General features: G+C 60.7%; 53 protein-coding genes and 4 pseudogenes (1 of these 57 only partly in view). 29 read left to right on the plus strand and 28 right to left on the minus strand.

Annotated elements, in window-relative coordinates; all coding sequences use genetic code 11:
• Positions 1–132: 132 nt before the first annotated feature.
• The 4 genes from sutA to glnK form a co-directional block, all read right to left on the minus strand.
• Positions 133–456: a transcriptional regulator SutA gene (gene sutA / locus FBX99_RS22475; protein ID WP_024780560.1), complete on the minus strand. Its 324-nt coding sequence runs from the start codon at positions 454–456 to the stop codon at positions 133–135.
• A 101-nt stretch (positions 457–557) separates the two neighbouring features.
• Positions 558–983, minus strand: coding sequence for a secondary thiamine-phosphate synthase enzyme YjbQ (locus FBX99_RS22480; RefSeq protein ID WP_024780561.1), 426 nt, complete (start codon positions 981–983; stop codon positions 558–560).
• A gap of 212 nt (positions 984–1,195) precedes the next feature.
• Positions 1,196–2,530 carry an ammonium transporter gene (locus tag FBX99_RS22485; RefSeq protein WP_144926830.1) on the minus strand — a complete coding sequence of 445 codons (1,335 nt, stop codon included), beginning with the start codon at positions 2,528–2,530 and terminating at the stop codon, positions 1,196–1,198.
• 33 nt (positions 2,531–2,563) lie between these two features.
• The gene (gene glnK / locus FBX99_RS22490; RefSeq protein WP_002555808.1) at positions 2,564–2,902 is read right to left on the minus strand and encodes a P-II family nitrogen regulator; all 339 of its coding nucleotides are present in this window, start codon (positions 2,900–2,902) and stop codon (positions 2,564–2,566) included.
• Positions 2,903–3,316: 414 nt separating this feature from the next.
• Here glnK and FBX99_RS22495 point away from each other — a divergent pair, with 414 nt between their 5' ends.
• Entirely contained in the window at positions 3,317–3,577 is a 261-nt protein-coding gene (locus tag FBX99_RS22495; protein WP_145132994.1) for an accessory factor UbiK family protein, read from the plus strand.
• Positions 3,578–3,642: 65 nt separating this feature from the next.
• Positions 3,643–3,819: a hypothetical protein gene (locus FBX99_RS28960; RefSeq protein ID WP_178112037.1), complete on the plus strand. Its 177-nt coding sequence runs from the start codon at positions 3,643–3,645 to the stop codon at positions 3,817–3,819.
• 81 nt (positions 3,820–3,900) lie between these two features.
• Here FBX99_RS28960 and FBX99_RS29670 read toward each other — a convergent pair whose 3' ends face one another.
• From FBX99_RS29670 to FBX99_RS22505, 3 genes and pseudogenes are all read right to left on the minus strand, one after another.
• Positions 3,901–4,764 (minus strand): methyl-accepting chemotaxis protein, encoded by an 864-nt coding sequence (locus tag FBX99_RS29670; protein ID WP_371921410.1) that lies wholly within the window; start codon positions 4,762–4,764, stop codon positions 3,901–3,903.
• Positions 4,759–5,541 (minus strand): annotated as a pseudogene (locus FBX99_RS29675) (MCP four helix bundle domain-containing protein); the annotation flags it as partial. The pseudogene FBX99_RS29675 and the gene FBX99_RS29670, both read right to left, overlap by 6 nt.
• 140 nt (positions 5,542–5,681) lie before the next feature.
• The gene (locus FBX99_RS22505; protein ID WP_144926839.1) at positions 5,682–6,956 is read right to left on the minus strand and encodes a sensor histidine kinase; all 1,275 of its coding nucleotides are present in this window, start codon (positions 6,954–6,956) and stop codon (positions 5,682–5,684) included.
• A 200-nt stretch (positions 6,957–7,156) separates the two neighbouring features.
• On the opposite strand from FBX99_RS22505, the gene FBX99_RS22510 reads away from it, so the two are divergent.
• Positions 7,157–8,650 (plus strand): YifB family Mg chelatase-like AAA ATPase, encoded by a 1,494-nt coding sequence (locus FBX99_RS22510; RefSeq protein ID WP_144926842.1) that lies wholly within the window; start codon positions 7,157–7,159, stop codon positions 8,648–8,650.
• A gap of 6 nt (positions 8,651–8,656) precedes the next feature.
• Here the strand turns inward: FBX99_RS22510 and FBX99_RS22515 are convergent, their stop codons facing one another.
• The 4 genes and pseudogenes from FBX99_RS22515 to FBX99_RS22525 form a co-directional block, all read right to left on the minus strand.
• The gene (locus FBX99_RS22515; protein ID WP_144926845.1) at positions 8,657–9,871 is read right to left on the minus strand and encodes an aldose 1-epimerase family protein; all 1,215 of its coding nucleotides are present in this window, start codon (positions 9,869–9,871) and stop codon (positions 8,657–8,659) included.
• 274 nt (positions 9,872–10,145) lie between these two features.
• A complete protein-coding gene (locus FBX99_RS29680; RefSeq protein ID WP_371921411.1) occupies positions 10,146–11,006 on the minus strand; it encodes a methyl-accepting chemotaxis protein in 861 nt (286 codons plus the stop codon).
• Between the two features lie 42 nt (positions 11,007–11,048).
• Positions 11,049–12,176, minus strand: a pseudogene (locus FBX99_RS29685) (Cache 3/Cache 2 fusion domain-containing protein); the annotation flags it as partial.
• A 133-nt stretch (positions 12,177–12,309) separates the two neighbouring features.
• Entirely contained in the window at positions 12,310–13,230 is a 921-nt protein-coding gene (locus FBX99_RS22525; RefSeq protein ID WP_144926851.1) for a LysR substrate-binding domain-containing protein, read from the minus strand.
• Between the two features lie 154 nt (positions 13,231–13,384).
• On the opposite strand from FBX99_RS22525, the gene FBX99_RS22530 reads away from it, so the two are divergent.
• Complete coding sequence (locus FBX99_RS22530) at positions 13,385–14,785, plus strand: NorM family multidrug efflux MATE transporter (protein ID WP_145132998.1); 1,401 nt, start codon at positions 13,385–13,387, stop codon at positions 14,783–14,785.
• Positions 14,786–14,891: 106 nt separating this feature from the next.
• On the opposite strand, the gene FBX99_RS22535 is transcribed toward FBX99_RS22530, so the two are convergent.
• Positions 14,892–16,556: a bifunctional diguanylate cyclase/phosphodiesterase gene (locus tag FBX99_RS22535; RefSeq protein ID WP_144926854.1), complete on the minus strand. Its 1,665-nt coding sequence runs from the start codon at positions 16,554–16,556 to the stop codon at positions 14,892–14,894.
• 253 nt (positions 16,557–16,809) lie between these two features.
• Here FBX99_RS22535 and rep point away from each other — a divergent pair, with 253 nt between their 5' ends.
• Positions 16,810–18,819, plus strand: coding sequence for a DNA helicase Rep (gene rep, locus FBX99_RS22540; RefSeq protein WP_145133000.1), 2,010 nt, complete (start codon positions 16,810–16,812; stop codon positions 18,817–18,819).
• Between the two features lie 55 nt (positions 18,820–18,874).
• A complete protein-coding gene (locus FBX99_RS22545) occupies positions 18,875–19,447 on the plus strand; it encodes a xanthine phosphoribosyltransferase (protein WP_041023330.1) in 573 nt (190 codons plus the stop codon).
• 116 nt (positions 19,448–19,563) lie between these two features.
• Here the strand turns inward: FBX99_RS22545 and FBX99_RS22550 are convergent, their stop codons facing one another.
• The 6 genes from FBX99_RS22550 to dadA form a co-directional block, all read right to left on the minus strand.
• Complete coding sequence (locus FBX99_RS22550) at positions 19,564–21,486, minus strand: acetyl-CoA hydrolase/transferase C-terminal domain-containing protein (RefSeq protein WP_145133002.1); 1,923 nt, start codon at positions 21,484–21,486, stop codon at positions 19,564–19,566.
• Positions 21,487–21,623: 137 nt separating this feature from the next.
• The gene (locus tag FBX99_RS22555; protein WP_144926862.1) at positions 21,624–22,067 is read right to left on the minus strand and encodes a cytochrome c5 family protein; all 444 of its coding nucleotides are present in this window, start codon (positions 22,065–22,067) and stop codon (positions 21,624–21,626) included.
• Positions 22,068–22,238: 171 nt separating this feature from the next.
• The gene (locus FBX99_RS22560) at positions 22,239–22,787 is read right to left on the minus strand and encodes a cupin domain-containing protein (protein ID WP_024780576.1); all 549 of its coding nucleotides are present in this window, start codon (positions 22,785–22,787) and stop codon (positions 22,239–22,241) included.
• A 128-nt stretch (positions 22,788–22,915) separates the two neighbouring features.
• Positions 22,916–23,989, minus strand: coding sequence for an alanine racemase (gene alr / locus FBX99_RS22565; protein WP_145133004.1), 1,074 nt, complete (start codon positions 23,987–23,989; stop codon positions 22,916–22,918).
• 92 nt (positions 23,990–24,081) lie between these two features.
• Positions 24,082–24,435: a RidA family protein gene (locus FBX99_RS22570; protein WP_144926868.1), complete on the minus strand. Its 354-nt coding sequence runs from the start codon at positions 24,433–24,435 to the stop codon at positions 24,082–24,084.
• Positions 24,407–25,714: a D-amino acid dehydrogenase gene (gene dadA / locus FBX99_RS22575; protein ID WP_144926871.1), complete on the minus strand. Its 1,308-nt coding sequence runs from the start codon at positions 25,712–25,714 to the stop codon at positions 24,407–24,409. Before dadA ends, FBX99_RS22570 begins: the two co-directional genes overlap by 29 nt.
• A 156-nt stretch (positions 25,715–25,870) precedes the next feature.
• Between dadA and FBX99_RS22580 the strand changes: the two genes are divergently transcribed.
• Positions 25,871–26,359 (plus strand): Lrp/AsnC ligand binding domain-containing protein, encoded by a 489-nt coding sequence (locus tag FBX99_RS22580; RefSeq protein ID WP_003206849.1) that lies wholly within the window; start codon positions 25,871–25,873, stop codon positions 26,357–26,359.
• A gap of 151 nt (positions 26,360–26,510) precedes the next feature.
• On the opposite strand, the gene FBX99_RS22585 is transcribed toward FBX99_RS22580, so the two are convergent.
• Positions 26,511–26,864: a YkgJ family cysteine cluster protein gene (locus tag FBX99_RS22585; protein WP_144926874.1), complete on the minus strand. Its 354-nt coding sequence runs from the start codon at positions 26,862–26,864 to the stop codon at positions 26,511–26,513.
• A 146-nt stretch (positions 26,865–27,010) separates the two neighbouring features.
• Here FBX99_RS22585 and FBX99_RS22590 point away from each other — a divergent pair, with 146 nt between their 5' ends.
• Positions 27,011–28,324 (plus strand): FAD-binding oxidoreductase, encoded by a 1,314-nt coding sequence (locus tag FBX99_RS22590; RefSeq protein WP_145133006.1) that lies wholly within the window; start codon positions 27,011–27,013, stop codon positions 28,322–28,324.
• 66 nt (positions 28,325–28,390) lie between these two features.
• Here the strand turns inward: FBX99_RS22590 and FBX99_RS22595 are convergent, their stop codons facing one another.
• Positions 28,391–28,636, minus strand: a complete 246-nt coding sequence (locus FBX99_RS22595) for a DUF1127 domain-containing protein (RefSeq protein ID WP_144926880.1) — start codon at positions 28,634–28,636, stop codon at positions 28,391–28,393.
• A 179-nt stretch (positions 28,637–28,815) separates the two neighbouring features.
• Here FBX99_RS22595 and FBX99_RS22600 point away from each other — a divergent pair, with 179 nt between their 5' ends.
• Together FBX99_RS22600 and FBX99_RS22605 are read left to right on the plus strand one after the other, a co-directional pair.
• A complete protein-coding gene (locus tag FBX99_RS22600; RefSeq protein WP_145133008.1) occupies positions 28,816–30,249 on the plus strand; it encodes a PLP-dependent aminotransferase family protein in 1,434 nt (477 codons plus the stop codon).
• 61 nt (positions 30,250–30,310) lie between these two features.
• Positions 30,311–31,879, plus strand: coding sequence for a phospholipase D family protein (locus FBX99_RS22605; RefSeq protein WP_144926886.1), 1,569 nt, complete (start codon positions 30,311–30,313; stop codon positions 31,877–31,879).
• Between the two features lie 42 nt (positions 31,880–31,921).
• On the opposite strand, the gene FBX99_RS22610 is transcribed toward FBX99_RS22605, so the two are convergent.
• The gene (locus tag FBX99_RS22610; RefSeq protein WP_144926889.1) at positions 31,922–33,064 is read right to left on the minus strand and encodes an MFS transporter; all 1,143 of its coding nucleotides are present in this window, start codon (positions 33,062–33,064) and stop codon (positions 31,922–31,924) included.
• A 157-nt stretch (positions 33,065–33,221) separates the two neighbouring features.
• Complete coding sequence (locus tag FBX99_RS22615) at positions 33,222–34,715, minus strand: aldehyde dehydrogenase (RefSeq protein ID WP_145133010.1); 1,494 nt, start codon at positions 34,713–34,715, stop codon at positions 33,222–33,224.
• Positions 34,716–34,946: 231 nt separating this feature from the next.
• On the opposite strand from FBX99_RS22615, the gene FBX99_RS22620 reads away from it, so the two are divergent.
• On the plus strand, positions 34,947–35,309 hold the full coding sequence (locus tag FBX99_RS22620) for a cupin domain-containing protein (RefSeq protein WP_144926895.1): 363 nt from the start codon (positions 34,947–34,949) through the stop codon (positions 35,307–35,309).
• A gap of 133 nt (positions 35,310–35,442) precedes the next feature.
• Here FBX99_RS22620 and rpmG read toward each other — a convergent pair whose 3' ends face one another.
• Together rpmG and rpmB are read right to left on the minus strand one after the other, a co-directional pair.
• A complete protein-coding gene (rpmG, locus tag FBX99_RS22625; RefSeq protein ID WP_003177274.1) occupies positions 35,443–35,598 on the minus strand; it encodes a 50S ribosomal protein L33 in 156 nt (51 codons plus the stop codon).
• A gap of 11 nt (positions 35,599–35,609) precedes the next feature.
• A complete protein-coding gene (gene rpmB, locus FBX99_RS22630; RefSeq protein ID WP_007921114.1) occupies positions 35,610–35,843 on the minus strand; it encodes a 50S ribosomal protein L28 in 234 nt (77 codons plus the stop codon).
• A 437-nt stretch (positions 35,844–36,280) separates the two neighbouring features.
• Between rpmB and FBX99_RS22635 the strand changes: the two genes are divergently transcribed.
• Positions 36,281–37,870 (plus strand): ABC transporter substrate-binding protein, encoded by a 1,590-nt coding sequence (locus FBX99_RS22635; protein ID WP_144926898.1) that lies wholly within the window; start codon positions 36,281–36,283, stop codon positions 37,868–37,870.
• A gap of 84 nt (positions 37,871–37,954) precedes the next feature.
• On the opposite strand, the gene radC is transcribed toward FBX99_RS22635, so the two are convergent.
• The gene (radC, locus tag FBX99_RS22640; RefSeq protein WP_144926901.1) at positions 37,955–38,629 is read right to left on the minus strand and encodes a DNA repair protein RadC; all 675 of its coding nucleotides are present in this window, start codon (positions 38,627–38,629) and stop codon (positions 37,955–37,957) included.
• A gap of 146 nt (positions 38,630–38,775) precedes the next feature.
• Here radC and coaBC point away from each other — a divergent pair, with 146 nt between their 5' ends.
• The 4 genes and pseudogenes from coaBC (at position 38,776) to argB (ending at position 43,032) form a co-directional block, all read left to right on the plus strand.
• Entirely contained in the window at positions 38,776–39,984 is a 1,209-nt protein-coding gene (gene coaBC, locus FBX99_RS22645) for a bifunctional phosphopantothenoylcysteine decarboxylase/phosphopantothenate--cysteine ligase CoaBC (protein ID WP_041022862.1), read from the plus strand.
• Between the two features lie 5 nt (positions 39,985–39,989).
• A complete protein-coding gene (gene dut, locus FBX99_RS22650; protein WP_144926904.1) occupies positions 39,990–40,445 on the plus strand; it encodes a dUTP diphosphatase in 456 nt (151 codons plus the stop codon).
• Between the two features lie 250 nt (positions 40,446–40,695).
• Positions 40,696–42,099, plus strand: a pseudogene (locus FBX99_RS22655) (phosphomannomutase/phosphoglucomutase); the annotation flags it as partial.
• Positions 42,100–42,126: 27 nt separating this feature from the next.
• Positions 42,127–43,032 (plus strand): acetylglutamate kinase, encoded by a 906-nt coding sequence (gene argB, locus FBX99_RS22660; protein ID WP_144926910.1) that lies wholly within the window; start codon positions 42,127–42,129, stop codon positions 43,030–43,032.
• A 188-nt stretch (positions 43,033–43,220) separates the two neighbouring features.
• Here the strand turns inward: argB and pyrE are convergent, their stop codons facing one another.
• A complete protein-coding gene (gene pyrE, locus FBX99_RS22670) occupies positions 43,221–43,865 on the minus strand; it encodes an orotate phosphoribosyltransferase (protein WP_047702586.1) in 645 nt (214 codons plus the stop codon).
• An 83-nt stretch (positions 43,866–43,948) separates the two neighbouring features.
• Here pyrE and FBX99_RS22675 point away from each other — a divergent pair, with 83 nt between their 5' ends.
• A complete protein-coding gene (locus FBX99_RS22675; protein ID WP_013694557.1) occupies positions 43,949–44,728 on the plus strand; it encodes an exodeoxyribonuclease III in 780 nt (259 codons plus the stop codon).
• 178 nt (positions 44,729–44,906) lie between these two features.
• Here the strand turns inward: FBX99_RS22675 and FBX99_RS22680 are convergent, their stop codons facing one another.
• Together FBX99_RS22680 and rph are read right to left on the minus strand one after the other, a co-directional pair.
• Complete coding sequence (locus FBX99_RS22680; protein WP_144926916.1) at positions 44,907–45,275, minus strand: DUF4870 domain-containing protein; 369 nt, start codon at positions 45,273–45,275, stop codon at positions 44,907–44,909.
• A gap of 29 nt (positions 45,276–45,304) precedes the next feature.
• Positions 45,305–46,027 (minus strand): ribonuclease PH, encoded by a 723-nt coding sequence (gene rph, locus FBX99_RS22685; RefSeq protein WP_024780256.1) that lies wholly within the window; start codon positions 46,025–46,027, stop codon positions 45,305–45,307.
• 267 nt (positions 46,028–46,294) lie between these two features.
• On the opposite strand from rph, the gene FBX99_RS22690 reads away from it, so the two are divergent.
• From FBX99_RS22690 to tssF, 12 genes and pseudogenes are all read left to right on the plus strand, one after another.
• Positions 46,295–47,158, plus strand: coding sequence for a YicC/YloC family endoribonuclease (locus FBX99_RS22690; RefSeq protein WP_144926919.1), 864 nt, complete (start codon positions 46,295–46,297; stop codon positions 47,156–47,158).
• A 12-nt stretch (positions 47,159–47,170) separates the two neighbouring features.
• Positions 47,171–47,791 (plus strand): guanylate kinase, encoded by a 621-nt coding sequence (gene gmk, locus FBX99_RS22695; RefSeq protein ID WP_047702589.1) that lies wholly within the window; start codon positions 47,171–47,173, stop codon positions 47,789–47,791.
• 167 nt (positions 47,792–47,958) lie between these two features.
• A complete protein-coding gene (gene rpoZ, locus FBX99_RS22700) occupies positions 47,959–48,222 on the plus strand; it encodes a DNA-directed RNA polymerase subunit omega (protein WP_003177259.1) in 264 nt (87 codons plus the stop codon).
• Between the two features lie 60 nt (positions 48,223–48,282).
• The gene (gene spoT, locus FBX99_RS22705) at positions 48,283–50,388 is read left to right on the plus strand and encodes a bifunctional GTP diphosphokinase/guanosine-3',5'-bis pyrophosphate 3'-pyrophosphohydrolase (RefSeq protein ID WP_144926923.1); all 2,106 of its coding nucleotides are present in this window, start codon (positions 48,283–48,285) and stop codon (positions 50,386–50,388) included.
• Between the two features lie 34 nt (positions 50,389–50,422).
• On the plus strand, positions 50,423–50,803 hold the full coding sequence (locus tag FBX99_RS22710) for a RidA family protein (protein ID WP_024780260.1): 381 nt from the start codon (positions 50,423–50,425) through the stop codon (positions 50,801–50,803).
• Positions 50,804–50,858: 55 nt separating this feature from the next.
• Positions 50,859–51,599, plus strand: a complete 741-nt coding sequence (locus FBX99_RS22715) for a hypothetical protein (protein ID WP_145133012.1) — start codon at positions 50,859–50,861, stop codon at positions 51,597–51,599.
• Positions 51,600–51,850: 251 nt separating this feature from the next.
• A pseudogene (locus tag FBX99_RS29390) lies at positions 51,851–51,946 on the plus strand (integrase); the annotation flags it as partial.
• A gap of 961 nt (positions 51,947–52,907) precedes the next feature.
• The gene (gene tssA / locus FBX99_RS22730; protein ID WP_144926937.1) at positions 52,908–54,464 is read left to right on the plus strand and encodes a type VI secretion system protein TssA; all 1,557 of its coding nucleotides are present in this window, start codon (positions 52,908–52,910) and stop codon (positions 54,462–54,464) included.
• A gap of 32 nt (positions 54,465–54,496) precedes the next feature.
• Positions 54,497–55,000 carry a type VI secretion system contractile sheath small subunit gene (gene tssB, locus FBX99_RS22735; RefSeq protein ID WP_145133014.1) on the plus strand — a complete coding sequence of 168 codons (504 nt, stop codon included), beginning with the start codon at positions 54,497–54,499 and terminating at the stop codon, positions 54,998–55,000.
• Between the two features lie 25 nt (positions 55,001–55,025).
• The gene (gene tssC, locus FBX99_RS22740) at positions 55,026–56,513 is read left to right on the plus strand and encodes a type VI secretion system contractile sheath large subunit (RefSeq protein ID WP_144926943.1); all 1,488 of its coding nucleotides are present in this window, start codon (positions 55,026–55,028) and stop codon (positions 56,511–56,513) included.
• Positions 56,514–56,522: 9 nt separating this feature from the next.
• Complete coding sequence (gene tssE / locus FBX99_RS22745) at positions 56,523–56,933, plus strand: type VI secretion system baseplate subunit TssE (RefSeq protein ID WP_144926946.1); 411 nt, start codon at positions 56,523–56,525, stop codon at positions 56,931–56,933.
• A gap of 6 nt (positions 56,934–56,939) precedes the next feature.
• On the plus strand, positions 56,940–57,231 hold the beginning of the coding sequence (gene tssF, locus FBX99_RS22750; RefSeq protein WP_145133016.1) for a type VI secretion system baseplate subunit TssF. The gene runs 1,493 nt beyond the window's last position; 292 of the gene's 1,785 nt are visible here — the first part of the coding sequence; the start codon lies at positions 56,940–56,942; the stop codon falls past the right edge of the window.

The raw sequence follows: 57,231 nt of genomic DNA on the forward strand, positions 1-57,231 counted from the left end.
GAATGGGCATAAAAAATCCGATACCAGAGGACTGGTATCGGATTTTCTAGAAAGCCCGGCTTGGACTCAAATGCTTAAGTGAACAGCATTACGCGACGACGGCGGGCTTTTTCAGCAAGCGGGAAGCAGAACTCAGATAGGGCGGCTGCCGTACTTGTTGTCAGGCTTCTTGGGCGGATCGGCGACCACATTGGCCTCCACTTCCTGCACCTTTCCGCCCCTGGCCAGGAATTCTTCCATGGCCTTGGCGAGTGCATCACGCTCCTTGTTCTTGGCCTCTACGCTCGGCAACTCATCAACCGACACCGCAGCCTTGGCCTTACCCTTGGCAGTCGGGGCCGGTATATCGGCGCCATCGTCGTCGGCAACGTCTTCAGCTGCCGCTTCCAGGCCGTCTTCAGCCTCGTCTTCTTCACCTACTTCGAGGTCGTCGTTTTCCAGATCATCGTCGCTCATGTTCTACCTCATGACTTGCGAAAAGCAGATTAGTTATAGCCCAGCTACGCCATCTGTCGAAGGCTGCCAGAAAAAATTCAACATCCACCGGCAATCGGCGGTCATGCCCCTTCACCGTACAAGGTGGCAAGGACTTTACGAGCACCGCCATGATCACGGTGCTCGCCCAGATAAACACCTTGCCAGGTACCCAATGCCAGTCGCCCGTCCGTTACCGGAAGGCTGAGCTGACACCCCAGCACGCTGGCCTTGAAGTGCGCCGGGAGGTCGTCCAGGCCTTCGTCGTTGTGCTCATAGTCGGCAGTTCCTTGTGGGATCAGCCGATTGAAAAATCGTTCGAAGTCTCGACGTACCGCCGGATCGGCGTTCTCGTTGATGGTCAACGAGGCCGAGGTATGCTGCAGCCACAGATGCAACAGACCAACACGACACGCCCGGAGTTCAGGCAGGCCGGCGAGCAACTCGTCCGTCACCAGATGAAAGCCCCGGGGCCTTGCCCGCAGGGTAATCAGCGTCTGTTGCCACATACAGTTCTCCGCACGCTCGGCGCGCATTCTAGCGCGCTCAGGAAAAAAACAAAGAGCCTAATATTCCACCTTCGATGTAAGCCTTTGGCGCTGGAAAACCCCTGTCATTCGCAAGACAAAAAGGCCTCGGAAAAACCGGCGCTTCCTGTGAGCGTTGACAAATTTCGGGCAAAAAAATGCCCGGCGAACCGGGCATTTTTTTTTGCGTGGGTTTACAGGTTGTAACCACGCTCGTTGTGCTGGGCCAGGTCCAGGCCAACCGCTTCTTCTTCCTCGGAGACGCGCAGACCCATGACGGCGTCCAGCACCTTGAGGATGACGAAGGTGACGATCGCGGTGTAGATCACCGTGAAACCTACGCCTTTGACTTGAATCCACACCTGCGCGGCAATGTCAGTCACGGTGCCGAAGCCACCCAGGGCGGGCGCGGCGAACACGCCGGTGAGGATCGCGCCCAGGATACCGCCGATGCCGTGTACGCCGAAGGCATCCAGGGAGTCGTCATAGCCGAGCTTGCGTTTGAGGGTGGTTGCGCAGAAGAAGCACACCACGCCTGCGGCCAGACCGATGACCAGTGCACCCATCGGGCCCACAGTGCCAGCAGCCGGAGTGATCGCAACCAGACCTGCCACCACGCCCGAGGCGATACCCAAAGCGCTTGGCTTGCCATGGGTGATCCACTCGGCAAACATCCAGCCCAACGCGGCGGCAGCGGTGGCAATCTGGGTTACCAGCATCGCCATACCGGCAGTGCCGTTGGCGGCGACGGCGGAACCGGCGTTGAAGCCGAACCAGCCGACCCACAACATGGCCGCTCCCATCAGGGTGTAGCCCAGGTTATGCGGTGCCATTGGCGTGGTCGGGAAGCCTTTGCGCTTGCCCAGTACCAGGCACGCCACCAGGCCTGCGATACCGGCGTTGATGTGCACCACGGTGCCGCCGGCGAAGTCCAGCACGCCCCAGTCCCACAGCAGGCCGCCGTTACCGGACCAGACCATGTGCGCAATCGGCGCGTACACCAGGGTGAACCACACGCCCATGAAGATGAGCATGGCGGAGAACTTCATCCGCTCGGCAAATGCGCCGACGATCAGGGCCGGGGTAATGATGGCGAAGGTCATCTGGAAGGTGACGAACACCGCTTCAGGGAACAGTGCTGTCGGACCGGTGATGCTTGCCGGGGTCACGCCCGCCAGGAACGCCTTGCCCAGGCCACCGATGAACGAATTGAAATTGACGACGCCTTGCTCCATGCCAGTGGTGTCAAACGCAATGCTGTAGCCATAGATGACCCACAGGATGCTGATCAGACCGGTAATGGCAAAGCACTGCATCATCACGGAAAGAAGGTTTTTCGACCGAACCATGCCGCCGTAGAACAGCGCCAGGCCGGGAATGGTCATGAACAGTACAAGAATCGTGGCAGTCAGCATCCAGGCGGTATCGCCGGAGTTGAGGACGGGGGCTGCCGCCTCTTCTGCCATGGCCAGGCCAGGCATTACGAAGGACAACAGGGCTCCTAGCCCTGCGAATTTACGCAGAGTCATATTGTTTTCTCCTGGGGCGTTGGGTTTGGCGGCTTAGATGGCGTCGGTATCGGTTTCGCCGGTACGGATGCGGATAGCCTGTTCCAGATTGACCACAAAGATCTTGCCGTCACCGATCTTGCCGGTGTTGGCGGCCTTGGTGATTGCCTCGATCACCCGGTCAAGATCCTTGTCGTCAATGGCGACGTCGATCTTCACCTTGGGCAGGAAATCGACCACGTATTCCGCGCCGCGATACAGCTCGGTGTGGCCTTTCTGCCGGCCGAAGCCTTTGACCTCAGTGACGGTAATGCCCTGCACGCCGATTTCGGACAACGATTCGCGCACGTCGTCCAACTTGAACGGCTTGATGATGGCAGTGACTAGCTTCATGAAACTCTCTCCCGAATTGGTGGACTTGCCCCAGGAAAACAAACCCGACTCAAGTCTAAGCGCAGTGCCTGGCTTTGTAACGCATCGTCGGCCCAAGTTGCCCGACCAGCGCCAGTCAACCGTGCCAGGCGAAGCTCCCCGCTTCGCCAGGCTGCACTGCATTCGTCACAACGACTGCATCAGTGCATGGGTCATAGGCCTCTAAGCAGAAACCTTGCCATCTGTGCCCAAGTCCCCTGATTTCAGGGGTTTACCAGCAGCGCGCGCTTGCGCCGTCCCACGAACCGCTGCGATACGCACAACAACAGTGCGACATCGTTCGGCCCCGTGCGCGAAAAGCGTGCATCCAGTGCATGCGAATTGACTATAGACACTGCGTGATACACTGCCGCCATCGTTTTCAGGATTGCTGCCATGCTCGCCCCCAAAGACCTGCTCGACGCCCTCAGCGGCCACGCCTCCCGCCTCTTGAGCGGCGACACTCCGTTGCCCAAGAGCGAAATCGAAAGCCAGTTCAAAGCGCTGCTGCAAAGCGGCTTCAGCAAGCTGGACCTGGTGAGCCGGGAAGAATTCGACAGTCAGATGGTCGTACTGGCGCGCACCCGGGCGCGACTGGAAAGCCTGGAGGCGAAGGTGGCGGAATTGGAAGCGCGGCTCACCGCTGACTTGAAATAAGCGCTACCGATGAGGATCGCTTGCAGATTCGCTGCTCCAGCCTGAAGCGTTAGAGGAGGAATGAGGTGTCGATAGAATCCGAAAAACGTAAGGCCAAGCTGCTGTTTGCAACTGAATGCCATGCTGAGACTCGCCGCTCAGTTGGCGGCATATCTGCCACCCAGATCCGCTTTTTGAAAGTTGCGGCGGCCTGCGGTAAAGAGATGGAGCCAGCCGGTCTGCTCGCGGGCGCACGCGGCTGAAGTCCGATGCTGTAAACGACTGACTTCATCACGATCTTTTGACGATTACCTATCCAGCACGCGTGACCCGAACTCCAGGGATCAGAGCCGGAAACGACCCACCAGCGTATTGAATGACAGGGCCAGGTTGGACAACTCCTGGCTTGAAGCATTGGTCTGGGTTGCCCCTGCCGCTGTCTGGGTAGAGAGATCCTGGATATTCACCAGGTTGCGATCGACCTCGCGGGCCACATGGGCCTGTTCTTCGGAAGCCGTTGCAATCACCAGATTGCGGTCATTGATCTGCGAAATGCCCTCGGCGATCTGCTCGAGCGCCTCGCCGGTGGCGCGGGCGAGGCTCTGGGTCTCGGTCACCCGTGCCTGGCTCTTGCTCATTGCGTCGACCGCACTGTCGGCACGGTCCTGGACCGCGTGGATCATGCCCTCGATTTCACCGGTGGAGGCCTGGGTGCGCGCCGCCAGGGCACGCACTTCATCCGCGACCACGGCAAAGCCCCGCCCCTGCTCCCCCGCGCGAGCAGCCTCGATAGCAGCGTTGAGGGCCAGCAGGTTGGTCTGCTCGGCGATCCCACGAATCACATCCAACACCTTGCCGATATCGCGGACCTGCATGGCAAGGTCTTTGACCAACCCGGTGGACGAGGTGATTTCCTCGGTTGCATGGTTGATTGCCTGTACCGCGCTACGCGCCTGATCACGCCCTTCGCTAGCCTGTGTGCTGGTCGATTGCGAAGCCTGGGAGGTGGCCACCGCATTGCGGGCCACCTCCTCGACCGCCGACGTCATCTCCGTCACGGCGGTGGCCGCCTGTTGGATTTCATCGTTCTGCCGGATCAAGGCCCGGCCGCCGTCATCGGTCACCGACGTCAACTGCTCGGCAGCGGCAGCCAACTGGCCCGAAGCACTGGCAATCTGCTGGATCGTGGTTTTCAAACTCATCTGCATATCGCCCAGGGACTTGAGCAACTGACCGGCCTCGTCGCGACTGTTGCTGGTTATGTGCTGGGTCAGGTCGCCCTGGGCAATGCGTTGCGCGCAATCGACCGCTGCGGCAATCGGCCGACTGATCAGCCGGCTGATAAATACGCCCAACAGCAGCGCGGCGACAAAGGCAATGACGATACCGCTGTACAGAACCGTCCTGGCCGACGCTTCCTGACGCGTGGCGGCCTTGGCGTCCTCGCTGATCTGGCGGTCATTGGAGTCGATCATGATGGTCAACTGGTCCATCACCTTGCGATAGGTCTTCTGCAAGTCACCCAGCAGCAGGGTGCGACCATTCTCCAGATCGCCGGCCGCCATCATCGCCACATATTGCTGCACCATGGCCTGGTAGACCGGCCAGTCACGGGCCATCTGGTCACCGGCAAGGCGTTCGTCTTCAGCCAGGTTGCCTTGGCGATAAGCGGCGAACGCCTGTTCACTGGCCAGTTGATTGGCTTTCATCGAAGCCAGGAACTCATCCTTCATGCTCTGCGGAGCGTTACTGGCGGTTGCGATATACAGCCGGAACATGTCGCGCGTCTGGCCAACGGCCTTGGTCTTGGTTTGCGCCGTGTTAGCAACCGAGACCAGGTTGGTATTGAAAGCGGTCTGCAGACGTGCCGACAGCGCGGCAACACCGCTCACGCCAAGCATACCTACAGCAAGTGTGATCAGGGCGCAGAGGAAAAACGAAGTGAGCAGTTTGGTCGAGATTTTTGCGTCATAGAGCCAGTTCATTAGCGAATCCCTGTGGAGCAATGGCCCTTTGCCATATCAACCGAGAGATGCTAAGGCAGCTGAAATATTGACCACAATGCAGGGAATCGCATGACCGCTTGGATTATTCAACGATCATACGGCGATATTCGGTCCTGGGATTACCTGGTGGCCTGCAGGGATTTTTCCTGATTGAGCGCAATCGGCAGTTCCAGCGCAAACAACGCTCCCTGCCCCGGCCCGGCACTCTGCACGGTCAGCTCGCCGCCCAGTTCATGGGCCGCCAGGATGCAGCTGTGCAGGCCGAAACCGTGGCCGTCGACGCGGGTCGTGAAGCCGTGTTCGAACAACCGAGGGAGATTGTCCATGGAGATGCCCTCGCCGTTATCCTCGACCTCGATACGTACGCGCTGGTCGTCAATGGTCTTCAGGCGCAGGGTGATCCGCGCGGGACGATCCGTGACCGGATCGAGTGCCTGCTTGGCGTTGTTGATCAGGTTGATCAGTATTTGCAGCACCTTGTGCTTGTCCAGCGCCATGAGCGGAATGTCGTTGAGTTCCTTGACCAGCGTCACGTGATGACGGGCCAGGGACACATGACAGATGCGCACCACATCCTCGATCAATTCTCGTAACGAACCTGCTTCCAACACGCTGGAGTTGCCGGCATAGGACTGCTGGGTGGCGACGATTTCCTTGATATGGTCGATGCTCTTGGTCAACTGCGCCAACTCGTTGATCATGCTCTGCTGCTCGATGGCCAGCGACTCGGCCAGCTTGCCGAGATAGTCCGGCAAGGCGCGACCTTTCGGGTTGCTGCTGAAGAAGTCGCCGAGGTCATCGGAATGCTCCTTCATCAATTGAACGACCTTGGCGACCCCCTGCCCTTTGGATGTGTGCACCTTGTCGTACAGGACCTGAGCCGACACATTGACACTATTGAGCACGTTGCCCACGTTATGCAGCACATTGGTGGCGATTTCCGCCATGCCGGCCCGGCGCGCCGTAGTAACCAGTTCGGCCTGGGCCTCGCGCAACTCATCGTTGACCCGGGCCATTTGCTGCGGGCTGGGAATCTTCAGGGCCGCGGGCACCAAGCGGACCAGCAGGATGGCAGTAATCACCGAAGCAATCGCGGTGATCACCTTGACCAGCGCCGACAGCCAGTAGTAGGGCTGCCAGATGGTCAGGATCTCCATCACATGACTGGTCCCACAGGCCAGGATAAAGACGCCAAAGGCCGCCAGCATCCAGTCGAAAGGCACGTCCTTGCGCTTGTGGATAAAGTAGATGAGCGTAAAGGGAATGGTGACGTAGGAGAACGTGATCAGCCCATCCGCAATCACGTTGGTCCAGAGCAGATCCGGGCGCCACAGATAGCAATGCCCATGGGGCATGAAGCGGTTATCGGTCAACAGCGCCAATAGATCGTTCATGGCCGCTTCCTCCCTGTGCTACTGAATCGCCACAGGTCGGAGTCTAGCAGAGGCCGGTGCTCGCATTTCCCAGGCAACTATTGCATCTGCAACATCCTGCCAAGATTTCGCTCATCATTCGCCAGGCCGAAGCACTTCCCCATGACTAACCTTCAAGCACCGCAGGATGCGGTCTTTTATATCCCCTCAAGGAACGATTCATGTCGCTCGCCATTGTCCATAGCCGCGCCCAGGTGGGGGTGGAGGCTCCCGCCGTTACCGTTGAGGTCCATCTCGCCAACGGTTTGCCGTCACTGACGATGGTCGGTCTGCCGGAAGCGGCGGTAAAGGAAAGCAAGGACAGGGTGCGCAGCGCGATCATCAATTCGGGGCTGAACTTCCCGGCGCGGCGCATTACCTTGAACCTCGCACCGGCGGATCTGCCGAAGGACGGCGGGCGGTTTGACCTGGCCATTGCCCTGGGCATCCTGGCGGCCAGCGTGCAGGTGCCGACCCTGACGCTGGACGATGTGGAATGCCTCGGTGAGCTGGCATTATCCGGCGCCGTGCGACCGGTGCGTGGGGTATTGCCCGCAGCTCTGGCCGCACGCAAGGCCGGACGCATGCTGGTGGTGCCGCGGGCGAACGCCGAGGAAGCCTGCCTGGCGTCGGGCCTGAAAGTGATCGCCGTGGATCATCTGCTTGAAGTGGTGGCGCACTTCAACGGTCACGCTCCGGTCGAGCCTTTCGTTTCGAACGGTTTGCTCTCGGCCAGCAAGCCCTACCCTGACCTGAATGAAGTGCAAGGCCAGGTCGGGGCCAAGCGGGCCTTGCTGATCGCTGCCGCCGGCGCGCACAACCTGCTGTTCAGCGGGCCACCGGGTACCGGCAAGACATTGCTGGCCAGTCGTCTGCCGGGGCTGCTGCCGCCATTGGCCGAGAGCGAGGCCCTGGAGGTCGCGGCGATCCAATCGGTCGCCAGTTGCGTGCCCTTGAGCCATTGGCCGCAACGCCCTTTTCGCCAGCCCCATCACTCGGCATCCGGTCCGGCGCTGGTCGGTGGAGGATCGAAACCCCAGCCGGGCGAAATCACCCTGGCCCACCATGGCGTGTTATTCCTGGATGAATTGCCGGAGTTCGACCGCAAGGTCCTGGAAGTCCTGCGGGAGCCACTCGAATCGGGCCACATCGTCGTGTCTCGTGCCCGTGACCGCGTACGCTTTCCGGCGCGCTTCCAACTGGTGGCTGCGATGAATCCTTGCCCTTGTGGATACCTTGGCGAGCCCAGTGGCCGTTGCTCCTGCACACCCGACATGGTGCAGCGCTATCGCAACAAGCTCTCAGGCCCGTTGCTGGATCGCATCGACCTGCACCTGACGGTCGCACGGGAAGCCACGGCGTTGAATCCCAAATGCGAACCGGGTGAGGACACGGCTACCGTGGCCGAACAGGTGGCCGAAGCCCGAGAACGCCAGCAGACGCGCCAGGGCTGTGCCAACGCGTTTCTGGACCTGCCCGGTTTGCGTCGGCATTGCACATTATCCACAGCCGATGAAACCTGGCTGGAAACGGCTTGCGAGCGACTGACCCTGTCGCTGCGAGCCGCCCATCGCCTGCTCAAGGTCGCGCGGACGCTGGCGGACCTTGAGCAAGCGGGCCGTATCAGCCGGGAGCATCTGGCCGAAGCCTTGCAATACCGACCTGCTACGGCCTGAACCGTGTCACGGTTTGCTCAGGTCCACCAACGGCGTGTTTCGCACCTCGGTTTTGCGTTCGCCCTGGATCTCATCGATGCGTTTGAGCGCCTTGTCCACGGCGCCCTTGTCCGCCAGCAGGCTGTAGTGGATCTGGAAGTGCTTCTGCTCTTTCGGCGCAATGGTCGGCACCAGGCCCAGTGGCCGCTGGTAATGGCGGTTATAGGAGAAACTGGTGCCCGGCTCCAGCCCGGTCACGTAACCCTGGCCTTGGGTATCGGTGTTTTTCCACAGGGAGAACACCGGAAGCGTTGCGGTGTTGAAGCCCACCGACACGCCGAGACTACCAGCCTTGTTGTGCAGCACGGTGAGGGTTTCACCCTTGGCGTCGGCGTAGGGCACGACGTTATAGACGGTTTCGTCGTAATCCTTGGTGGGCGCCCGGTAGGTTTGCCAGTCGGTCAGATCGCCCTTGGCCTTGTCATTGAATGGCGAGACCTGCTTGACCGGCGCAACGAAGCGCGCGCCCTGCTCCAGGAACGGCGTGCTGAAGTTGCTGTGATAGAGCGCCTGGTATTCCTTCGGGTAGTCGCCGTTGTTGGTCAACGTATCGTTGAGGGCAAACGTCACGCTGCCAGGTTCGGTGACCAGCTCGGTCTGTACCGAGAAATCGACCTTCTTGAAAGCCTGCTCTTTCAATTCGCCCCTCAGGGTGATGGCATAAGGCGCTTTTTCATCGATATGCAGGGTGACCTTATTGGCCGGGATATTAGCGGCACGACCGTGCAGCGTCAGCAGTTCGCCATTGTCCATGCCAGGATGCCCCACCCACTCGTAACCACACCGGGTGACCAGTTCATTGAAACCTTCGAGCCATCCCAGACCGCCACGACCGTTGAGTTCGATAAAGGCCGGATTGACCACTTCCTTGACCGGCGAATCCCAACCCATCCGTGCATTTCCGACCGACGCTTGCAGTACATTCATGCCCCGGGTCGGGACGACCGAAAGCTTCATGGTGCCGTTGTCGATGTCGACGATGCTGACGCCTTCCTGACGACCACCGTGCAGGGTGCGCATCGTCACGGTAAAGGGTTTGTCGGTTTTCACGCCAAGCTGCTGGCTGGTGATCTGCCAGGGCTGCGCGGCTTTATCGGTGTCGAGCAAGACATAGTCCCAGGCCATGGCATGGGAGGCAGCGCCCAGGGCGCCGAGAGTGACGAGGAGTTTGAGCGGAGTCATGGACTTGGGCCTTTTATTGGAGTTGTGCGGATTTTATAGACTTGAAGAAACGTTTCAGCAAGCCAAAAAACGGCAATAACCCTAAAAAGCAAACTGGAGGAAGTTATCCGGGGTGGCTGAAATCTTGGCGGTTGAAACCCAAAACCTGTGGGAGCGAGCCTGCTCGCGATTGCGGTAGCTCAGGTTGCACAGATGTCGCCTGTGCCGACGCCATCGCGAGCAGGCTCGCTCCCACATTGGTCTGGGTGAGCCTGCTGGCGGTGGTCATAGGGACTTAGCGGAAGCGATCGACTTCCTGGCGCAAGTCCTGCGCCAGTTTTTCCAGTTCCTTGGCAGTGACCGCCAGGTTCGAGACCACTTCGCGCTGTTCACTGTTGGCCATGGCGATACTTTGCAGGTTGCTGCTGAGCAAGGTCGCCGTGCTGCTCTGTTCCTGAGTGGCGGTAGTGATCGCCGCGAACTGCTGGCCGGCCGAACGGCTTTGCTCGTCAATGCGTGCCAGGGCCGCAGCCACGTTGGCGTTGCGCGACAGGCCTTCCTGCATCAACAGGTTGCCCTGTTCCATCGTGCTGATGGCGTTGCCGGTTTCCTGCTGGATGCTGGTGATCATGCTGGAAATCTCGTCAGTGGCCTGACGGGTACGGGAGGCCAGGCTACGGACCTCATCCGCCACCACGGCGAAACCACGCCCTTGCTCGCCTGCACGGGCGGCTTCGATGGCGGCGTTCAGGGCAAGCAGATTGGTCTGCTCGGCGATGGAGGTGATCACGCCGACGATCCCGCCGATTTCCTGGGAACGCTGGCCCAAGGTGTTGATGACCGTGGCGGTGCTGTTCAACGCGCCAGCAATCTGTTCCAGGGATGAAGACGCTTCATCCATCGATGTCCGACCGATCCGCGTCTGCTGGGCGTTTTCCTGGGCCAGGCGCTCGGTATTGCCCATGTTATCGGCAATGTTCAACGAGGTAGCGCTGAACTCTTCAACCGCGCCGGCCATGCTGGTGATTTCGCCGGACTGCTGCTCCATCCCCTCATACGCACCGCTGGACAACCCCGACAGGGCCTGGGCACGGCTGTTGACCTCCTGAGAGGCCTTGCGAATGTGCTCGACCATGGTCGACAGCGCTTGACTCATCTGGTTGAAAGCACGGGACAGTTGGCCGATTTCATCATGGCTCGACACGTTCAGGCGCACGCTCAGGTCGCCGGCGCCCAGCGCTTCGGCCTGACGCACCAGATCGCCCAGCGGTGCCAGCTTGCTGCGCAGCAGCCACATCGCCGCACCGACCGCCAATAGCATTGCCAATAGGCTGCCAATGGCCAACTGCATACCGACGCTCCAGGTCACCTCGCGGATCTCGGCCTTCGGCATGCTTGCCACCACCGCCCACGGCCCACCTTCGAACGGTACGGCGACGCTGTAGAAATCTTCGGCTGTGTCGCTCCAGAACACGCCTTTGCCCGGTTCTTTCACCAGGCCAACGACGGTGCTGACAGCGGCATCAAGGGCCTGGACCCCGGCCGGCGGTACCAGCCATTTGTTTTGCTCATCCAGCAGGGCCAGCGAGCCGGTCTTGCCGATACGGAAACGCTTGAGGTTTTCGAACTGCGCATTTTGTGCATCGGTGTAATCAAAACCGACATACAGCGCAGCGATGATCTTGCCGCTGCTGTCCTGCACCGGACTGTACTGGGTCATGTAGTAACGGCCAAAGAGCAAGACGCGGCCAATATAGCTCTGCCCACTGGTCAAGCGGGCGTAAGCCGGGCTGGCATGGTCAAGCACGGTACCAATGGCTCGCGAACCGTCCTGCTTGGCCACCGAAGTACTGACGCGGATGAAGTCGTCACCACTGCGCACGAACACCGTGGCGGTCCCGGCGGTCATCTGCTTGAACTCGTCAACTTCCTTGAAGTTATTGTTCAGCACTTCGCTGCCCAGGCTCAGGCTCGGCGTCTGCACGCCTGCCACCGTAACCGGTTGGTCCGGGTGCACTTGCAGGCCCGCGCTGAAACGCTTTTCGAACAGGCCGGCCAAGCGCTGCGTGCTTTCGCGCAAGGTGCCATGGAAGGTATTGAGCTGATCGGCCATCAGGCGCGCTTCGCTGGCCAGATGCTCTTCACGCGTGGCGAGGTTGGCGGTGTCCAGCGAACGCAAGGCGAAGACGGTACTGCCGGAGATCACGATCGCCAGTATCACGGCAAGGGCAAGGCCTAGCTGTGAGGCGATCCGGGCACGGGGTTGAGACATGACGGCTCCTGGCCGAGACACCGGATCATCCTGATCACGTCGCACGCTCGGCATCTAATTCCAAGGTAGGGTAAATGTTTGCCCTTTCTGAACGAGGGTTCCATGTTCACGGGTTCGGCAGCAAAGCCAAATACTTGAGCGGTTTAGAGGGAATACATCAAGCTGCCATCAGCTGTACTGCAACGTTTCAGCCAAGACGCTCTACTGCGGGCAGTTGCATGGCTTTGACCTCGCCCTGCAGGAAGTCACTGAGCCGACGCAAACGTTCACCCCCCGGACGGGTTTTCGGCCAGACCAGATAATAGTGCTCGCCGCTGGCGACGGCGGTCGGCCACGGCAGGCTCAGGCGCCCTTGGGCCACGTCCTCGGCCACCATCAACAGATCGCCCATGGAAACACCGTAACCGCGTGCCGCCGCAATCATGCCCAGCTCCAGCGTATCGAACACCTGCCCGCCCTTGAGCGAGACCTTGTCAGACAAGCCCATGCGCTCCAGCCAACTGCGCCAGTCGCGACGGTCCGGTGTGGGATGGAGCAGTTCGGCGTTGGCCAGCCGCTGTACATCCCACGGTTGATCGTTCAACAGATTCGGTGCGCCCACCGGGATCAGTTCCTCGGGGAACAGGAAACTGGCTTCCCAATCCGCTGGAAAATGTCCGTTGCCCAGCAACACCGCACAGTCGAAAGGTTCGGTGTTGAAGTCCACCGAATCGACGTCCATCCAGGCGCTGGTCAGCTGCACCTCATTGCCCGGCTGCAAATGCCGGAAGCGACTCAGGCGCGCCAGCAGCCAACGCATGGTCAGGGTCGAGGGAGCCTTCATGCGCAGGATACCGTCCTCACCAGACAGCGTATGGCAGGCCCGCTCCAGCGCCATGAACCCATCGCGTATGCCCGGCAGCAACAGCCGTGCGGCTTCAGTCAATTGCAAGTTGCGACCGTTGCGCTGGAACAGCCGGCAGGCGAAATGCTCCTCGAGCGTGCGGATGTGGCGGCTCACCGCACTCTGGGTAATCGACAGCTCTTCCGCGGCCCGGGTGAACGAGCTGTATCGCGCCGCTGCTTCGAATGCCCGCAGCGCATAAAGAGGTGGAAGACGACGCGACATCGGTGAACGCTCCAGTAACGGGGTTGACGCACCCTAGCAGAAAGAGCCGATACATGAGTTTTAATCATGCCTGCCATCGTTTTTATCCTTTTGTGCAAAGCGCCGCAAGCGCCGAGAATCGACGGTTTACAGCCTTGCCTGAACATGGAGCGTGATGATCATGCAGCATCCTGTGCGTACCGAACTCCGGGCCATCCTGCGGCTGGCGGGGCCGTTGATTGCCTCGCAGTTGGCGCACATGTTGATGGTCCTGACCGACACCTTGATGATGGCGCGCCTGAGTCCCGAAGCCCTGGCCGGCGGCGGGCTGGGGGCGGCGAGTTACTCGTTCGTGTCGATTTTCTGCATCGGTGTGATCGCGGCAGTGGGCACGCTGGTGGCGATCCGTCACGGCGCTGGCGACATCGAGGGGGCCACCCGACTGACCCAGGCCGGGTTGTGGCTGGCCTGGCTGATGGCACTGGCCGCCGGGTTACTGCTATGGAACCTCAAGCCGGTGCTGCTGATGTTCGGCCAGACCGAAACCAACGTGCTGTCCGCCGGACAGTTCCTGCTGGTATTACCGTTTGCCCTGCCCGGTTATCTGAGCTTCATGGCCCTGCGCGGCTTCACCAGCGCCATCGGCCGGGCCACACCGGTCATGGTGATCAGCCTCTGCGGCACGGTAGCCAATTTCCTGCTCAATTACGCGCTCATCACCGGTATGTTCGGGCTGCCGAAACTGGGCCTGATGGGCATCGGCCTGGTCACGGCCATCGTTGCCAGCTGCATGGCCCTGGCGCTGGCCTGGCATATTCATCGGCATCCGGCCTACCGCGCGTATCCGCTACTTGAGGGGCTGTTCCGGCCGAATCACCAGTACCTCAAGGAGCTGTGGCGTCTGGGCCTGCCGATTGGCGGTACCTATGCCGTGGAAGTCGGGCTGTTCGCGTTCGCCGCGCTGTGCATGGGCACCATGGGCAGCACGCCGTTGGCAGCCCACCAGATTGCCCTGCAGATCGTATCAGTGGCGTTCATGGTTCCGGCAGGGATGTCGTACGCCATCACCATGCGCATCGGCCAGCACTACGGTGCTGGACAACTGCTGATGGCCCGACTGTCCGGACGGGTCGGCATTGGCTTCGGCGCTGCGGTGATGCTGGCCTTCGCCATGGTGTTCTGGCTATTGCCGAATCAGTTGATCGGTTTGTTCCTGGACCACAACGACCCGGCGTTCCGTCCGGTGATCGATCTGGCGGTGAGCCTGCTGGCCGTGGCAGCGTGGTTCGAACTGTTCGACGGTACGCAGACCATCGCCATGGGCTGCATCCGCGGGCTCAAGGACGCCAAGACCACGTTCCTGGTGGGCCTGGGTTGTTATTGGCTGATTGGTGCGCCGGCGGCCTGGTGGATGGCGTTCCACCTGAACTGGGGACCGACCGGCGTCTGGTGGGGACTGGCCCTGGGGCTGGCCTGCGCGGCGGTGAGCCTGACGCTGGCATTCGAAGGGAAGATGAAGCGGATGATCAGCAGTGGGTCGGGGTCGCAGAGTTTTGCGGCTATCCAGGTCGAATAGCACCCGTTGTGGGAGCGGGCTTGCTCGCGAATGCGGTGCATCAGTCAGGGATACTTTGATGGATACACCGCATTCGCGAGCAAGCCCGCTCCCACAGGGTATTGTGTCAGGCCGTGACTTCCGTCGACTTGTTGTCGAACGTCAGGTATTCCACCAACTCAGACAACGGCAACGGTTTGCTGATCAGGAAGCCCTGCACCTGATCGCAGCCGAAGCCACGCAACAGATCCAGTTGCTCACGGGTTTCCACACCCTCGGCCACCACCTCCAGGTTGAGATTGTGGGCCAGGTTGATCATCGCGTGCACCAGTTTGCGGTTCTCTTCGCGTTGCTCCATGCCACCGACAAAGCTCTTGTCGATCTTGAGCAGGGCGATGGGGAGGCTGTTGAGGTGCACGAACGAGGAAAAGCCGGTGCCGAAGTCGTCCAGGGAGAAGCGTACTCCCAGGCGGCCGAGGGCATCCATGGTCTGCTTGACCAGTTCGCTGCGGCGCATGACCGCGGTTTCGGTGAGTTCGAATTCCAGCCACTGGGCTTCGACGCCTCGCTCGGCGATCAGCCGGCTCAATGTCGGCAGCAACTGGCTGTCCTGGAACTGCCGGAACGACAGGTTGACCGCCATGTGCAACGGCGCCAGCCCGCGCTCGCGCAAAGCCTGCATATCCCGCAAAGCGCGGGAGATCACCCAGTAGCCCAGCGGGACGATCAGGCCGCTCTGCTCCGCCAGCGGCACGAACTCACTCGGTGGCAGCAGCCCGCGTTCGCCGTGACGCCAGCGCACCAGAGCTTCGAGACCCACGATGTGGCCGCCTTCGAGGTCCAGCCGGGGCTGGTAGTGAAGCTCCAGCTCGTCACGACGCAGTGCCCGGCGCAGTTCGCTTTCCAGGTCGGCGAGGCTGCGGGCGTTGCGGTTGATGCGCTCGTTGAAGACATGGAAGGTGCAGCCCTGGGTGCTCTTGGCCTGTTGCATGGCGATGTGGGCATGCCACATCAGCGGATCGGCACCCGCCTGGGCCCGGGCGTGGGCGATGCCCAGGCTGCAGCCGATCAGCAGACTTTCGCCGTCCACCCAGTAGGGTTCGGCCATGGCTTGGGTGATGCGCTCGGCCATCCATTCGGCCCGCCGAGGTGCCCGGCGGGTATCGATCAGCAAGGCGAACTCGTCGCTGCCCAGCCGCGCCAGTTGATCGCCGGCTTCAAGCGCTCCCTTGAGACGCGAAACCACCTGCAGGATCAAGCGATCGCCGGCCTGATGCCCGAGGGCGTCGTTGGCGTGACGGAAGTTGTCCAGGTCCAGGTGACCGAGCGCCAGGCCACGGCCTTCGCTTTCAGCCAGGCGCGCCGCCAGCAGGGTCTGGAACCCCTGGCGGTTCGCGATGCCGGTCAATGGATCCTGTTCGGCGAGACGCTGCAAGGTGCTTTCCAGTACGCCGCGCTCACGCACATGACGCAGGCAACGGCGCAGGGTCGCGGTATCGAGCAGGTCACGCACCAGCCAGTCGCTGGCGCCATCGGGTAGCGTCGCGGGCTCGTGTTCCAGCAGCAGGATAGTCGGCAGAGGACAACGGCCGGGAGCCGGTTGCAAGGCTGCGACCGTCAACAGCACCGCGTTGCGATTGTCTTCGAACAGGCTACAGAGCGACTCCCAGGTCGGGGCAATGATCAACACGACCGAGCCCGCCATGGGCGCCAGGCACTCGCGTAATATCGCTGACCACTCAGGCTCTTCGGCCAATAACAGCAAACGCAAGGGTTCGACAGGCGTGGACAAGCTGACTCCGTAGACTCTGCAAGAGGTATGCGCTGGGCATTATGACCTGCCGACCGACAATGACCAGTGCCAATAGTTCTCAAAAACAGGCTTCTGGCGATTTTTTTCCATTCCAGCCCGAACATCAGCGCCAATTCATCTCAAATCCCTGCAGCAGGCCAGCGAAACGGCCTGATGTCGGACAGAGCAGCACAATTCTCCAAGCCTGTTAAAATGCCGGCCCATTTTTCGCAAACGACTCCCTGACCCTGTCATGTCCCGACTCAACCCCCGGCAGCAAGAAGCCGTGAACTATGTCGGCGGCCCTCTTTTGGTGCTCGCCGGTGCAGGCTCCGGCAAGACCAGCGTGATCACCCGCAAGATCGCGCACCTGATTCAGAACTGTGGCATCCGTGCCCAGTACATCGTCGCCATGACTTTTACCAACAAGGCCGCCCGGGAAATGAAAGAACGGGTCGGCGGCCTGCTGCGCGCCGGCGAAGGCCGAGGTCTGACGGTCTGCACCTTTCACAACCTGGGCCTGAACATCATCCGCAAGGAACACGTGCGACTGGGTTACAAGCCGGGCTTTTCGATTTTCGACGAGACCGACGTCAAGGCCCTGATGACCGACATCATGCAGAAGGAGTACGCGGGCGACGACGGCGTCGACGAGATCAAGAACATGATCGGCGCCTGGAAGAACGACCTGGTGCTGCCTGCCGAAGCCCTGGAAAACGCCCGCAATCCCAAGGAACAGACAGCCGCCATCGTCTACACCCATTACCAGCGCACGCTCAAGGCGTTCAATGCGGTGGATTTCGACGACCTGATCCTGCTGCCGGTCAAGCTGTTCCAGGAACACGCCGACATCCTCGAAAAATGGCAGAACAAGGTCCGCTACCTGCTGGTGGACGAATACCAGGACACCAACGCCAGCCAGTACCTGCTGGTGAAACTGCTCATTGGCAAGCGCAACCAGTTCACCGTGGTGGGCGACGACGACCAGTCGATCTACGCCTGGCGTGGCGCGCGTCCGGAAAACCTGATGCTGCTCAAGGAAGACTATCCGTCGCTCAAAGTGGTGATGCTGGAGCAGAACTACCGCTCCACCAGCCGCATCCTTCGCTGCGCCAACGTACTGATTTCCAACAACCCCCACGAATTCGAAAAGCAGCTGTGGAGTGAAATGGGCCACGGTGACGAGATCCGCGTGATCCGCTGCCGCAACGAAGACGCCGAAGCCGAGCGCGTGGCTATGGAAATCCTCAGCCTGCACCTGCGCACCGACCGGCCGTATAGCGATTTTGCAATCCTCTACCGCGGCAACTACCAGGCCAAGCTGATCGAGTTGAAGTTGCAGCATCACCAGGTTCCCTATCGCCTGTCGGGGGGCAACAGCTTCTTCGGCCGTCAGGAAGTGAAGGACCTGATGGCCTATTTCCGCCTGATCGTGAACCCGGACGACGACAACGCCTTCCTGCGAGTGATCAACGTCCCGCGCCGGGAAATCGGCTCGACCACGCTGGAAAAACTCGGCAACTACGCCACCGAGCGCAAGATCTCGATGTACGCCGCCACCGACGAAATCGGCCTGGGCGAACACCTGGATAGCCGCTTCACCGACCGCCTGGTGCGCTTCAAGCGCTTCATGGACCGGGTCCGCGAGCAGTGCGCCGGGGAAGACCCGATCGCGGCACTGCGCTGCATGGTCATGGACATCGACTATGAGAACTGGCTGCGCACCAACAGCTCCAGCGACAAGGCCGCCGACTACCGCATGGGCAACGTCTGGTTCCTGATCGAAGCCTTGAAGAACACCCTGGAAAAAGACGAAGACGGCGAAATGACCGTCGAAGACGCCATCGGCAAGCTCGTGCTGCGGGACATGCTCGAGCGCCAACAGGAAGAGGAAGACGGTGCCGAAGGCGTGCAGATGATGACGCTGCACGCGTCCAAGGGCCTGGAATTCCCCTACGTGTTCATCATGGGCATGGAAGAAGAAATCCTGCCGCACCGCTCCAGCATCGAGGCCGACACCATCGAAGAGGAACGGCGCCTGGCCTACGTGGGCATCACCCGGGCCCGCCAGACACTGGCCTTCACCTTCGCCGCCAAGCGCAAGCAATACGGTGAAGTGATCGACTGCGCGCCGAGCCGCTTTCTCGATGAGCTGCCGCCGGACGACCTGGCCTGGGAAGGCAACGACGACACTCCGACCGAAGTAAAAGCCGTTCGCGGCAACAGCGCCTTGGCCGATATACGAGCGATGCTAAAGCGCTAGAATCGACTACTTTTCCCGCCTTCAGAGCCCTTGAGGCGTTATCAGAGGAGGCTTCATGGAAGCCCTGCACCAGAAAATCCGTGAGCAAGGCATCGTTCTTTCCGACCAGGTCCTGAAAGTCGACGCGTTCCTGAACCACCAGATCGACCCGCAACTGATGAAACAGATCGGCGATGAATTCGCCGCACTGTTCAAGGACTCGGGCATCACCAAGATCGTCACCATCGAAGCCTCGGGTATCGCCCCGGCCATCATGACCGGCCTGAACCTTGGCGTGCCGGTGATTTTCGCCCGCAAACAACAGTCCCTGACCCTGACGGAAAACCTGCTGTCGGCGACTGTGTATTCGTTCACCAAAAAGACCGAGAGCACCGTGGCCATCAGCCCTCGTCACCTGACCAGCAGCGACCGGGTGCTGATCATCGATGACTTCCTGGCCAACGGCAAAGCCTCCCAGGCGCTGATTTCCATCATCAAACAGGCCGGCGCCACCGTGGCCGGGTTGGGGATCGTGATCGAGAAGTCGTTCCAGGGTGGCCGCGCGGAACTGGATGCCCAGGGCTATCGTGTCGAGTCCCTGGCGCGGGTGAAATCCCTGGCCGGTGGGGTCGTAACCTTCATCGACTGACCGCATTTTCCTGTGGGAGCGGGCTTGCTCGCGAATGCGCCGTGTCAGACAAAGTCATTTCAACTGACACACCGCATTCGCGAGCAAGCCCGCTCCCACAATGAATGTGCTCGTCGTTACAGCGCAGTAGCCTTCAGCCCGGCGAGCAACAAGCGCTGGAACAGATCCTCCTTCAGCCCCTCCGTGCTCGCCAGTTGCATCCGCTCCAGATGCTCGGGGTACAACGAGGGCTCCGGGGCATCCAGCGCCGCCTTGCCCAACTCGAGCATTTCGGTGAGCTTGAACTTGCTCTTGAGCCAGTTCAGCGCCCGCAACAGGTCCCGCTCCACCCCGTCGAAATCAGCGCCCAGCGGATACTCCGGGAACAGATTCGGATGCCGCGCCTGGATCGCCTGCAAGCGCTCCGATGTGTTGTCGGCAAACCGTGGATCGAGGCGGAAATCCTTCGGTAGTTTTCCGGCATTCTGCGCCTGCTCGATCAGCCCCGGTTGGAAGCGTGAATCGCTGATGTTCAGCAACGCCTCGATCACCGCGGCATCGGTCTTGCCCCGCAGATCAGCGATGCCGTACTCAGTCACCACGATGTCCCTCAGGTGCCGGGGAATCGTGCAATGGCCATACTCCCAGACAATGTTCGAATTGATCTCGCCCCCGGACTCCCGCCAACTGCGCAGCAGCAAAATGGAACGCGCGCCTTCCAGCGCATGCCCCTGGGCGACGAAGTTGTACTGCCCGCCCACGCCGCTGAGCACCCGCCCGTCTTCCAGTTGATCGGCCACCCCGGCGCCCAGCAGGGTCATGGTGAACACGGTATTGATGAAGCGCGCATCGAGACGCTGTAAGCGCTTGAGACGCTCCTGGCCATACAACTCGTTGATGTAGCTGATGCGGGTCATGTTGAATTCGAGCCGGCGGCTCTGCGGCAACTCATGCAAGCGCTGGTAGAAACTGCGCGGGCCGAGAAAGAAGCCGCCATGGACGCAGACGCCGTCGGGCTGGGCCGCCTCGTCGAGCGTACCCGCATTGGCCTGCTCCTGGGTCGGCTCATCGGGGTAGACCTTGCGCCGGATGATCCCGGCCTCCGCCAGCACCAGCAAACCGCTGACGAACATCTCACTGCAACCGTACAACCCCTTGGCAAACGGCTCGACCCCACCCTCACGCTCGATCAGTTGTGCCCACTGGCTGAGGTTCAGGTCCGCCAGCAACGCCCGATACCCGGTGTTATCCGCCTGACGCGCCAGCAGCGCTGCTGTCAGCGCATCGCCCATGGAGCCAATGCCGATCTGCAGCGTGCCACCGTCACGCACCAGGCTGCTTGCGTGCAGGCCGATGAAATGGTCCTGGAACCCCACTGGCATGTTCGGCGTGGAGAACAGCGTGTGATTGTCCTTCTCGTCGATCAACAGATCGAAACCATCAATGCCGATTTCCGCATCCCCCGGCATGTAGGGCAGATCGCTATGGACCTGGCCAACCATGAGGATGGTTTCTCCCGCGGCGCGACGCTTTTCGATCATCGGCAGCAGGTCGAGGGTGATGTCGGGGTTGCAACTCAGGCTCAGGCGATCCGGGTGCTGCGGATCGCTCGCCACCAGTTGCGCGATCAGGTTCAAGCCGGCGGCGTTGATGTCCCGGGCAGCGTGGCTGTAGTTGCTGCTGACGTAGTTCTGCTGGGCCGATGCGCTGTGCAGCAGGCTGCCAGGTTGCATGAAGAACTGCTCGACCCGGATGTTGGGTGGCAGGCTGTCGCGCTGCAGGTCGGCCAGGTAATCGAGTTCCGGATAGTCACCGAAAACCCGTTCGATGAAGGGCTCGAGAAAACGCTTCTGCAAACCATCGCCCAGGTTCGGCCGGCCCAGGCTCAAAGCCGTGTAGAGGGTCAGTTGTCGTTCGGGCAGTTGGGCAATGCGCCGGTACAGCGCGTTAGCGAACAGATTGGGTTTGCCCAACCCCAAGGGCATGCCGAGGTGGATATGCGCCGGCAGGCGTTCCAGGACGTCATCCACCGCCTGCTCGATTGAACACAATTGCACCATCCTACCCTCCGAGCCATTCCGTGAATGTGGATTGGACCGAGCTTGCCGGGTCTTGGTTGCGATGAACAGCCCTGGATGATCGTTTTCCGAGGCGCAAAAAAGCCGCTCGTAAGCGGCTCTTTCAACGGATGTTGGCTTTATTTCAGGCCAGACATCTTCTGGATGGCGCCTTTGAGCTCTTCATCCGAGCAATCGGCGCAGGTTCCTTTAGGCGGCATGGAGTTGATACCGGAGATGGCTTTAGCCAGCAGACCGTCAACGCCGCCTTCTTTCTTGGCTCGTTCGCCCCAAGCTGCGCCGTCACCGATTTTCGGAGCGCCCAGCACGCCTGCAGTATGGCAAGCCCCGCAATGTTTAGCGATTACGTCATCCGGCGTCTTCTTGCCCCCACCGCCGGCCGCAACGGCCACTTCCATGCCCTTGCATTCTTCACCCTGAACACACACCTTCCCCACAGGCTCAAGACGCTCGGCAACGGCATCGCTGCTTGTTTTACTGATAGGTGGCTCAGCTGCGCGCTCACAGCCTAGAAGGACCAATACAATTGCTGGTACAGCCAGCATTTTCATAATTAGGTTCACGCGTACACCCTCAATGGTGGCTAGTCACGCCTGCGGCCACGGTTTGCAGGCGGGCGCAAGTATAGCGGTAAGCCTGTCACACTGAAACAACCCTAAAGTCACAAGGGTCTTGTTCGTTGTGACCGCCTTCCCCCTGGCCGCCGTTGCCCGTGCGGGCTTGGCGCCTCTTCCTTAGAAATTGGCCGGTGTGGCTGCGCTGATCAGCCGCGCCGGCACATCGAACGGATTACGGAAACGGTGTGGTTTGGTGCTTTCGAAATAGTAGCTGTCCCCGGCCTCCAGCACGAACGTTTCGGCGCCGACGACCAGCTCCAGACGGCCTTCCACCAGAATCCCGGTTTCCTCGCCCTCATGGGTAAGCATCTCGTCACCGGTATCGGCGCCAGGCGGGTAGATTTCATTCAGGAAGGCAATCGCCCGGCTCGGGTGTGCCCTGCCCACCAGCTTCATGGTCACGGCACCGTCGGAGATATCGATCAGTTCGTTGGCTTTGTAGACAATCTGGGTCGGCTTCTCCTGGAGGATTTCTTCGGAGAAAAACTCGACCATGGACATGGGGATGCCGCCAAGGACCTTGCGCAGCGAGCTGATCGAGGGGCTGACGCTGTTTTTCTCGATCATCGAAATGGTGCTGTTGGTGACGCCCGCACGCTTGGCGAGTTCACGCTGGGAAAGGCCTTTGAGTTTACGAATGGCTTGCAGTCGTTCACCGACGTCCAATGCTGGAACCTCCAGGGGATCAGGTTGTGTTGAAAGTGAGCGTTATCATGGCGACAGCGTTCAGTATTTACAACACTTTGACCCGAATCCTGCGCGGTGAAGCGACCTTCGGTTGATCCTGCGCTGCGTCAGCCCCCGAAATAGAGCCGTGGAACCCGCCGCAGGTTGCAGAAAATCTGATAGGGAATGGTGCCGGCAGCCTTCGCCACATCGCTGGCGAGCACATGCTTACCCCATAATTCCACGGTCGAACCAAGTCCGGCATGGGGGATATTCGTCAGGTCGACACACAGCATGTCCATCGACACACGTCCGACCAATTGGCTGCGCTGGCCGTCCACCAGCACCGGAGTGCCGCTCGGCGCCTGGCGCGGGTAGCCGTCGGCATAGCCCATGGCGACCACCCCGACCCGGGTCGTGTGCGTGGTCACGTAATGGGCGCCATACCCCACCGGCTCGCCGGCCGGCAGTTCGCGCACGCAAATGATCTTCGATTCCAGAGTCATCACCGGCTGCAGGCGCGAGGCGGTGGCGTTGGCTTCATCGAAAGGCGTCGCGCCATACAACATGATGCCCGGACGGACCCAGTCGCTTGGCATCTGCGGCCAGCCCAATACCGCCGGGGAGTTGCGCAGGCTGGTCTCGGCCGTCAATCCCTGGCAGGCCGCTTCAAACACTTCCAACTGCCGGGTGCTGGAGGGGTCGTGCAATTCATCGGCGCGAGCAAAGTGGCTCATCAGCACGACTTTCGCGACTTTGCCGCTGGCCAGTAGTCGACCATAGGCGGCCTGATAGTCCTGTGGATGCAGACCAACCCGGTGCATTCCCGAATCCAGCTTGAGCCAGATCGTGATCGGCTTGCTCAGCGCCGCTTTTTCAATCGCTTCGAGCTGCCACAACGAATGCACGACGCACCAGAAATCGTGCTCGACAATCAACGACAGCTCATCGGCTTCGAAAAACCCTTCCAGCAACAACACCGGCGCACGAATTCCGCCGGCCCGCAGTTCCAAGGCCTCTTCGATGCAAGCCACCGCAAACCCGTCCGCGGTGTCCTGCAAAGCCTCGGCGCAACGTACCGCACCATGCCCGTAGGCATCGGCCTTGATCACTGCAAGGGCCTTGGCCCCCGTGACGTCGCGAGCCAGTTGGTAATTGTGGCGCAGAGCTTGAAGATCGATAAGGGCGCGGGCAGGACGCATGACGGCAGGCTTCTAGGCAAACATGAAAAAACCGGCGCCGGCTGATGGCGTGAACCACCAACAGCGCCGGGAGAGGGATCGTTTCGACAGCTTTAAGGCAGCGCGGCCACAACTGACAGCTCCACCAGGATTTCCGGCTCGCACAGCTTGGCTTCGACCGTGGCTCGGGCCGGTGCCACCCCATTGGGCAACCATTTGTCCCAGACAGCGTTCATGCCCGCAAAGTTGGCCTCGATGTCCTTCAAGTAGATCGTGACCGACAGCAACCGGCTCTTATCGGTCCCGGCCAGGTCCAGTAAACGCTCTATATTGGCCAGAGTCTCGCGGGTCTGCTGCTCGATACCGGCGCTCATGTCGTCGCCGACTTGCCCGGCCAGGTAAACGGTGCCGTTGTGCACGACCACTTGGCTCATGCGGTCATTGGTGAGCTGGCGCTGGATTGCCATGTTTTGCAGACTCCTGAAATTTGCTGCTGCCATAACGGGAAATATCGAGACCTTCGGCACTGATCTGCGGCTTTTTCTTCGCCATCAGGTCCGCCAGCAAGCGACCGGAGCCACAGGCCATGGTCCAGCCGAGGGTGCCGTGGCCGGTGTTCAGGAACAGATTCTTGAACGGGGTAGCGCCAACGATCGGCGTGCCATCCGGCGTGGTCGGACGCAAACCGGTCCAGAAACTGGCCTGGGCCAGATCGCCGCCCTGAGGATAAAGGTCGTTGACGATCATCTCCAGGGTTTCACGGCGACGAGGATTGAGCGACAGGTCAAAACCGGCGATTTCCGCCATACCGCCCACACGGATACGGTTATCGAAGCGGGTGATCGCGACCTTGTAGGTTTCGTCGAGAATGGTCGAAGTCGGCGCCATCGCCGGGTTGGTGATCGGCACGGTCAGGGAATAACCCTTGAGCGGATACACCGGAGCACGGATACCCAGGGGCTTGAGAAGTTGCGGCGAATAGCTGCCCAGGGCCAGGACATAGCGGTCGGCGGTTTCCAGTTTGCCATCGATCCAGACGCCATTGATGCGGTCACCGGCCTGGTCCAGGCGCTGGATATCCTGGCCGAAGCGGAACTCGACACCCAGCTTCACGGCCATTTCCGCCAAGCGCGTGGTAAACATCTGGCAGTCGCCGGTCTGGTCGTTGGGCAGACGCAAGGCGCCGGCCAGGATGTCGGTGACGTTCGCCAGGGCCGGCTCGACCCGTGCAATGCCTTCGCGGTCGAGCACTTCGAACGGCACACCGGACTCCTTCAGCACGGCGATGTCCTTGGCCGCGCCATCGAGCTGTGCCTGGGTGCGGAACAATTGTGTAGTTCCCAGGCTACGGCCTTCGTAGGCAATGCCGGTTTCGGCGCGCAGCTCGTCGAGGCAATCGCGGCTGTACTCGGACAGGCGCACCATGCGCTCCTTGTTGATGGCATAACGGCTGGCGGTGCAGTTGCGCAGCATCTGTGCCATCCACAAGTACTGGTCGATATCGGCGGTCGCCTTGATGGCCAGCGGTGCGTGGCGCTGCAACAGCCATTTGATGGCCTTGAGCGGCACGCCTGGCGCGGCCCAAGGCGAGGCATAGCCCGGCGACACCTGGCCGGCGTTGGCGAAACTGGTTTCCATGGCAGGCGCCGGCTGACGGTCGACTACCACCACTTCGAACCCGGCCCGCGCCAGGTAGTAAGCACTGACGGTACCGATGACGCCGCTACCCAAGACCAGAACACGCATGTTGTCGCCCTCATCGCGGGAGAACCGCTGACGTTTGTTGTACAGAACCGTAATGAGCGCAGTGTAAAAAAGAATAGGCAGTGCTTTTCACTATATAAATGCCTATATTTGGCGAGAATTCTCGGCAAAAACCCTTTTCACGGAGGCGCATCCCCTGTGCGTACCAATACCCAGACCAAGCGCGAGCTGGACAAAATCGACCGCAACATCCTGCGTATCCTCCAGGCGGACGGTCGGATCTCCTTCACCGAGCTGGGAGAAAAGGTCGGTCTCTCCACAACGCCCTGCACCGAGCGGGTACGGCGCCTGGAGCGCGAAGGGATCATCATGGGCTACAACGCCCGGCTCAACCCGCAGCACCTGAAGGGCAGCCTGCTGGTGTTCGTCGAGATCAGCCTCGATTACAAATCCGGCGACACCTTTGAAGAGTTCCGACGTGCCGTGCTGAAACTGCCTCATGTGTTGGAATGCCATCTGGTGTCGGGGGATTTCGACTACCTGGTGAAGGCGCGGATTTCCGAGATGGCCTCGTACCGCAAACTGCTGGGCGACATCCTGCTCAAACTGCCCCATGTGCGGGAGTCCAAGAGCTATATCGTGATGGAAGAGGTTAAAGAGAGCCTGAACCTGCCGATCCCCGATTGAGTCCAGCACTAGAAGGCGCGCGTCCGGGACCGCTTTCGCGAGCAAGCCCGCTCCCACAATGGTCTTGCGGCGAACCCATTTCTTGGGAACGGTAGAGATTCCATGTGGGAGCGGGCTTGCTCGCGAAAGCCGCGACGCGGTCTCCCGATGATCAGACCAACACCTGCCGATTGGCAGCCATGTAATCATGGATCTGCTTCTCGACCCGGGGATGGATCAGCTCCACCGGCCGCCGCCCATTGGGGCACGGCAGCGTCGCCGTGGTACCGAACAACCGGCAGATCAGCGGCCGCTCGTCATACACGGTGCAACCGTTCGGCCCCAGGTGCACGCAATCGAGTGCTTCCAGGGCGGCGTCCTGTTCGGCGCGGGTCTTGCGCGGCAGGCGGGCCATTTCCTCGGGTGAGGTGGTCACCGGCCCGCAGCAGTCGTGGCAACCGGGCACGCATTCGAATGAAGGAATCTGCTGGCGCAGCGTGCGGACTTTTTGACTGTTGCAACTCATCGAGGCGGTTACCTGATCGGGACTGGTCCGGATTCTGCCCTAAAAGCCGTGTACCAGACAGCGCCAGCCGACCACTGTTGCCGACGGAGGAATCCGCGGCTTATGCTCCGTAAAATTTCTCAAACACAATAATCAGGATTACGCACATGAACGCCCGTGTTCAGCAACCGGTCCCGAGCCACGCGCACGCCGCCTCTTACTACGCCGCCAGCAGCCTGCCGCAACCGGACCATCCGTTGCTGCAAGGCGAGCTGTTGGCGGATGTCTGCGTGGTCGGTGGCGGGTTCTCGGGGCTGAACACGGCCATCGAACTGGCCGAGCGCGGCATGAGCGTCGTGTTGCTGGAAGCACACAAGATCGGCTGGGGGGCCAGTGGGCGTAACGGCGGCCAGTTGATCCGCGGTGTCGGCCATGGCCTGGATCAGTTCGCTCCGGTGATCGGTACCGAGGGCGTCCGCCAGATGAAACTCATGGGCCTTGAGGCAGTGGAAATCGTCCGGCAGCGCGTCGAGCGTTTTCAGATCGCTTGCGATCTCACCTGGGGGTACTGCGACCTCGCCAACAAACCCGCCGACCTGGAAGGCTTCGCCGAGGACGCCGAGGAACTGCGCAGCCTGGGCTATCGTCACCCGACCCGGCTGCTGCAAGCCCATGAGATGCACAGCGTGGTCGGCTCGGACCGCTATGTCGGTGGCCTGATCGACATGGGCTCCGGGCATTTGCACCCGCTGAACCTGGCCTTGGGCGAAGCCGACGCCGCGCAGCGGCTAGGGGTCAGGTTGTTCGAGCAATCGGCGGTGACCCGGATCGATTACGGCCCTGAAGTGCAGGTGCATACCGAGCATGGCTCGGTTCGCGCCAAGACCCTGGTGCTCGGTTGCAATGCCTACCTCAACGGCCTCAACAAGGAATTGAGCGGCAAGGTACTGCCCGCTGGCAGCTACATCATCGCCACTGAGCCTTTGAGCCAGGCTCAGGCCCAGGCGTTGTTGCCACAGAACATGGCGGTCTGTGACCAGAGGGTGGCGCTGGATTACTACCGGCTTTCGGCGGATCGCCGCTTGCTGTTCGGCGGCGCCTGCCATTATTCGGGCCGCAACCCGCAGGACATTGCCGCTTATATGCGTCCGAAAATGCTCAAGGTCTTCCCGCAGTTGGCACACGTGAAGATCGACTATCAATGGGGCGGGATGATCGGCATCGGCGCCAACCGCCTACCGCAGATCGGCCGACTCAAAGACCAGCCCAACGTGTACTTCGCCCAAGCCTATTCCGGCCATGGCGTGAACGCCACGCACCTGGCCGGCAAGCTGCTGGCCGAAGCCATCAGTGGACAGCAAGGCGGCGGGTTCGATCTGTTCGCCCAGGTCCCGCACATCACCTTCCCCGGCGGCAAGCACCTGCGCTCACCGCTGCTGGCGTTGGGGATGTTATGGCACAGGTTGAAAGAGTTGGTTTGATCCAATGACACATAGGTGAGCCTAATGTTGTTTTTGTGGCGAGGGGATTTATCCCCTCGCCACGGATCAGCTACGCCAGAAAGGCTTTAAGCCCTCCTCCCGCGCCTGCTGCCGACTCATCCCGATATCACGCAACTGTTCGGGTGTCAGCTCGAGCAAGACTCGGCGTGTATGCAGGCGATGCCAGAACAAGTCCCAGCGGCTCAGGCAGGCTGGGGCAGTTCGAAAGCTTGCGCCGCGAAGTCCCTTTTCCTGTCCTGCCTCCAGTTCCTGACTGTGTAGCGTCAGCCGCACATCGCTCAAGCCGTTCATTTTCGTCGCTCCTGTTTACTTGGGTAGCCAGAGGTTTCATGATGCGCGGACGGCCAGAATCGATACAGATTCAACATCTGTATTTTATTTGCATACAGATAAGGCCTTTTTGCCACTGAATGCTGTTTTTACCGGCCAACTGTATTGGTTACCTGTTGCCCACCTATCGAGAGCGCGCCATGACCCTCTACGTGAACCTCGCCGAATTGCTTGGCACCCGCATCGAACAGGGTTTCTATCGCCCCGGCGACCGGCTGCCGTCGGTGCGGGCTTTGAGTACGGAACATGGCGTCAGCCTGAGTACGGTGCAGCAGGCCTATCGCGTGCTGGAGGACAACGGACTGGCAATGCCGAAACCCAAGTCCGGCTATTTCGTCCCGATCAGCCGCGAACTGCCGGACTTGCCAGCGATAGGCCGTCCGGCCCAGCGTCCCGTGGACATTTCACAGTGGGACCAGGTGCTGGAACTGATTCGCGCCGTGCCACGCAAAGAAGTGGTGCAACTGGGGCGCGGCATGCCGGACATCCATTCGCCGACCATGAAGCCGCTGCTGCGCAGCCTGGCGCAGATCAGCCGTCGGCAAGACATGCCCGGCCTGTATTACGACAACATCTACGGCAACCTTGCGTTACGCGAACAGATTGCCCGCCTGTTGCTGGATTCAGGCTGTCAGTTGGGGGCCAACGACCTGATTGTCACCACCGGCTGCCACGAAGCGCTGTCGGTCAGCATTCGCGCCACCTGCGAACCAGGCGATATCGTCGCGGTGGATTCGCCCAGCTTCCACGGCGCCATGCAAACCCTCAAGGGCCTGGGCATGAAGGCCATGGAGATCCCCACCGACCCGCTTACCGGCATCAGCCTGGAGGCATTGGAACTGGCGCTGGAGCAATGGCCGATCAAGGCCATACAGTTGACGCCCAGCTGTAACAACCCGCTGGGCTACATCATGCCGGAAGCGAACAAACGCGCGTTGTTGACCCTGGCTCAGCGCTTCGACGTGGCGATCATCGAAGACGATGTGTATGGGGATCTGGCCTACACCTACCCACGACCCCGCACGATCAAGTCCTTCGACGAGGATGGCCGCGTCCTGCTTTGCAGCTCCTTTTCCAAGACCCTGGCGCCGGGCCTGCGAGTGGGCTGGGTCGCACCCGGGCGGTATCTGGAACGGGTGCTGCACATGAAGTACATCAGCACCGGCTCCACCGCGCCGCAGCCGCAGATCGCCATCGCCGAGTTTCTCAAGAACAGGCATTTCGAACCTCATTTGCGCCGGATGCGCACGCAATACCAGCGTAATCGCGACGTGATGATCGACTGGGTCAGCCGCTACTTTCCATCAGGCACCCGCGCCAGTCGTCCCCGGGGCAGCTTCATGCTGTGGGTCGAATTGCCCGAAGGTTTCGATACCCTGAAGCTCAACCGGGTCTTGCATGACAAAGGTGTGCAGGTTGCGGTCGGCAGCATTTTTTCGGCATCGGGCAAGTACCGCAATTGCCTGCGAATGAACTACGCTGCCAAGCCAACGGCACAGATCGAGGAGGCTGTGCGCAAGGTAGGGACCGCCGCCATCGCGCTGTTGAACGAAACCCAAGGCGACGGCGTCTGAATTCTACTCAGGGAAGCAGCACCCGACAGTCAATCAACGCCAACAAGCGGAACGATCCTACGTGAGATCCAAACCGATCCTGCCTACGCTACTGCTTGTCGCCTCCCTGTCGGGAGGCTGTGCCAGCGTTGATATCACCCGCGAGCCCTCCCAGGCACTGCCTGCCTCCGAATCTTCATTCGGACGCTCCGTCCAGACCCAGGCCGCACCCCACGAAGGACGCTCGGGGTTTCGTCTGCTCTCCAACAGTACCGATGCCTTTACCGCCCGGGCCGAGCTGATTCGCAACGCGCAAAGCAGCCTCGACCTGCAGTACTACATCGTTCACGACGGCATCAGCACCCGGATGCTGGTGGACGAGGTGCTCAAGGCCGCCGACCGGGGCGTGCGTGTGCGGATCCTGCTGGACGACACCACCAGCGATGGCCAGGAGCAAATCATTTCGACCCTCGGTGCTCATCCGCGGATCCAGATCCGCCTGTTCAACCCGTTGCACCTGGGACGCGCCACCGGCGTGACCCGCAGCCTCGGCCGTTTGTTCAACCTTTCGCTGCAACATCGGCGGATGCACAACAAGCTTTGGCTGGCGGACAACAGCATGGCCATCGTCGGCGGGCGCAACCTGGGGGATGAATACTTCGATGCCGAGCCTCACCTGAACTTCACGGATATCGACCTGCTCGGCGTCGGTCCGGTGGCTGAACAGTTGGGGCACAGTTTCGATCAGTACTGGAACAGCGCCCTGAGCAAGCCCATCGAACAATTCCTGTCCCATCGGCCCACCGCCAAGGACCTGGCCAACAGCCGCCTGCGCCTGCAAGAGTCCCTGGAACAGACGCAAAAGGAGAATCACGCGCTGTACCAGCAGTTGGCCGCCTACCGGACCCAGCCGCGGCTGGATATCTGGCGCAACGAGTTGGTCTGGGCCTGGAACCAGGCGCTGTGGGATGCGCCCAGCAAGGTCCTGGCCAAGGACGAGCCCGATCCGCACCTGCTGTTGACCACGCAACTGAGCCCTGAACTGGCGGGGGTCAGCAAGGAACTGATCATGATCTCGGCTTATTTCGTGCCGGGACAGCCTGGGTTGGTGTACCTGACCAGCCGCGCCGATGCCGGCGTGTCGGTCAGCCTGCTGACCAACTCCCTGGAGGCCACCGACGTGCCGGCGGTGCACGGCGGTTACGCGCCCTATCGCAAGGCGCTGCTGCAGCATGGCGTGCGGCTGTTCGAGTTGCGGCGCCAACCCGGGGATACGGGTGGCAGCAGCCCTCACCTGTTCTACAGCAAGTCCTACGGCGAATCGGACTCGAGCCTGCACAGCAAGGCGATCATTTTTGACCAGCAGAAATCATTCATCGGCTCATTCAATTTCGACCCACGCTCAGTGCTGTGGAACACCGAGGTTGGCGTGTTGGTGGACAGCCCTGAACTCGCCGGCCAGGTCCGTGACCTGGCCTTGCAGGGCATGGCACCGGCCCTGAGTTACCAGGCGCGACTGAAAGATGGAAAACTCGTCTGGACCACCGAAGACAACGGCAAACTCCACGACCTGGATCGTGAACCCGGTAGCTGGTGGCGCCGGTTCAATGCCTGGTTTGCGACAACGGTGGGGTTGGAGCGGATGCTGTAGGCGCTCCCCCTCGCCACAAAAAGCTCCCTCGCCCCAGGGTTTTCAGGCGGGTTGCGTAGCCCCGAACGCCCCCTGACGCAACAACAGAATCACCAGACCGAACGCCCCCGCCGCCATGAACAACGGCAACGCATGTCCGCTGATCCATTGGCTGCCCGCTCCCGCCACCAAAGGGCCTACCAGGCAACCGATTCCCCATAGCTGGGCAATATGGGCATTGGCTCGCACCAGCGCATCGTCGCGGTAACGCTCACCGATCAGGATCAACGACAAGGTGAACAAACCACCCGCGCTGGCACCGAACAGCACCCACAGCGGCCAGATCAGTAAGGTATCGATCAACAACGGCACCGCCAGGCTGGATAAGGTCAGCGCCACCGCGCAGCCCGTGAGCAAGGCTCGCCGAGACACATGATCGGCCAAGGCGCCAATGGGCAGTTGCAACAATGCATCACCGACCACCACGGTGCTGACCATTGCCAGCGCGACATCGGCACTGAACCCCTGGCGCAGGCAATACACCGGCAGCAACGTCAGGATCATCGCCTCGAAAGCCGCGAATAACGACACCGCCCATGCGATCGCCGGCAGCCCCCGGCAAAAAGCCCACAAATCGCCAAAAGTGACGCTACCGGCTTCACTGGAGGGCGCACCGCTGCGACCGAGCAACAGCAACGGTGCCACCAGCAGCAGGCCGACGCCCACCCAGAATCCGTAGTCGTGCACGGTACCCAGCGCGCCGAGCAACAGCGGACCGGACAGCTGGCTGAGGGCATAACTGGCGCCATACAGCGCCACAAGCCGGCCACGCCATTGTTCAACCACCAGTTGATTGATCCAGCTCTCACCGAGAATGAACACCAGGGTCAGGACCACCCCGATCACCAGCCGCAGCACCAGCCAGACCAGGTAACTGGGCAACAACGCCAGCAATCCGATGGACACCGCTCCGCCCCACAGGCACAGGCGCATCAGGTTTGCCGTCCCAAACCGCGCCGCCAGACGACTCGATACCTTGGCCCCGAGCAACACCCCAACGGCGGGCATGGCCGCCATCACGCCAATGGCGAACGAACCATAACCCCAGCCCTCCAGGCGCAGCGACACCAGCGGCATGCTGACCCCCAGGGCAAGGCCGACGCTCAGGACAGAGGCCAACACGGCGAAATAAGTCGCCCAACGCATTTCCATGCTCCTGTGGGTATTTACATTTCAAGTCCTACGCAAAGCAAATGTGGGAGCGGGCTTGCTCGCGAAGGCTGGGTCAGTCAACTCAGTCGTTGAATGTGAAACCGCTTTCGCGAGCAAGCCCGCTCCCACAAGAGAGATCAGCGTTGCGCTGTTACAGCTTGATCCAGGTCGACTTCAGCTCGGTGTATTTGTCGAAGGCGTGCAGCGACTTGTCGCGACCGTTACCCGACTGCTTGAAGCCACCGAATGGCGCGGTCATGTCGCCGCCATCGTACTGGTTCACCCACACGCTGCCGGCGCGCAAGGCCTTGGCGGTCAGGTGGGCCTTGGAGATGTCCCGGGTCCATACCGCCGCCGCCAGGCCATAAGGCGTGTCGTTGGCAATCTGGATGGCCTCCTCGGCCGTATCGAAAGCGATCACTGACAACACCGGACCAAAAATCTCCTCCTGGGCAATTTTCATGGCGTTGCTGACGCCGTCGAAAATCGTCGGCTCGACATAGGTGCCACCGGTTTCCTCAAGGATCCGCTTGCCACCGGCCACGAGCTTGGCGCCGTCGCTGTGCCCGGCTTCGATGTAGGACAACACGGTATTCATCTGCTGGGTATCGACCAGGGCACCGACATTCGTCGCCGGGTCCAGCGGGTTGCCCGGTTTCCAGCCCTTGAGGGCCTCGATCACCAACGGCAGGAAGGTGTCCTTGATGGAGCGTTCCACCAACAGTCGCGAGCCGGCGGTGCAGACTTCGCCCTGGTTGAATGCAATGGCGCTGGCCGCGGCTTCAGCGGCGGCCTGCAGGTCCGGAGCGTCGGCGAACACGATATTCGGGCTCTTGCCGCCGGCCTCCAACCAGATGCGCTTCATGTTGGATTCGCCGGAGTAGATCATCAGTTGCTTGGCGATCTTGGTGGAACCGGTGAACACCAGCGTGTCGACATCCATGTGCAGGGCCAGAGCCTTGCCGACCGTATGGCCATAGCCTGGCAGCACGTTGAGCACGCCTTTCGGAATCCCGGCTTCGACGGCCAGTGCGGCAATGCGGATGGCAGTCAGCGGGGATTTTTCCGACGGCTTGAGGACTACAGAGTTACCGGTGGACAAGGCCGGACCGAGCTTCCAGCAGGCCATCAACAGCGGAAAGTTCCACGGCACGATAGCGCCCACCACACCGACGGGCTCGCGGGTAACCAAGCCCAACTGGTCGTGGGGGGTCGACGCCACTTCGTCGTAGAGCTTGTCGATGGCTTCCCCGCTCCAGCTCAACGCCTGTGCCGCACCGGGCACATCGATGTTCAGGGAATCGCTGATCGGCTTGCCCATGTCCAGAGTTTCGAGCAAGGCCAGCTCTTCGACGTGCTGCTTGAGCAGGCTGGCGAAACGAATCATGGTGGCTTTGCGTTTGCTCGGCGCCAGGCGTGACCAGACACCGGAATTGAAGACCGCACGCGCGTTTTCGACCGCACGCTGGGCGTCGGCAGCATCACAGCTGGCGACCTTGCCCAGCAAACGGCCATCGACCGGACTGAGGCAATCGAAGGTTTCGCCGGACACCGCATCGGTGTATTCGCCGCTGATGAACGCGCGGCCTTCGATGGTCAAATCGCGGGCGCGTTGTTCCCAGTCGGCACGAGTCAGGGTGGTCATGCGAGTGTCCTCCTCTTATTGGGTGTGAGCGTTACAAGGGATGCAACACTTAGGAATTCTGCCCGGCCAGCCTGTTCAGGCGCACATTTTCGGCATAGGGCACCCGCCACCCTAAACCAGCCGCCCCTCAAGTTTCAATATATTTGACACAAGAGCGGTAAACAGCCTTGCGATGTTCGTTTTAATAAACATAGACTCGAACCTTCCAAGCAATCACCGGGGATTACGGAAATGAGCATCGAGGACATCGTCGACTTCAGCCAAGCCAGCACCGTCGCCGATCGCTATCGCCCGGACCCGGCAAAGGTTCTCAAGGGCGATCCCGAACAAGCTGTGTTCAACCACTACAACAGTCCCTGCGGGCAAATGAATGCCGGGGTCTGGGAAGGCGCGGTCGGCCAGTGGATGGTCAACTACACCGAGCATGAATATTGCGAAATCGTCCAGGGGGTGTCCGTGCTGCGGGACAACGACGGCAATGCCAAGACATTGCGCGCAGGCGACCGCTTTGTGATTCCAGCGGGCTTCAAGGGCACCTGGGAAGTGCTGGAGCCGTGCCGCAAGATTTATGTGGTGTTTGAGCAGAAGGCTTGAGTTTTCGTTGGCCGGACTGACCCCATCGCGAGCAGGCTCGCCCCCACAGGGATTGGATCAGGGCTGGAAGCCAGCAACAAAAAAGGCCCGTATCTCACGATACGGGCCTTTTTTGTAAAGAGGGAAAAATCAATTACTTGATTTTGCCTTCCTTGTAGATCACGTGCTTGCGAACAACCGGATCATATTTCTTGATCTCGATTTTGTCCGGGGTAGTACGCTTGTTCTTGTCGGTAGTGTAGAAGTGACCAGTACCGGCGCTCGAGATCAAACGAATCAATTCACGCATGATTAGCTCCCTTAAACCTTGCCATCGCGGCGAAGTTCGGCCAGCACGACATCAATGCCGCGCTTGTCGATGATACGCATGCCTTTGGCAGATACGCGCAGACGTACAAAACGTTTCTCGGACTCAACCCAGAAGCGGTGATGCTGCAGGTTCGGCAGGAAACGACGACGGGTTTTGTTGTTTGCGTGGGAAATGTTATTCCCAGTCACCGGACCCTTACCGGTAACTTGACAGACTCTAGACATGCCTCAGCCCTCTAAAACCACATGCCCAACCCGGCATGGGTTGGCCGCTTAATCTCTCAGTCATTTGGCGCCAGGCGCCGCGTTTCTTTAAGGGTCTTACCGGCTACACCTACAGTGAAGGAACCGGGCCCCTAGAAAAGAGCGCTGCTTTATACCAGAAAGACCTCGGTGCAACAACATCCCGTGTGATTTGTCTTAACCTGGAAACCTCGGGCAACCGTGCCGAACGGCTGCGGCAAGGGCTGGCGATGGCTGTGACCGCTCGTCGCGGCATCCGGTTTTTTTCAATGTCGACAGGTTCTAACGCCTCAATGCGCTGGCGCAGGGTGCCGGAAAAAGCAAAAAGGGGATAGTCATTTGGCAACGAGCCCACTAGGGTAGGCCTTTTCCAGACTGCACTCGCAGATGGGCCTTCGACCTGACAAGGAAACCCGATCATGCGCCTCGCTGCCCTCTCACTGTTGCTCGCCCCTCTGCTGATCAGCCCATTGGCCCAGGCCGCCGCCCTGAGCGTCTGCACCGAGGCCAGTCCGGAGGGATTCGATGTCGTCCAATACAATTCGCTGACGACCACCAATGCTTCTGCCGATGTCCTGATGAACCGACTGGTGGATTTCGACACCGCCAGCGGCAAGGTAGTCCCCAGCCTGGCCGAGCGCTGGGACGTCTCGACCGATGGGCTGACCTACGTGTTCAACCTGCGTCCAAAGGTCAGGTTTCACCAGACCGAATATTTCACGCCCCATCGTGACCTGAGCGCCGAAGACGTGAAGTTCAGCTTCGAACGCATGCTGGACCCCGCCAATCCCTGGCATAAAGTCGCCCAGAGCGGCTTCCCGCACGCCCAGTCCATGCAGCTGCCGGCGCTGATCAAGAAAATCGACGCCCTGGACCCACTGACCGTGCGCTTTACCCTCGATCATGCGGACTCCACGTTCCTGGCCACGCTGAGCATGGGCTTCGCCTCGATCTATTCGGCTGAATACGCCGATCAATTGATGAAGGCCGGCACACCGGAAAAACTCAACAACCAGCCCATCGGCACCGGCCCGTTCATCTTCAGCCGGTTCCAGAAGGACGCCTCGATTCGCTACAAGGCCAACAACGATTACTTCGCCGGCAAACCCCAGGTCGACCCGCTGATCTTTGCCATTACGCCGGATGCAAACGTGCGCCTGCAGAAACTGCGGCGCAACGAATGCCAGATCGCCCTCTCGCCCAAGCCTTTGGACGTGCAGGCCGCCCGGCAGGAAGCGACCCTGAAGGTGGAACAGACCGATGCCTTCATGACCGCTTTCGTGGCGATCAACAGCCAGCATCCTCCCCTGGACAAGCCAGAGGTACGCCAGGCCATCAACCTTGCCTTCGACAAAGCCAGCTACCTCAAGACCGTCTTCGAAGGCACCGCCGAAGCGGCCAACGGCCCCTACCCGCCAAACACCTGGAGCTACGCCAGGAACCTGCCCGGCTATGCCCATGACCCGGCCAAGGCCCGTGAGCTGCTGGCCAAGGCCGGCTTGAAGGAAGGGTTCCAGACCACGATCTGGACCCGTCCTTCCGGCAGCCTGCTGAACCCCAACCCCAGCCTCGGCGCGCAGTTGCTGCAATCTGACCTGGCAGAAGTCGGCATCCAGGCCGAGATCCGGGTGATCGAATGGGGCGAGCTGATCCGTCGCGCCAAGGCCGGCGAGCATGACCTGCTGTTCATGGGCTGGGCCGGCGACAACGGCGACCCGGACAACTTCCTGACGCCGCAGTTTTCCTGCGCGGCGGTCAAGTCCGGGACCAACTTCGCCCGTTATTGCAACCAGGACCTGGACAAGCTGATCAGCGCCGGCAAGACCACCGGTGAACAGGGCGTGCGCACCAAGCTCTATGAACAGGCCCAGGCACAGATCCAGCAGCAGGCCCTGTGGCTACCACTGGCCCACCCGACCGCGTTCGCCCTGGTTCGCAAGGACCTGCAGGGTTATGCCGTCAGCCCGTTCGGGCGCCAGGATTATTCGAAGGTCAGCCTCAAGCCGTAAGCTGCAAGCTGCAAGCTGCAAGCTCAAGAGCAGATCACACCCCGCTCTGAACTTGCAGCTTGAAGCTGAAAGCTTGCCGCTGCTTCACATCCACCCATACTCCGCCATCGACAGCGGCTCCCCATCACCGACGATGAAGTGATCGAGCACCCGCACATCAATCAGCTCCAGCGCTTCTTGAAGTCGCTCGGTGAGCACCCGATCAGCCTGGCTGGGCTCGGTGTTGCCGGAAGGATGGTTGTGGCACAGGATCAGCGCGGCGGCATTGTGGGCCAGGGCGCGTTTGACCACCTGCCGGGGATAGACGCTGGCGCTGTCGATGGAACCGCGAAACAGCGCTTCGTAGGCCAGCACCCGGTGCCGGGAGTCGAGGAACAGGCAGCCGAACACCTCATGGGGTTCGTGCCGCAACATGGCCTTGAGATAATCACGCACCACCAGCGGGCTCTCCAGCACCGACTCTCGCCGCAAGTCCTCGGCCAAATGTCGACGCCCCATTTCCAGGACCGCTTGCAACTGGGCAAATTTCGCCGGGCCCAGCCCCAGTTGCGCGCTGAAGGTGCGCATGTCGGCTTCCAGCAGAACCCGCAGGCAACCGAATTGATGCAGCAGGTGTCGAGCCAGGTCCACCGCGCTTTTCCCGGACACACCGGTGCGCAGGAAGATCGCCAGCAGTTCGGCATCCGAAAGGCTCGCCGAACCCAATTCCAATAACTTCTCCCGCGGACGCTCCGCCGCCGGCCAATCACGAATACTCATAGGACCTCCTGGTCAGTGGCGCGCCGCTGTTCCATAGCGGTCGCTGTGATATCGTAGCCCATCTTTTTTGCAGGCGATTTGCACCCTGGCAGGCTGCTGTCGAGAAGTTCGTCCTGTATTGACCACTGAAATCCAAAGGCAGGCTTATGCAGCGGCTGTATCGGAAACGCATCGTTCTGGGCGTCGGCGGCGGCATTGCCGCCTACAAGAGCGCCGAGCTGGTTCGCAGGCTGATCGACCAGGGCGCGGAAGTGCGCGTCGTCATGACCCGTGGCGGCAGTGAGTTCATCACCCCCCTGACCATGCAGGCCCTGTCCGGGCACCCGGTCCACCTGGATCTGCTCGACCCGGCGGCCGAAGCCGCCATGGGTCATATCGAACTGGCCAAGTGGGCCGACCTGGTGCTGATCGCCCCGGCCACCGCCGACCTCATTGCCCGCCTGGCCCAAGGCATCGCCAATGATCTGCTGACCACCCTGGTACTCGCCACCGACGCCGTGGTCGCCGTCGCACCGGCCATGAACCAGGCCATGTGGCGCGATCCGGCCACCCAGGCCAACCTGCAACTGCTCGAAAGCCGCGACCTGAAAGTCTTTGGCCCGGCCTCCGGCAGCCAGGCCTGCGGCGATGTCGGTATGGGCCGCATGCTCGAAGCCACCGACCTGGCCCAATGTGCCGCCGACTGCTTCCAGCGCCACGCCCTGACCGGCAAGCACGTGCTGATTACCGCCGGACCGACCCAGGAAAACATCGACCCGGTGCGCTACATCACCAACCACAGTTCCGGAAAAATGGGCTTCGCCCTGGCCGAGGCCGCGGTGGAAGCCGGCGCCCGGGTGACACTGATCACCGGCCCCGTGCACCTGCCGACGCCGGATCGGGTGACCCGCATCGACGTAGTCAGCGCCCGGGACATGCTCGCAGCCTGCGAAGCGGCCATCCCCTGCGACCTGTTCATCGCCTCGGCCGCGGTAGCGGACTACCGCCCTGAGGTCATTGCCCCGCAAAAATTGAAGAAAGACCCTACGAGCGGCGACGGCCTGTTATTACAAATGGTCCGCAACCCGGATATTCTTGCCACCATCGCCACCCGTCCCGACCGCCCTTTCAGTGTCGGCTTCGCCGCCGAAACCGAAAACCTGCTCGATTACGCCGCGCGCAAGCTCAAGGACAAGAATCTGGACTTGATCGTCGCCAACGACGTCGCCAACCCGAGCATCGGCTTCAACAGCGAAGAAAACGCCTGCAGCGTGATCGACCGCCAGTTGCACGCCACCCTTTTCGCCCAGACCAGCAAAGGCAAGATCGCCCGCCAGCTGATCACTTTCATCGCCGAACGGCTGAACCAGGTTTAATTGACATGCACGCGCTACAAGCCAAGATCCTCGACCCTCGCATCGGCAGCGAATTCCCGCTGCCGCAATACGCCACACCGGGCTCCGCCGGCCTCGACCTGCGGGCGATGCTCAAACAGGACACCGTCCTGGAGCCGGGCCAGACCTTGCTGATTCCCACCGGCCTGTCGGTGTACATCGCTGATCCGGGCCTGGCCGCACTGATCCTGCCACGCTCGGGCCTGGGTCATAAGCACGGCATCGTGCTGGGCAACCTGGTGGGGCTGATCGACTCCGACTATCAGGGCGAACTGATGGTGTCATGCTGGAACCGTGGCCATACGACATTCAACATCGCCGTGGGCGAGCGCATTGCCCAGCTAGTGCTGGTACCGGTGGTCCAGGCCCACTTCGAACTGGTCGAAGAATTCGACGAGAGCCAGCGCGGCGCAGGCGGTTTCGGACATTCCGGCAGCCACTGACCGGTGGGACAGGCCGGGCGCACTGCCCGGCCGGTTTATTAAGCTACTGTTTCAGGGCAAAAAATGCGCAATGGCTTTCTGCTAGGTTTCCCATCCGGAATCAAGGTATTAGGCGAGCGAGGCCAGGGTAACGCTGTCTCATGGCATTTTCCCACCACGAACTCTCTGTCAAAAACGCCGTCATACCCTTCAGCTTGAGCCTGCCGGCGCTGACCGCCGGCCTGTCCAGTCACCTTCTGAATAGAGCGTCCCGCCCATGAACACCCCAGCCGCAATCGCACCGATCTTTCCTGACAGCATCTTCCGCGCCTACGACATCCGTGGCGTCGTGCCGGAAACCCTGACTGGCGAAACCGCCTACTGGATCGGCCGCGCCATTGGCTCCCAGAGCCTGGCCCAGGGCGAACCGAACGTGTGCGTCGGCCGCGATGGCCGCTTGTCCGGCCCCGAGCTGGTCGAGCAGTTGATCAAGGGCGTTGCCGACAGCGGCTGCCATGTCAGCGACGTTGGCCTGGTACCGACCCCGGCCCTGTATTACGCCGCCAACGTACTGGCCGGCAAATCCGGCGTGATGCTCACCGGCAGCCACAACCCGTCGAACTACAACGGCTTCAAGATCGTCATCGCCGGCGACACCCTCGCCAACGAGCAGATCCAGGCCCTGCATACCCGCCTCAAGACCAACGACCTGAGCAGCGGCAAGGGCACTGTCACCAAAGTCGACATCCTCGAGCGCTACAGTGACGAAATCGTCAAGGACGTAAAGCTGGCCCGCCGCCTGAAAGTGGTGGTCGATTGCGGCAACGGCGCGGCCGGCGTGATCGCCCCGCAACTGATCGAAGCCCTGAACTGCGAGGTCATCCCGCTGTTCTGCGAGGTGGACGGCAACTTCCCCAACCACCATCCGGACCCGGGCAAACTGGAAAACCTCGAAGACCTGATCGCCAAGGTCAAGGAAACCAATGCCGACCTGGGCCTGGCCTTCGACGGCGACGGCGACCGCGTCGGCGTGGTGACCAACACCGGCAGCGTGGTGTTCCCCGACCGCCTGTTGATGCTGTTCGCTCGCGACGTGGTGGCGCGCAATCCGAATGCCGAAATCATCTTCGACGTTAAATGCACCCGGCGCCTGGTCCCACTGATCAAGGAATATGGCGGTCGTGCGCTGATGTGGAAGACCGGCCATTCGTTGATCAAGAAGAAAATGAAGCAGAGCGGCGCCCTGCTGGCCGGCGAGATGAGCGGCCACATCTTCTTCAAGGAGCGCTGGTTCGGCTTCGACGACGGCATCTATAGCGCGGCACGCCTGCTGGAGATCCTCAGCAAGGAACAATCCAGCGCCGAAGACCTGTTCGCGACCTTCCCGAACGATATTTCTACGCCGGAAATCAATATCCATGTGACCGAAGAGAGCAAATTCAGCATCATTGATGCACTGCACGACGCTCAATGGGGCGAAGGGGCCGAACTGACCACCATCGATGGTGTGCGGGTCGACTATCCCCACGGCTGGGGCCTGGTTCGCGCGTCCAACACCACGCCGGTGCTGGTCCTGCGTTTCGAGGCCGATAACGAAGCCGAGTTGCAGCGCATCAAGGATGTGTTCCACACCCAACTCAAACGTGTTGCACCCGATCTTCAACTACCGTTTTGATTTTTTGAAGCGCCACTGGAGCCCTGAATGACCCTCGAACGCGAAGCCGCCACCAACACCGCCAAGGTCCTGTCCGAAGCGTTGCCTTATATCCGACGCTACGTCGGCAAGACCCTGGTGATCAAATATGGCGGCAACGCGATGGAAAGCGAGGAGCTCAAGACCGGCTTCGCCCGCGACATCGTGCTGATGAAAGCCGTGGGCATCAACCCGGTGGTAGTGCATGGCGGTGGCCCGCAAATCGGCGACCTGCTCAAGCGCCTGGCGATCGAAAGCCACTTCATCGATGGCATGCGCGTCACCGACGCGCAGACCATGGACGTGGTGGAAATGGTCCTCGGCGGCCAGGTCAACAAAGACATCGTCAACCTGATCAACCGCCATGGCGGCAGCGCCATCGGCCTGACCGGTAAAGATGCCGAGCTGATCCGGGCGAAGAAACTCACCGTCACCCGCCAGACGCCGGAAATGACCCAGCCGGAAATCATCGACATCGGCCAGGTAGGCGAAGTGGTCGGGATCAATACCGACCTGCTGAACCTGCTAGTCAAGGGCGATTTCATCCCGGTGATCGCGCCTATCGGCGTGGGCGCCAACGGCGAGTCGTACAACATCAACGCCGACCTGGTGGCCGGCAAGGTCGCCGAAGCACTGAAAGCTGAAAAGCTGATGCTGCTGACCAACATCGCCGGCCTGATGGACAAGTCGGGCAAAGTCCTGACCGGCCTGTCGACCCAACAGGTCGACGATCTGATCGCGGACGGCACCATCTACGGCGGCATGCTGCCGAAGATCCGTTGCGCACTGGAAGCGGTGCAAGGCGGCGTCGGCAGCTCGCTGATCATCGACGGCCGGGTGCCGAATGCGATCCTGCTGGAGATCTTTACCGATACTGGCGTGGGTACGTTGATCAGTAATCGCAAGCGTCCATAAGCCACACCCCAAAAAAAAAGACCCCGCTCAGCCTGGCTGAGCGGGGTCTTTTTTGCACCGGCCACCTGCGAAATACCCCCTGTGGGAGCGAGCCTGCTCGCGATGGCGGAATGGACTTCAACACTGATGCTGACTGATCCGCCGCTATCGCGAGCAGGCTCGCTCCCACCGGGGAATGTACAAGCCGATCAGACGCCGAACTGCGCCCGATAAGCCTCGACCGCCGGCAAATGCTGCTTGAGCTGCGGGTCGTCGGCCAAAAACTCCAGAACCTGGGTCAGCGAAACGATGCTGATGACCGGAATGCCGAAGTCACGCTCCACTTCCTGGATCGCCGACAGCTCGCCGTTGCCACGCTCCTGACGGTTCAGCGCAATCAGCACGCCGGCGGCCTTGGCGCCATCCTGGGAAGCGATGATCTGCATCACTTCACGGATGGCGGTGCCGGCGGTGATCACGTCGTCGATGATCAGCACGTCACCGGTCAGCGGCGCGCCCACCAGGCTGCCACCTTCACCGTGGGCCTTGGCTTCCTTGCGGTTGAAGCACCAGGGCAGGTCGCGGTCGTGATGTTCGGCCAGGGCGACGGCGGTGGTGGCGGCCAGCGGGATGCCTTTGTAGGCCGGGCCGAACAGCACGTCGAACGGGATGCCGCTCTCGACAATGGCCGCCGCATAGAAACGCCCCAGCTGGGCCAGGGCGGAACCGCTGTTGAACAGGCCGGCGTTGAAGAAGTACGGGCTCGTGCGCCCGGACTTGAGGGTGAACTCACCGAAGCGCAAAACCCCGCGATCGATGGCAAAGCGAATGAAATCGCGCTGATACGCCTGCATGAAAAAAAGCCTCAAATACCGCGGATTTAGCTAAATAGGTACACGGCGTGTATCATACACGCACGTGATTTTTGGGGCCATTTATGCGGATCATCAGTGTGAACGTCAATGGTATTCAGGCTGCAGTGGAGCGAGGTTTGCTCAGTTGGCTGCAAGCACAGAATGCCGACGTCATCTGCCTGCAGGACACCCGCGCCTCCGCCTTTGAACTGGATGATGCAGCCTTCCAACTGGATGGTTACTTCCTTTATGCCTGCGATGCCGAAGTCCCCGCCCAGGGTGGCGTGGCTCTGTACTCGCGGCTGCAACCGAAGGCTGTCATCAACGGTCTCGGTTTCGAGACGGCGGACCGCTACGGGCGCTACCTGCAAGCCGATTTCGACAAGGTCAGCATCGCGACCTTATTGCTCCCTTCGGGGCAGAACGGCGATGAAGATTTGAATCAGAAATTCAAGTTGATGGACGATTTCGCCCGTTACCTGGATAAGCAGCGGCGCAAACGTCGCGAGTACATCTATTGTGGCTCGCTGTACGTGGCGCAACAGAAGCTGGACATCAAGAACTGGCGCGACAGCCAGCAATCTCCGGGTTTCCTGGCGCCTGAACGGGCCTGGATGGACGAGATCATCGGCAACATGGGCTATGTCGATGCCCTGCGCGAAGTCAGCCGCGAAGGCGACCAGTACAGCTGGTGGCCGGACAACGAACAGGCCGAGATGCTCAACCTCGGTTGGCGTTTCGACTACCAGTTGCTGACGCCCGGCCTGCGCCGTTTCGTGCGTAGCGCCCGCTTGCCGCGCCAGCCACGATTCTCGCAACATGCGCCGCTGATCGTGGATTACGACTGGACGCTGACGATCTGAGGGGCGTTTCGCAGATACAAAAAAACCGACAGCGCTGTCGGTTTTTTTGTGGCTGATCGCTTTACCCCTGTGGGAGCGAGCCCTGCTCGCGATAGGGGCCTGACATTCGACATCTACGTCGACTGACACGCCGCTATCGCGAGCAGGGCTCACTCCCACAGGGGTTATTCACTGATCGTTATTTGATCACTCGCCAGGTAAACGGATACCGATACGGCTGCCCTTCATTGGCCTTGATCCCACCGATGATGGTCAGCACCAGCGCGCCGATGGCGATCAGCCCGAACAGGAAGAAGCCAATCACCACGATCATCAACAGGAAACTGATGAGCGAGGCAATCGCCACAGTGATCTGGAAGTTCAGCGCTTCCTTGCCTTGGGCATCGATGAACGGATCGGATTCGCGCTTGATCTGCCAGAGCACCAGCGGCCCGATCAGCGTACCAAACGGAATCACCAGGCCCGACAAGGCGGACAGGTGGCAGAACATCGCCCATTGACGCGCCTCCCTGTCCGGCTGGGGCAGTAGCACTTGTTCATCACTCATGACGCTCTCCTTGTCTGAAGCGCTGTAGATCAATCGGCCAGGGCGGCCTTTTGCAGTTCGAAAATTTCGCTCATGCCTTTCTTCGCCAGCTCCAGCATAGCGTTCAGCTCTTCAGGCTGGAATGGCGCGCCCTCGGCAGTGCCCTGGACTTCGATGAAGCCGCCAGCGCTGGTCATGACGACGTTCAGGTCGGTCTCGGCAGCGGAGTCTTCCAGGTAATCCAGGTCCAGCACCGGCTCGCCCTGGTACATGCCCACCGAGACCGCGCCGATCATCTGCTTGAGCGGATCGCCGCCCTTGAGGCCGCCGCGCTTCTTGATCACTTTCAATGCATCGACCAGCGCAACCATGGCACCGGTAATGGAAGCCGTGCGGGTGCCGCCGTCGGCCTGGATCACGTCGCAATCGACATACAGCGTCACGTCGCCCAGCTTGGACATGTCCAGGGCGGCGCGCAGCGAACGGCCGATCAGGCGCTGGATTTCCAGGGTACGACCACCTTGCTTGCCACGGCTGGCCTCGCGCTGGTTCCGCTCACCGGTGGCGCGCGGCAGCATGCCGTACTCGGCCGTCAACCAGCCCTGGCCCTGGCCCTTGAGGAACCGAGGCACGCCATTTTCGACGCTGACGGTGCAGATGACCTTGGTATCACCGAATTCGACCAGTACGGATCCCTCGGCGTGTTTGGTGTAGTTGCGGGTAATGCGGATCGAGCGGAGCTGATCGGCAGCGCGACCACTTGGACGTTTCATAGGGAACACCTGTACAGAGGACGGAAAACTGCCGGCATTATAAAGCCGCGAATCGTCCTAGGGCAGTTTAAAACGCCGCGCCGTTCTAAAAACCGCCGCCTCAAAGACCCGCCCGACGGGCTGCAGCGCTTTGTCACAGGCACGGTTTGGGGGCATGCGCCTCACTGCGCTACAATCCTGCGCCTTTGCTGCCCGTCGACTTTTTATCCACAGACTCCAGGCGCCACGACCCCGGTCGTGCCCGTCCTGCATTGCGAGGAACCTCCCATGGTGCACAGCATGACCGCCTTCGCCCGCGTCGAAAAGGCCGGCGCCCAAGGCACGCTGAGCTGGGAACTGCGCTCGGTCAACAGCCGTTACCTGGAGCCGCACCTGCGCCTGCCCGAATCCTTCCGCGACCTGGAAGGCGGCGTACGCGAAGCTCTGCGCCAAGGCCTGTCCCGAGGCAAGCTGGAGTGCACCCTGCGTTTCACCGAAGAAAACACCGGCAAGCCATTGCAAGTGGACCGCGAACGCGCCGCCCAACTGGTAGCCGCTGCCGAAACCGTCGCCAGCCTGATCAAAAACCCCGCCGCCCTGAACCCGCTGGAAGTCCTCGCCTGGCCTGGCGTGCTGGTGGGCGATGCCAGCGATCCCCAGGCACTGAATGCCGAGGCGCTGGCGCTCTTCAACCAGGGGCTCAAGGAACTCAAGGCCGGCCGTGAGCGCGAAGGCGCGGAACTGGCCCGACTGATCAATGAGCGGCTGACGTCCATAGAAGAAGACGTGACGACCCTGCGCGAACTGGTTCCGCAAATGCTCGCCACCCAGCGCCAGAAAGTCCTGGACCGCTTTGCCGACATGAAGGCCGAGCTGGATCCGCAGCGCCTGGAACAGGAAATGGTCATGCTCGCGCAGAAAAGCGACGTGGCCGAAGAACTGGATCGCCTGAGCACCCACATCATCGAAGTCCGCCGGGTGCTCAAGTCCGGCGGTGCGGCCGGTCGCCGCCTCGACTTCCTGATGCAAGAGCTCAACCGCGAAGCTAATACACTGGGCTCCAAAGCCTTCGACCCGCGCAGCACCCAGGCTGCGGTCAACCTCAAGGTGTTGATCGAGCAAATGCGCGAACAAGTGCAGAACATTGAGTAAGGCTAACCCGACATGACCCACAGCACCGGCACTCTCTACATCATTTCCGCGCCCTCGGGCGCCGGCAAGACCAGCCTGGTCAAGGCCCTGATCGACGCCGAGCCGCAGATCCGCGTCTCGGTTTCCCACACCACCCGCGCCATGCGCCCGGGTGAAGTGAACGGCGTGAACTACCACTTCGTCGACCGCGAAGAATTCGTGAGGATGGCCGAGCACGGCGACTTCCTGGAGCGCGCCGAAGTCTTCGGCAACCTCTACGGCACCTCGCAGAGCTACTTGCAGCAGACCCTGGACGAAGGCCACGACCTGATCCTGGAAATCGACTGGCAAGGCGCCGAACAAGTGCGCAAGCTGATGCCCCAGGCCCGTTCGATCTTCATCCTGCCACCCAGCCAGCAAGCCTTGCGCCAGCGCCTGACCAACCGTGGCCAGGACAGCGACGAGATCATCGAAGGCCGGATGCGCGAAGCGGTCAGCGAAATGAGCCACTACGTGGACTACGACTACCTGATCATCAACGACGATTTCGCCCAGGCGCTGGACGACCTGAAGGCGGTTTTCCGCGCCAATCAGCTGCAACAGAAACGCCAGCAGCAACGTTTCGGTAAATTATTGGCCGAACTGCTGGGCTGACCGGCCCTTCCCAAAACCGCTGCAACAGCTTTACATTGGCACTTGCAGCGCGCCGAGGGGCTTGGTCAAAAAATCAGCGCTTCCCTAAACGCTGGTGTTTTTTTAAACTGTCGAGTCCGCTCGCCCAACCGGGCAGCGCGCATATTGCATTCGCTCCGAGGAATACCATGGCCCGCGTAACCGTTGAAGACTGCCTAGAACACGTGGAAAACCGCTTTGAGCTGGTCATGCTCTCTACCAAGCGTGCCCGTCAACTGGCCACCGGCGGCAAAGAGCCATTGGTCCAGTGGGAAAACGACAAGCCTACCGTGGTAGCGCTGCGTGAAATCGCCGAAGGCCTGATGAGCTACGAGTTCATCGCCAACGCTGAAATCGTTGAAGACGAACCGCTGTTCGCGGCGTTCGAGGACGAGTCCAACGAGGCGGTCTAAATCTATGCCTGGTCGACGTAGCACGGCGCGGGGTCACAGCAAACGGCAGGAGTCATCATCATGCCGAGCATAGACGCCCTCGCCGATCGCTTATCGGCCTACCTCGGTACGGATCAGGTCAACCTGGTCCGCCGAGCCTACTTCTACGCCGAACAAGCCCACGACGGCCAACGCCGCCGCAGTGGCGAAGCGTACGTCACGCACCCGCTCGCGGTGGCGGGCATCCTTGCCGACATGCACATGGACCATCAGAGCCTGATGGCCGCCATGCTCCATGACGTGATCGAAGACACCGGCATTGCCAAGGAAGCGCTGCAAGCGCAATTTGGCGAAACCGTGGCCGAACTGGTCGACGGGGTCAGCAAACTGACCCAGATGAACTTCGAGACCAAGGCTGAGGCCCAGGCCGAGAACTTCCAGAAAATGGCCATGGCCATGGCCCGGGACATTCGCGTGATCCTGGTCAAGCTTGCCGACCGCCTGCACAACATGCGCACCCTGGAAGTGCTGTCCGGTGAAAAACGCCGGCGCATCGCCAAGGAAACCCTGGAAATCTACGCACCCATTGCCAATCGCCTGGGCATGCATGCGATCCGCATCGAATTCGAAGACCTCGGCTTCAAGGCCATGCACCCGATGCGTTCGGCGCGCATCAACCAGGCCGTCAAGCGCGCCCGGGGCAACCGCAAGGAAATCGTCAACAAGATCGAAGAGTCGTTGAGCCACTGCCTGGCCATCGACGGCATCGAAGGCGAAGTCAGCGGGCGGCAGAAACACCTCTACGGCATCTACAAAAAAATGCGCGGCAAGCGCCGGGCCTTCAACGAGATCATGGACGTCTACGCGTTCCGGATCATCGTCGACAAGGTCGACACCTGCTACCGCGTGCTGGGTGCTGTGCATAATTTGTACAAACCGTTGCCGGGGCGTTTCAAAGACTACATCGCGATCCCCAAGGCCAACGGCTACCAATCGCTGCACACCACGCTGTTCGGCATGCACGGGGTACCCATCGAGATCCAGATCCGCACCCGTGAAATGGAAGAGATGGCCAACAACGGCATCGCCGCCCACTGGCTGTACAAATCCAGCGGTGACGAACAACCCAAGAGCACCCATGCCCGGGCCCGACAGTGGGTCAAGGGCGTGCTGGAAATGCAGCAGAGGGCCGGCAACTCCCTGGAATTCATTGAAAGCGTCAAGATCGACCTGTTCCCGGACGAGGTCTATGTCTTCACGCCCAAGGGCCGGATCATGGAGCTGCCCAAAGGCTCCACGGCGGTGGACTTCGCCTATGCGGTGCACACCGACGTCGGCAACAGCTGCATCGCCTGCCGGATCAACCGTCGCCTGGCGCCGCTGTCCGAACCGCTGCAAAGCGGCTCCACGGTGGAAATCGTCAGCGCCCCCGGTGCGCGGCCGAACCCGGCGTGGCTCAACTTCGTGGTCACCGGCAAAGCCCGAACCCACATCCGCCACGCCCTTAAACTGCAACGCCGTTCCGAATCCATCAGCCTCGGCGAACGCCTGCTGAACAAGGTGCTGAACGGCTTCGACAGCTCGCTGGAAAAAGTCCCGACCGAACGCGTGCAGACGATGCTCCAGGAATACCGTCTCGAACTGGTGGAAGACCTGCTCGAAGACATCGGCCTGGGCAACCGCATGGCCTACGTCGTCGCCCGCCGCCTGCTGGGCGAAGGCGAACAACTGCCAAGCCCCGAAGGCCCGCTGGCGATCCGCGGAACTGAAGGCCTGGTACTCAGCTACGCCAAGTGCTGCACGCCGATCCCGGGCGACCCGATTGTCGGCCACCTGTCCGCCGGCAAGGGGATGGTGGTGCACCTGGACAACTGCCGCAACATCAGCGAAATCCGCCACAACCCGGAAAAATGCATCCAGCTCTCCTGGGCCAAGGATGTCACCGGCGAATTCAACGTCGAGCTGCGGGTCGAGCTGGAACACCAGCGTGGCCTGATCGCCCTGCTGGCCAGCAGCGTCAACGCCGCCGACGGCAACATCGAGAAAATCAGCATGGACGAGCGCGACGGCCGCATCAGCGTCGTCCAACTGGTGGTCAGCGTGCACGACCGCGTACACCTGGCCCGCGTGATCAAGAAACTGCGAGCCCTGACCGGCGTTATCCGCATCACCCGCATGCGCGCATAACCCCCAATAGCCCAGCCATTACAAGGAGTCATACATGACCAAAACCGTCATCACCAGCGACAAGGCCCCGGCCGCCATCGGCACTTATTCCCAGGCGATCAAGGCGGGCAACACCGTGTACATGTCGGGCCAGATCCCCCTGGACCCGAAAACCATGGAGCTGGTGGAAGGCTTCGAAGCCCAGACCGTACAGGTCTTCGAAAACCTTAAAGCAGTAGCCGAAGCCGCCGGCGGATCGTTCAAGGACATCGTCAAGCTCAACATCTTCCTCACCGACCTGAGCCACTTCGCCAAGGTCAACGAGATCATGGGCAAGTACTTCGAACAGCCCTACCCTGCCCGCGCCGCCATCGGCGTAGCAGCCCTGCCAAAGGGCGCGCAGGTCGAGATGGATGCCATCCTGGTCATCGAGTAACAAGGCCGGCGCAGCATCCCCCGCTGCGCCGTTTTCGTTTTGAAAGGATTCCACCATGCGCAAAGCGCTTGCTCTCCCGCTGCTCGCCCTCCTCCTGGCCGGCTGCGCCAGCGACCCTGCCGACCGTGACATCAGCGGCACCTGGATCAACCAGGCCGCCATCGACGCTGCCGCCAAGGGTGGTCCCCTGCGCGAAGCGCTTCAGGCCTATGGCCCCAACCTGGAATGGGACATCAACACCCGGGCCGGTCAGGCGCGCTACACCAATGGCTTTGAAAACGTCGACGGCAAGTTGCTGGCCGGAGAAGACGGCCTGTGGAAAGTCGACATCTACGGCAGCGCCGCCAGCGAACTCCAGCGTGACGGCGACCAACTGAGCCAGATCGCCACCGAGAACGAGCCGCAGCAGGTATTCAACCGCGCACAAATCCAGGTTCCAGAAGGCGCCCCCATCGGCGCGAGCTTCGAGCGGGCCCTATACGCCGCTTACCTGGACGGCACCTGGAACATCGTCAACGGCCCCGGCCAAGGCGCCACCGTCCAGTTCCAACCCGACGGCCAAGTCAGCGGCCTACCGGGCGCCGACCGCTACGCCCTGTGCCTGGCAGGCGACTGCGCCACCATGAGCAACGGCAACGACACCATCTGGCTGCAAAAGAACGGTGTTGGGAATACCTGGATCTTTGCTCGCGATGGGAAGCGACTGGAGATATTCCAGACGGTGAATGCGTCGTTGGCGGATGAGATTCCGTCGTACACGCCGGGTACTCGGCAATGGGTGCTGGAAAAGCAGTAAGCGGCTCCCCCGCTGCACTAGCCCGACCGCCTCAGCGACGGGAAACCGCTATGTACGAGAATGGATATGAAGAGTCTCGCACGATCCGTGACGTGGGCCTCAGCCCCCGATGTGGACGCTGTAAAGGCTGCTTCCGAGACTTGATTTGACGAAGGTGGGAACTGCCCTCTCCCCACCGCGTCCGCTTTGAGTCGTCGTCACCACGAGGTGGTCTGCTAAACCATGATGGCGCAGGGTGCATATCCGATTGGAAGGCGGACAAGCACCAGGCTTCGGGCCACAAGGAGGAGTCGATGATGGATGTTTACGATCCGAGCTTGCCGATAGTGAATCCATCGGCAGAATGATCAATCATCGACACCAGGCTCGCAATCATCAACCGACACCTCAGCGATCTCTACATGGTCGGCTGCTGGTCGCTCCGGCTGTTTCCACCATGCAGGCACGTTGACGACTGTCTCCCGAGTTATCGCGCCGATCATCCTCACAAGGTCATATGACCTGACACCATCAACGTGCTCACTCAAACTTGCGGCTGTATTCCGCTCTTGGATAGTTGACCTAGACGAAGGGCGGCAGCTGTACGCAGGTTAGTAGACCGGGGACCTAGCAATCCGGCGCGCCCGAGGGCGCCCTGCGCACAGCTACCATCAAATACAGGCACGGAAATGCCTGACTGATAGAAGCCGCTGCGCCTCACTAGATAACACGGGCTACTAAACCCGACCACTGATGGGCAGTGGCAGGAAAACGATAGAGCCCGAGGACAAGGCGCACAAGCGGGCGGATTCTGGCGTAGTTGTAGGCAAAGGCGCAAGGATGTGTGGGGTGGCAGAAGCGCGACGGTCAATATTTGAGCCGCGCCCGGATTTCCTAGGCTTTGCGGCCGCCTTGGATCCCTTGTGGGAGTGGTGTGGGGAAATAGTGCTTCGAAGACGGCAGCCCAATCAGCTCATTAACCACTGAGAAGCGCCCTCATCTTCATAAGCAAGTGGGTGCTGCACCCCGCCTGTAAGAAATTATGACCTCTCGACAACCCACTCAATAGTTAACGGAAAGTTAGCCCACACTTCAAAGTACCTTTTGATGAACTCTTTTACAGAATAATCCTACATCCCCGATTTTATATTTTTGGCATTCTTCGCACCGAATCGCAGCCCCCCCACATTGGAATAGGCTGCAGTTCAAAGCACTCGGTTATTCGGCGCGAAACTTCCTACATAAAGCACTGAAAATATGTATTGAAGTTTGTGGCCATTTGCTGACCGCCGAAAGTTCCAAGAACCGTACTACCCAAAAGGCCATGGATTGACCTACGCAAACAAACTGTCCGCCCATTACCTGGATCTCGTCAAGACACCTGTTTCCCAGGACAGCTTCGCGGGCGCGGATGTGCGCTTTTCAAATGAATTCGAAGCGTTGGAATGTGAACTGGGGAAAGCCCAATCCATCCATGCGTGCGGTCAGGTCGATTGGCTGAAGATTCTTGAACAAAGTGAAGTCATATTGCGCACCCAGTCCAAAGACTTGCGCGTGGCGGCTTGGCTGACATGGGCGTTGTACCAGCGTGAATCTTTTCAGGGCCTGTTGGCCGGCCTCTGCCTCCTGCATTACCTGTGTAAGCACCATTGGGCCGAGATCCATCCCGCCAAGGCAAGAACCCGTGCAGCCAGTTTCAGTTGGCTGTTACCTCGCCTGGAACAGGCGCTGGGCGACCATGTTGCGATCAAAGAGCAACTGCTGTTGTTCCACCAAATGCTGGAACAACTGGAGGGCATTGAGACCGTGTGCACGGCTCACCTCGGGAATGAAGCCCCTCTGATACTGCCGTTGAGCCGTCGGCTCGACAATATGATCCGGCGCGTTACCGAGCATTCGTCAACACCCGCCGCCATCGAAACGGTGGTGGCCCAGGTGAAGCAAGCTGCCACCCAACTGTTCAGTCCCGGCGCTCATATCGAAACCGAAAAAGAAGCCCACAAGGCGCTGCGGGCCCAACAGGAAGGTGCTCGCTCGCTGTGCGCCTGGTGGCTCAAACAAAAAGTTACCGATGTTCGAGCCTTGCGCCTGAACCGCGTTTTGCCCTGGCTGGCCATCGATGCAATACCCGAACACAACGCCGAACAGCTCACCCTGTTGCGCGGGCTGCCGCCGGACAAACTCAAGGGTTATCAAGACAGCCTGCAACGGGGCAGTTATGCGGATCTGCTGGTGGAGATCGAGGCCAGTCTGGCGAAAGCGCCGTTCTGGCTCGACGGCCAGAGGCTCGCCTGGGAATGCCTGCAAGGCCTCGGTGCTGAGCTGGCCATGCGTGAACTGGAGATCCATTTCGCGCTGTTCATCCAGCGCCTGCCGGGCATTCTCGAACTGCGCTGGCATGACGGCGTGCCGTTCGCCGATCCAGCCACCCGGACCTGGATCGCGGCCCAGGTCATGCCCCATCTGCAATGTCCCGGCGCCTCGCCCACCGTCGATATAACCGACAAGCAGGCGCCATGGGAGCTGGCTCTGGAAGAGGCTCAGGCGATTGTGCTCAGGGAGGGGCTCAAGACCGCCGTGCAGTCGCTCCGGCAGGGCATGCAGGCCGCCAACGGTGCTCGCGAACGGTTTCTCTGGCGGTTCGCAATGGCCCGGCTGTGCTTTTCGGCCAAGAAATATGAGCTCGCCAAGGTCCAGCTCGAAGCCCTCGATCAAAGGCTGCAGAACCCGGAGCTGAGTGCGTGGGAGCCTGAACTGGCGTTGCAGGTATTGCACCTGCTGCATCACTGCTGCGAGTTGTTGCCGCAGAACCATTCCGTGCGTGAGCGCAAGGAAGAGACATTCCGCAGGTTGTGTCACCTCGATCTGGAACGGGTCATTGAATAGGCCTCCGGGTCCCCATTGTAAGGAGAGAAATCATGGCCAAAGAAGGCTCGGTCGCCCCCAAGGAACGCATCAACGTCACCTTCAAGCCAGCCACTGGCGGCGCCCAGGAAGAAATCGAACTGCCGCTCAAGCTGCTGGCAATCGGTGACTACACCCACTGCAAGGACGATCGCAAGATCGAGGATCGCAAGCCGATCAGCATCGACAAGATGACCTTCGACGAAGTCCTGGCCAAGCAAGAGCTGAGCTTGGCCTTGAGCGTACCGAACCGTCTTCAGGAGGAAAGCGATGCCGGCGAGCTGGCCGTGCAACTGCGCTTGAACTCAATGAAGGACTTCACCCCCGCCCACCTGGTGGAGCAACTGCCGGAGCTCAAGAAGCTGATGGCGCTACGAGATGCCCTGGTGGCGCTCAAGGGGCCATTGGGTAATACACCGGCGTTTCGCAAGGCCATCGAAGACGCACTGACCGACGATGCATCCCGTGGTCGCGTACTGGACGAGCTGGGCCTGAACGCCCCGGCCACGGACGCTTGACCCCAACAGACAAGGAAGCCGAAACATGAGCTCTCACGCAGCACTGCAGCAGCGCCAGGAACAAAACCATGACCATGGCGAATACAGCATTCTCGAAAGCATCATCGCCCAGACCCGCCTGACTCCTGACGATGAAGCCTATGACATTGCCAAGCGCGGCGTGTCGGCCTTCATCGAGGAGTTGCTCAAACCACAGAACAGCGGCGAGCCCGTCAAGAAAGCCATGGTCGACCGCATGATCGCCGAGATCGACGCCAAGCTCAGCCGCCAGATGGACGAAATTCTTCATCATCCGAAGTTCCAGGCACTGGAGTCGGCGTGGCGCGGTCTGCAGCTACTGGTTGACCGGACCAACTTCCGCGAAAACATCAAGATCGAGATGCTCAACGTCTCCAAGGACGATTTGCTGGATGACTTCGAAGATTCGCCGGAGGTCATGCAATCGGGCCTGTACAAACATATCTACACCGCCGAATACGGTCAGTTCGGCGGACAGCCCGTAGGGGCGATCATCGCCAATTACTTCATGTCCCCAAGCTCGCCGGACGTGAAATTGATGCAGTACGTCGCCAGCGTGGCTTGCATGGCCCATGCGCCGTTCATCGCTGCCGCCGGCCCGAAGTTCTTCGGTCTGGAAAGCTTCACCGGCCTGCCGGACCTCAAGGACCTGAAGGACCATTTCGAGGGCCCCCAATTCGCCAAATGGCAGAGCTTCCGCCAATCGCAAGACGCTCGCTACGTCGGCCTGACCGTACCCCGCTTCCTGCTGCGTACCCCGTACGATCCGGAAGAGAACCCGGTGAAGTCGTTCGCGTACAAGGAAACCGTTGCCAACAGCCACGAGCATTACCTGTGGGGTAACACGGCCTATGCATTCGGTACACGTCTGACCGACAGCTTCGCCAAATTCCGCTGGTGCCCGAACATCGTCGGCCCGCAAAGCGGAGGCGCAGTCGAAGACTTGCCGTTGCATCACTTCGAAAGCATGGGCGAGATCGAAACCAAGATTCCAACCGAAGTGCTGGTTTCCGACCGTCGCGAATACGAGCTGGCCGAAGAGGGGTTCATTTCCCTGACCATGCGCAAAGGCAGCGACAACGCCGCGTTCTTCTCCGCCAGCTCCGTACAGAAACCAAAATTTTTTGGCATCAGCGCCGAGGACAAGGAAGCCGAGTTGAACTACAAGCTGGGTACTCAGCTGCCGTACATGATGATCGTCAATCGCCTGGCTCATTACTTGAAAGTCTTGCAGCGCGAGCAATTGGGCTCATGGAAGGAGCGCACGGACCTGGAGCGCGAACTCAATAACTGGATCCGCCAATACGTGGCCGACCAGGAGAATCCAAGTGCCGAAGTCCGTGGCCGTCGCCCCCTGCGTGCGGCCAGGATCGTCGTCAGCGATGTTGAAGGCGAGCCCGGCTGGTACCGGGTCAGTCTCAATGTGCGTCCTCACTTCAAGTACATGGGCGCTGATTTCACCTTGTCGCTGGTTGGCAAACTGGACAAGGCATAAACGCCACCCATGACTTACGGCAGTCTTTTCGAACGCCTGAACGGTGACACCGAGGAACGTGCGGGCTTGAGCCGCGACGCCAGCGTCATGGCCTCCGTGGCGGCTCATCTGACCAGGATGCTGGGCACCCGCGCGGGTAGTGTGCAGATATCACTCGATTATGGGTTGCCCGACCTCAACGACATGCGCCTGAGCCTGCATGACGCGCGAAGCCAAGCCATCAGCGCGATCAGGACATTCATTGAGACCCACGAGCCACGGCTCGGCAACGTCCGTGTCAGCTCGATACCGAATGACGCCAATCCGCTTTGCCTGTTCTTCAACATCGATGCCCTGCTCGATGCGCAGGGCCTGAAGCGGCGGATGAACTTGTCCGTTTGCCTGGACGGCAACGGTCAAGTCAAGGTCAGCCAAGGATAGCCACCCATGTCATTCAACCACTACTACCAGAGCGAATTGACCGCGCTTCGTCAGTTGGGCCGGCGTTTTGCCGAGCGTAACCCGGCGCTGGCACCGTTCCTGGGCCAGGCCGGGCGGGATCCGGATGTGGAGCGTTTACTCGAAGGGTTCGCGTTCCTGACCGGACGCTTGCGCCAGAAGCTCGATGACGAATTGCCAGAACTCAGTCATTCGCTGATGCAGCTGTTGTGGCCGAACTACATGCGACCGCTGCCGGCTTTCAGCATCCTGCAATTCGACCCGTTGGGGCGTTCCGGCC

It is taken from the genome of Pseudomonas sp. SJZ074 (genome assembly GCF_007828215.1).
Taxonomy (GTDB): Bacteria; Pseudomonadota; Gammaproteobacteria; order Pseudomonadales; family Pseudomonadaceae; genus Aquipseudomonas.

Coding starts and splice junctions, on each gene's coding strand:
- sutA (WP_024780560.1), bottom strand. CDS start 456: ATGAGCGACGATGATCTGGAAAACGACGACCTCGAAGTAGGTGAAGAA.
- FBX99_RS22480 (WP_024780561.1), bottom strand. CDS start 983: ATGTGGCAACAGACGCTGATTACCCTGCGGGCAAGGCCCCGGGGCTTT.
- FBX99_RS22485 (WP_144926830.1), bottom strand. CDS start 2,530: ATGACTCTGCGTAAATTCGCAGGGCTAGGAGCCCTGTTGTCCTTCGTA.
- glnK (WP_002555808.1), bottom strand. CDS start 2,902: ATGAAGCTAGTCACTGCCATCATCAAGCCGTTCAAGTTGGACGACGTG.
- FBX99_RS22495 (WP_145132994.1), top strand. CDS start 3,317: ATGCTCGCCCCCAAAGACCTGCTCGACGCCCTCAGCGGCCACGCCTCC.
- FBX99_RS29670 (WP_371921410.1), bottom strand. CDS start 4,764: ATGCAGATGAGTTTGAAAACCACGATCCAGCAGATTGCCAGTGCTTCG.
- FBX99_RS22505 (WP_144926839.1), bottom strand. CDS start 6,956: ATGAACGATCTATTGGCGCTGTTGACCGATAACCGCTTCATGCCCCAT.
- FBX99_RS22510 (WP_144926842.1), top strand. CDS start 7,157: ATGTCGCTCGCCATTGTCCATAGCCGCGCCCAGGTGGGGGTGGAGGCT.
- FBX99_RS22515 (WP_144926845.1), bottom strand. CDS start 9,871: ATGACTCCGCTCAAACTCCTCGTCACTCTCGGCGCCCTGGGCGCTGCC.
- FBX99_RS29680 (WP_371921411.1), bottom strand. CDS start 11,006: ATGAGTCAAGCGCTGTCGACCATGGTCGAGCACATTCGCAAGGCCTCT.
- FBX99_RS22525 (WP_144926851.1), bottom strand. CDS start 13,230: ATGTCGCGTCGTCTTCCACCTCTTTATGCGCTGCGGGCATTCGAAGCA.
- FBX99_RS22530 (WP_145132998.1), top strand. CDS start 13,385: ATGATCATGCAGCATCCTGTGCGTACCGAACTCCGGGCCATCCTGCGG.
- rep (WP_145133000.1), top strand. CDS start 16,810: ATGTCCCGACTCAACCCCCGGCAGCAAGAAGCCGTGAACTATGTCGGC.
- FBX99_RS22545 (WP_041023330.1), top strand. CDS start 18,875: ATGGAAGCCCTGCACCAGAAAATCCGTGAGCAAGGCATCGTTCTTTCC.
- FBX99_RS22550 (WP_145133002.1), bottom strand. CDS start 21,486: ATGGTGCAATTGTGTTCAATCGAGCAGGCGGTGGATGACGTCCTGGAA.
- alr (WP_145133004.1), bottom strand. CDS start 23,989: ATGCGTCCTGCCCGCGCCCTTATCGATCTTCAAGCTCTGCGCCACAAT.
- FBX99_RS22570 (WP_144926868.1), bottom strand. CDS start 24,435: ATGGCAATCCAGCGCCAGCTCACCAATGACCGCATGAGCCAAGTGGTC.
- dadA (WP_144926871.1), bottom strand. CDS start 25,714: ATGCGTGTTCTGGTCTTGGGTAGCGGCGTCATCGGTACCGTCAGTGCT.
- FBX99_RS22585 (WP_144926874.1), bottom strand. CDS start 26,864: ATGAGTTGCAACAGTCAAAAAGTCCGCACGCTGCGCCAGCAGATTCCT.
- FBX99_RS22590 (WP_145133006.1), top strand. CDS start 27,011: ATGAACGCCCGTGTTCAGCAACCGGTCCCGAGCCACGCGCACGCCGCC.
- FBX99_RS22595 (WP_144926880.1), bottom strand. CDS start 28,636: ATGAACGGCTTGAGCGATGTGCGGCTGACGCTACACAGTCAGGAACTG.
- FBX99_RS22600 (WP_145133008.1), top strand. CDS start 28,816: ATGACCCTCTACGTGAACCTCGCCGAATTGCTTGGCACCCGCATCGAA.
- FBX99_RS22610 (WP_144926889.1), bottom strand. CDS start 33,064: ATGCGTTGGGCGACTTATTTCGCCGTGTTGGCCTCTGTCCTGAGCGTC.
- FBX99_RS22615 (WP_145133010.1), bottom strand. CDS start 34,715: ATGACCACCCTGACTCGTGCCGACTGGGAACAACGCGCCCGCGATTTG.
- FBX99_RS22620 (WP_144926895.1), top strand. CDS start 34,947: ATGAGCATCGAGGACATCGTCGACTTCAGCCAAGCCAGCACCGTCGCC.
- rpmG (WP_003177274.1), bottom strand. CDS start 35,598: ATGCGTGAATTGATTCGTTTGATCTCGAGCGCCGGTACTGGTCACTTC.
- rpmB (WP_007921114.1), bottom strand. CDS start 35,843: ATGTCTAGAGTCTGTCAAGTTACCGGTAAGGGTCCGGTGACTGGGAAT.
- FBX99_RS22635 (WP_144926898.1), top strand. CDS start 36,281: ATGCGCCTCGCTGCCCTCTCACTGTTGCTCGCCCCTCTGCTGATCAGC.
- radC (WP_144926901.1), bottom strand. CDS start 38,629: ATGAGTATTCGTGATTGGCCGGCGGCGGAGCGTCCGCGGGAGAAGTTA.
- coaBC (WP_041022862.1), top strand. CDS start 38,776: ATGCAGCGGCTGTATCGGAAACGCATCGTTCTGGGCGTCGGCGGCGGC.
- dut (WP_144926904.1), top strand. CDS start 39,990: ATGCACGCGCTACAAGCCAAGATCCTCGACCCTCGCATCGGCAGCGAA.
- argB (WP_144926910.1), top strand. CDS start 42,127: ATGACCCTCGAACGCGAAGCCGCCACCAACACCGCCAAGGTCCTGTCC.
- pyrE (WP_047702586.1), bottom strand. CDS start 43,865: ATGCAGGCGTATCAGCGCGATTTCATTCGCTTTGCCATCGATCGCGGG.
- FBX99_RS22675 (WP_013694557.1), top strand. CDS start 43,949: ATGCGGATCATCAGTGTGAACGTCAATGGTATTCAGGCTGCAGTGGAG.
- FBX99_RS22680 (WP_144926916.1), bottom strand. CDS start 45,275: ATGAGTGATGAACAAGTGCTACTGCCCCAGCCGGACAGGGAGGCGCGT.
- rph (WP_024780256.1), bottom strand. CDS start 46,027: ATGAAACGTCCAAGTGGTCGCGCTGCCGATCAGCTCCGCTCGATCCGC.
- FBX99_RS22690 (WP_144926919.1), top strand. CDS start 46,295: ATGGTGCACAGCATGACCGCCTTCGCCCGCGTCGAAAAGGCCGGCGCC.
- gmk (WP_047702589.1), top strand. CDS start 47,171: ATGACCCACAGCACCGGCACTCTCTACATCATTTCCGCGCCCTCGGGC.
- rpoZ (WP_003177259.1), top strand. CDS start 47,959: ATGGCCCGCGTAACCGTTGAAGACTGCCTAGAACACGTGGAAAACCGC.
- spoT (WP_144926923.1), top strand. CDS start 48,283: ATGCCGAGCATAGACGCCCTCGCCGATCGCTTATCGGCCTACCTCGGT.
- FBX99_RS22710 (WP_024780260.1), top strand. CDS start 50,423: ATGACCAAAACCGTCATCACCAGCGACAAGGCCCCGGCCGCCATCGGC.
- FBX99_RS22715 (WP_145133012.1), top strand. CDS start 50,859: ATGCGCAAAGCGCTTGCTCTCCCGCTGCTCGCCCTCCTCCTGGCCGGC.
- tssB (WP_145133014.1), top strand. CDS start 54,497: ATGGCCAAAGAAGGCTCGGTCGCCCCCAAGGAACGCATCAACGTCACC.
- tssC (WP_144926943.1), top strand. CDS start 55,026: ATGAGCTCTCACGCAGCACTGCAGCAGCGCCAGGAACAAAACCATGAC.
- tssE (WP_144926946.1), top strand. CDS start 56,523: ATGACTTACGGCAGTCTTTTCGAACGCCTGAACGGTGACACCGAGGAA.